The 52,626-nt window shown below is 64.1% G+C and carries 65 protein-coding genes, 1 tRNA gene and 1 pseudogene (1 of these 67 only partly in view); 16 read left to right on the plus strand and 51 right to left on the minus strand.

Going from position 1 to position 52,626, the window contains the following annotated elements:
• Nucleotide 1 precedes the first annotated feature (1 nt).
• From B4383_RS12440 to B4383_RS12450, 3 genes and pseudogenes are all read right to left on the minus strand, one after another.
• The gene (locus B4383_RS12440) at nt 2–1,216 is read right to left on the minus strand and encodes a hypothetical protein (RefSeq protein WP_078321077.1); all 1,215 of its coding nucleotides are present in this window, start codon (nt 1,214–1,216) and stop codon (nt 2–4) included.
• Between the two features lie 335 nt (nt 1,217–1,551).
• Nucleotides 1,552–2,076 (minus strand): annotated as a pseudogene (locus tag B4383_RS12445) (MspA family porin); the annotation flags it as partial.
• A 43-nt stretch (nt 2,077–2,119) separates the two neighbouring features.
• Nucleotides 2,120–2,210 (minus strand) — tRNA-Ser (locus B4383_RS12450).
• 345 nt (nt 2,211–2,555) lie between these two features.
• On the opposite strand from B4383_RS12450, the gene B4383_RS12455 reads away from it, so the two are divergent.
• Entirely contained in the window at nt 2,556–2,837 is a 282-nt protein-coding gene (locus B4383_RS12455) for a hypothetical protein (protein WP_078290630.1), read from the plus strand.
• A gap of 190 nt (nt 2,838–3,027) precedes the next feature.
• Nucleotides 3,028–3,360 (plus strand): hypothetical protein, encoded by a 333-nt coding sequence (locus B4383_RS12460; protein ID WP_078290631.1) that lies wholly within the window; start codon nt 3,028–3,030, stop codon nt 3,358–3,360.
• Between the two features lie 59 nt (nt 3,361–3,419).
• On the opposite strand, the gene B4383_RS12465 is transcribed toward B4383_RS12460, so the two are convergent.
• Nucleotides 3,420–3,878: a nucleoside deaminase gene (locus B4383_RS12465; protein WP_078290632.1), complete on the minus strand. Its 459-nt coding sequence runs from the start codon at nt 3,876–3,878 to the stop codon at nt 3,420–3,422.
• Nucleotides 3,875–4,405, minus strand: coding sequence for a tRNA adenosine deaminase-associated protein (locus B4383_RS12470; RefSeq protein ID WP_078290633.1), 531 nt, complete (start codon nt 4,403–4,405; stop codon nt 3,875–3,877). Before B4383_RS12470 ends, B4383_RS12465 begins: the two co-directional genes overlap by 4 nt.
• A gap of 71 nt (nt 4,406–4,476) precedes the next feature.
• On the opposite strand from B4383_RS12470, the gene B4383_RS12475 reads away from it, so the two are divergent.
• Nucleotides 4,477–5,436 carry a prephenate dehydrogenase gene (locus tag B4383_RS12475; RefSeq protein ID WP_078290634.1) on the plus strand — a complete coding sequence of 320 codons (960 nt, stop codon included), beginning with the start codon at nt 4,477–4,479 and terminating at the stop codon, nt 5,434–5,436.
• Here B4383_RS12475 and B4383_RS12480 read toward each other — a convergent pair.
• Together B4383_RS12480 and B4383_RS12485 are read right to left on the minus strand one after the other, a co-directional pair.
• A complete protein-coding gene (locus B4383_RS12480) occupies nt 5,433–5,981 on the minus strand; it encodes a putative glycolipid-binding domain-containing protein (RefSeq protein ID WP_078290635.1) in 549 nt (182 codons plus the stop codon). The genes B4383_RS12475 and B4383_RS12480 overlap by 4 nt on opposite strands.
• Nucleotides 5,982–6,080: 99 nt before the next feature.
• Complete coding sequence (locus B4383_RS12485; RefSeq protein WP_286143806.1) at nt 6,081–6,890, minus strand: class I SAM-dependent methyltransferase; 810 nt, start codon at nt 6,888–6,890, stop codon at nt 6,081–6,083.
• A gap of 92 nt (nt 6,891–6,982) precedes the next feature.
• On the opposite strand from B4383_RS12485, the gene B4383_RS12490 reads away from it, so the two are divergent.
• Complete coding sequence (locus B4383_RS12490) at nt 6,983–7,645, plus strand: helix-turn-helix domain-containing protein (protein WP_078290637.1); 663 nt, start codon at nt 6,983–6,985, stop codon at nt 7,643–7,645.
• Here B4383_RS12490 and B4383_RS12495 read toward each other — a convergent pair.
• From B4383_RS12495 to B4383_RS12515, 5 genes are all read right to left on the minus strand, one after another.
• Nucleotides 7,577–8,335: an ABC transporter permease subunit gene (locus tag B4383_RS12495; RefSeq protein ID WP_078290638.1), complete on the minus strand. Its 759-nt coding sequence runs from the start codon at nt 8,333–8,335 to the stop codon at nt 7,577–7,579. The two genes, B4383_RS12490 and B4383_RS12495, sit on opposite strands and share 69 nt — an antisense overlap.
• Nucleotides 8,332–8,985, minus strand: a complete 654-nt coding sequence (locus B4383_RS12500) for an ABC transporter permease (RefSeq protein ID WP_078290808.1) — start codon at nt 8,983–8,985, stop codon at nt 8,332–8,334. Before B4383_RS12500 ends, B4383_RS12495 begins: the two co-directional genes overlap by 4 nt.
• A gap of 1 nt (nt 8,986) precedes the next feature.
• Complete coding sequence (locus B4383_RS12505) at nt 8,987–10,093, minus strand: ATP-binding cassette domain-containing protein (RefSeq protein WP_078290639.1); 1,107 nt, start codon at nt 10,091–10,093, stop codon at nt 8,987–8,989.
• A gap of 4 nt (nt 10,094–10,097) precedes the next feature.
• Complete coding sequence (locus B4383_RS12510; RefSeq protein WP_078290640.1) at nt 10,098–11,030, minus strand: ABC transporter substrate-binding protein; 933 nt, start codon at nt 11,028–11,030, stop codon at nt 10,098–10,100.
• A gap of 63 nt (nt 11,031–11,093) precedes the next feature.
• Nucleotides 11,094–11,714, minus strand: coding sequence for a TetR/AcrR family transcriptional regulator (locus B4383_RS12515; protein WP_078290641.1), 621 nt, complete (start codon nt 11,712–11,714; stop codon nt 11,094–11,096).
• Between the two features lie 59 nt (nt 11,715–11,773).
• Between B4383_RS12515 and B4383_RS12520 the strand changes: the two genes are divergently transcribed.
• The 4 genes from B4383_RS12520 to B4383_RS12535 all read left to right on the plus strand — a co-directional run bounded on the left by B4383_RS12520 (nt 11,774) and on the right by B4383_RS12535 (nt 15,462).
• A complete protein-coding gene (locus tag B4383_RS12520; RefSeq protein ID WP_078290642.1) occupies nt 11,774–12,556 on the plus strand; it encodes an SDR family oxidoreductase in 783 nt (260 codons plus the stop codon).
• A gap of 28 nt (nt 12,557–12,584) precedes the next feature.
• Complete coding sequence (locus tag B4383_RS12525) at nt 12,585–13,667, plus strand: dihydrodipicolinate reductase (protein WP_078290643.1); 1,083 nt, start codon at nt 12,585–12,587, stop codon at nt 13,665–13,667.
• Nucleotides 13,668–13,770: 103 nt separating this feature from the next.
• The gene (locus B4383_RS12530) at nt 13,771–14,139 is read left to right on the plus strand and encodes a lipopolysaccharide assembly protein LapA domain-containing protein (RefSeq protein WP_078290644.1); all 369 of its coding nucleotides are present in this window, start codon (nt 13,771–13,773) and stop codon (nt 14,137–14,139) included.
• 21 nt (nt 14,140–14,160) lie between these two features.
• The gene (locus B4383_RS12535) at nt 14,161–15,462 is read left to right on the plus strand and encodes a threonine/serine exporter family protein (protein WP_078290645.1); all 1,302 of its coding nucleotides are present in this window, start codon (nt 14,161–14,163) and stop codon (nt 15,460–15,462) included.
• Here the strand turns inward: B4383_RS12535 and B4383_RS12540 are convergent.
• A complete protein-coding gene (locus tag B4383_RS12540; RefSeq protein WP_078290646.1) occupies nt 15,452–16,687 on the minus strand; it encodes an acyl-CoA dehydrogenase family protein in 1,236 nt (411 codons plus the stop codon). The genes B4383_RS12535 and B4383_RS12540 overlap by 11 nt on opposite strands.
• A 48-nt stretch (nt 16,688–16,735) precedes the next feature.
• Between B4383_RS12540 and B4383_RS12545 the strand changes: the two genes are divergently transcribed.
• Both B4383_RS12545 and B4383_RS12550 read left to right on the plus strand, forming a co-directional pair.
• Nucleotides 16,736–17,419 (plus strand): SHOCT domain-containing protein, encoded by a 684-nt coding sequence (locus B4383_RS12545; protein WP_078290647.1) that lies wholly within the window; start codon nt 16,736–16,738, stop codon nt 17,417–17,419.
• Nucleotides 17,420–17,436: 17 nt separating this feature from the next.
• Nucleotides 17,437–18,120 carry a histidine phosphatase family protein gene (locus B4383_RS12550; RefSeq protein WP_078290648.1) on the plus strand — a complete coding sequence of 228 codons (684 nt, stop codon included), beginning with the start codon at nt 17,437–17,439 and terminating at the stop codon, nt 18,118–18,120.
• On the opposite strand, the gene B4383_RS12555 is transcribed toward B4383_RS12550, so the two are convergent.
• The 5 genes from B4383_RS12555 to B4383_RS12575 form a co-directional block, all read right to left on the minus strand.
• A complete protein-coding gene (locus tag B4383_RS12555; protein ID WP_078290649.1) occupies nt 18,117–18,626 on the minus strand; it encodes a hypothetical protein in 510 nt (169 codons plus the stop codon). The genes B4383_RS12550 and B4383_RS12555 overlap by 4 nt on opposite strands.
• A complete protein-coding gene (locus tag B4383_RS12560) occupies nt 18,623–20,521 on the minus strand; it encodes an alpha/beta hydrolase (RefSeq protein ID WP_078290650.1) in 1,899 nt (632 codons plus the stop codon). Before B4383_RS12560 ends, B4383_RS12555 begins: the two co-directional genes overlap by 4 nt.
• Entirely contained in the window at nt 20,521–20,814 is a 294-nt protein-coding gene (locus B4383_RS12565) for a hypothetical protein (RefSeq protein WP_078290651.1), read from the minus strand. The genes B4383_RS12560 and B4383_RS12565 overlap by 1 nt, the downstream gene beginning before the upstream one ends.
• Before the next feature lie 67 nt (nt 20,815–20,881).
• Nucleotides 20,882–22,471: a GMC family oxidoreductase N-terminal domain-containing protein gene (locus B4383_RS12570; protein WP_078290652.1), complete on the minus strand. Its 1,590-nt coding sequence runs from the start codon at nt 22,469–22,471 to the stop codon at nt 20,882–20,884.
• Between the two features lie 89 nt (nt 22,472–22,560).
• The gene (locus tag B4383_RS12575; RefSeq protein ID WP_078290653.1) at nt 22,561–22,785 is read right to left on the minus strand and encodes a hypothetical protein; all 225 of its coding nucleotides are present in this window, start codon (nt 22,783–22,785) and stop codon (nt 22,561–22,563) included.
• A 113-nt stretch (nt 22,786–22,898) separates the two neighbouring features.
• Between B4383_RS12575 and B4383_RS12580 the strand changes: the two genes are divergently transcribed.
• On the plus strand, nt 22,899–23,507 hold the full coding sequence (locus B4383_RS12580; protein WP_078290654.1) for a TetR family transcriptional regulator: 609 nt from the start codon (nt 22,899–22,901) through the stop codon (nt 23,505–23,507).
• On the opposite strand, the gene B4383_RS12585 is transcribed toward B4383_RS12580, so the two are convergent.
• Nucleotides 23,492–23,923, minus strand: coding sequence for an SRPBCC domain-containing protein (locus tag B4383_RS12585; RefSeq protein ID WP_078290655.1), 432 nt, complete (start codon nt 23,921–23,923; stop codon nt 23,492–23,494). The two genes, B4383_RS12580 and B4383_RS12585, sit on opposite strands and share 16 nt — an antisense overlap.
• A gap of 246 nt (nt 23,924–24,169) precedes the next feature.
• Here B4383_RS12585 and B4383_RS12590 point away from each other — a divergent pair, with 246 nt between their 5' ends.
• The 5 genes from B4383_RS12590 to B4383_RS12610 are packed head-to-tail and all read left to right on the plus strand — an operon-like array spanning nt 24,170 to nt 26,255.
• Nucleotides 24,170–25,078 carry a tyrosine-type recombinase/integrase gene (locus B4383_RS12590; RefSeq protein WP_078290656.1) on the plus strand — a complete coding sequence of 303 codons (909 nt, stop codon included), beginning with the start codon at nt 24,170–24,172 and terminating at the stop codon, nt 25,076–25,078.
• Between the two features lie 38 nt (nt 25,079–25,116).
• A complete protein-coding gene (locus tag B4383_RS12595; protein ID WP_286150603.1) occupies nt 25,117–25,368 on the plus strand; it encodes a hypothetical protein in 252 nt (83 codons plus the stop codon).
• A gap of 23 nt (nt 25,369–25,391) precedes the next feature.
• A complete protein-coding gene (locus tag B4383_RS12600) occupies nt 25,392–25,700 on the plus strand; it encodes a hypothetical protein (RefSeq protein WP_078290657.1) in 309 nt (102 codons plus the stop codon).
• Nucleotides 25,701–25,725: 25 nt separating this feature from the next.
• Nucleotides 25,726–26,016 carry a hypothetical protein gene (locus tag B4383_RS12605; protein ID WP_078290658.1) on the plus strand — a complete coding sequence of 97 codons (291 nt, stop codon included), beginning with the start codon at nt 25,726–25,728 and terminating at the stop codon, nt 26,014–26,016.
• Nucleotides 26,013–26,255, plus strand: coding sequence for a hypothetical protein (locus B4383_RS12610; RefSeq protein WP_057966485.1), 243 nt, complete (start codon nt 26,013–26,015; stop codon nt 26,253–26,255). The genes B4383_RS12605 and B4383_RS12610 overlap by 4 nt, the downstream gene beginning before the upstream one ends.
• A 130-nt stretch (nt 26,256–26,385) precedes the next feature.
• Here B4383_RS12610 and B4383_RS12615 read toward each other — a convergent pair whose 3' ends face one another.
• The 32 genes from B4383_RS12615 to B4383_RS12760 form a co-directional block, all read right to left on the minus strand.
• Nucleotides 26,386–26,742 (minus strand): DUF2746 domain-containing protein, encoded by a 357-nt coding sequence (locus tag B4383_RS12615; protein ID WP_070943145.1) that lies wholly within the window; start codon nt 26,740–26,742, stop codon nt 26,386–26,388.
• Nucleotides 26,739–26,966: a hypothetical protein gene (locus tag B4383_RS12620; protein WP_070943146.1), complete on the minus strand. Its 228-nt coding sequence runs from the start codon at nt 26,964–26,966 to the stop codon at nt 26,739–26,741. Before B4383_RS12620 ends, B4383_RS12615 begins: the two co-directional genes overlap by 4 nt.
• 26 nt (nt 26,967–26,992) lie before the next feature.
• Entirely contained in the window at nt 26,993–28,126 is a 1,134-nt protein-coding gene (locus B4383_RS12625; protein ID WP_139360734.1) for a peptidoglycan-binding protein, read from the minus strand.
• Complete coding sequence (locus B4383_RS12630; protein ID WP_078290809.1) at nt 28,126–28,863, minus strand: N-acetylmuramoyl-L-alanine amidase; 738 nt, start codon at nt 28,861–28,863, stop codon at nt 28,126–28,128. Before B4383_RS12630 ends, B4383_RS12625 begins: the two co-directional genes overlap by 1 nt.
• Nucleotides 28,864–29,285: 422 nt before the next feature.
• Nucleotides 29,286–29,453 carry a hypothetical protein gene (locus tag B4383_RS26655; protein WP_176138396.1) on the minus strand — a complete coding sequence of 56 codons (168 nt, stop codon included), beginning with the start codon at nt 29,451–29,453 and terminating at the stop codon, nt 29,286–29,288.
• Nucleotides 29,450–29,596, minus strand: a complete 147-nt coding sequence (locus B4383_RS26660; RefSeq protein WP_176138397.1) for a hypothetical protein — start codon at nt 29,594–29,596, stop codon at nt 29,450–29,452. Before B4383_RS26660 ends, B4383_RS26655 begins: the two co-directional genes overlap by 4 nt.
• Nucleotides 29,593–29,976 (minus strand): hypothetical protein, encoded by a 384-nt coding sequence (locus B4383_RS12635; protein ID WP_078290660.1) that lies wholly within the window; start codon nt 29,974–29,976, stop codon nt 29,593–29,595. Before B4383_RS12635 ends, B4383_RS26660 begins: the two co-directional genes overlap by 4 nt.
• Before the next feature lie 14 nt (nt 29,977–29,990).
• Nucleotides 29,991–31,145, minus strand: coding sequence for a hypothetical protein (locus B4383_RS12640; RefSeq protein ID WP_078290661.1), 1,155 nt, complete (start codon nt 31,143–31,145; stop codon nt 29,991–29,993).
• On the minus strand, nt 31,146–31,322 hold the full coding sequence (locus tag B4383_RS26665) for a hypothetical protein (protein WP_165589966.1): 177 nt from the start codon (nt 31,320–31,322) through the stop codon (nt 31,146–31,148).
• Nucleotides 31,323–31,340: 18 nt separating this feature from the next.
• Nucleotides 31,341–33,989, minus strand: a complete 2,649-nt coding sequence (locus B4383_RS12645; RefSeq protein WP_078290662.1) for a hypothetical protein — start codon at nt 33,987–33,989, stop codon at nt 31,341–31,343.
• Nucleotides 33,986–34,402, minus strand: a complete 417-nt coding sequence (locus B4383_RS12650) for a hypothetical protein (protein WP_286144113.1) — start codon at nt 34,400–34,402, stop codon at nt 33,986–33,988. Before B4383_RS12650 ends, B4383_RS12645 begins: the two co-directional genes overlap by 4 nt.
• Nucleotides 34,399–36,165, minus strand: coding sequence for a hypothetical protein (locus B4383_RS12655; protein WP_078290664.1), 1,767 nt, complete (start codon nt 36,163–36,165; stop codon nt 34,399–34,401). The genes B4383_RS12650 and B4383_RS12655 overlap by 4 nt, the downstream gene beginning before the upstream one ends.
• A 595-nt stretch (nt 36,166–36,760) precedes the next feature.
• A complete protein-coding gene (locus tag B4383_RS12665; protein WP_078290665.1) occupies nt 36,761–38,164 on the minus strand; it encodes a hypothetical protein in 1,404 nt (467 codons plus the stop codon).
• Nucleotide 38,165: 1 nt separating this feature from the next.
• Nucleotides 38,166–40,673, minus strand: a complete 2,508-nt coding sequence (locus B4383_RS12670; RefSeq protein WP_078290666.1) for a phage tail protein — start codon at nt 40,671–40,673, stop codon at nt 38,166–38,168.
• A 39-nt stretch (nt 40,674–40,712) separates the two neighbouring features.
• Nucleotides 40,713–40,988 carry a hypothetical protein gene (locus B4383_RS12675; RefSeq protein WP_236743260.1) on the minus strand — a complete coding sequence of 92 codons (276 nt, stop codon included), beginning with the start codon at nt 40,986–40,988 and terminating at the stop codon, nt 40,713–40,715.
• A gap of 101 nt (nt 40,989–41,089) precedes the next feature.
• Complete coding sequence (locus B4383_RS12680; protein WP_078290810.1) at nt 41,090–41,419, minus strand: adenylosuccinate synthase; 330 nt, start codon at nt 41,417–41,419, stop codon at nt 41,090–41,092.
• A gap of 98 nt (nt 41,420–41,517) precedes the next feature.
• Nucleotides 41,518–42,327 carry a hypothetical protein gene (locus tag B4383_RS12685; RefSeq protein WP_078290668.1) on the minus strand — a complete coding sequence of 270 codons (810 nt, stop codon included), beginning with the start codon at nt 42,325–42,327 and terminating at the stop codon, nt 41,518–41,520.
• Nucleotides 42,328–42,420: 93 nt separating this feature from the next.
• Nucleotides 42,421–42,807: a hypothetical protein gene (locus B4383_RS12690; RefSeq protein WP_078290669.1), complete on the minus strand. Its 387-nt coding sequence runs from the start codon at nt 42,805–42,807 to the stop codon at nt 42,421–42,423.
• The gene (locus B4383_RS12695) at nt 42,804–43,061 is read right to left on the minus strand and encodes a hypothetical protein (protein ID WP_139360735.1); all 258 of its coding nucleotides are present in this window, start codon (nt 43,059–43,061) and stop codon (nt 42,804–42,806) included. The genes B4383_RS12690 and B4383_RS12695 overlap by 4 nt, the downstream gene beginning before the upstream one ends.
• Entirely contained in the window at nt 43,058–43,387 is a 330-nt protein-coding gene (locus tag B4383_RS12700; protein WP_286144115.1) for a hypothetical protein, read from the minus strand. The genes B4383_RS12695 and B4383_RS12700 overlap by 4 nt, the downstream gene beginning before the upstream one ends.
• The gene (locus tag B4383_RS12705) at nt 43,384–43,923 is read right to left on the minus strand and encodes a hypothetical protein (RefSeq protein WP_078290670.1); all 540 of its coding nucleotides are present in this window, start codon (nt 43,921–43,923) and stop codon (nt 43,384–43,386) included. The genes B4383_RS12700 and B4383_RS12705 overlap by 4 nt, the downstream gene beginning before the upstream one ends.
• On the minus strand, nt 43,901–44,101 hold the full coding sequence (locus B4383_RS12710; RefSeq protein ID WP_078290671.1) for a hypothetical protein: 201 nt from the start codon (nt 44,099–44,101) through the stop codon (nt 43,901–43,903). Before B4383_RS12710 ends, B4383_RS12705 begins: the two co-directional genes overlap by 23 nt.
• A 78-nt stretch (nt 44,102–44,179) precedes the next feature.
• Entirely contained in the window at nt 44,180–45,046 is an 867-nt protein-coding gene (locus B4383_RS12715) for a N4-gp56 family major capsid protein (protein ID WP_078290672.1), read from the minus strand.
• A gap of 27 nt (nt 45,047–45,073) precedes the next feature.
• Nucleotides 45,074–45,622 (minus strand): hypothetical protein, encoded by a 549-nt coding sequence (locus B4383_RS12720; RefSeq protein ID WP_078290673.1) that lies wholly within the window; start codon nt 45,620–45,622, stop codon nt 45,074–45,076.
• 72 nt (nt 45,623–45,694) lie between these two features.
• Nucleotides 45,695–46,660, minus strand: coding sequence for a hypothetical protein (locus B4383_RS12725; protein ID WP_078290674.1), 966 nt, complete (start codon nt 46,658–46,660; stop codon nt 45,695–45,697).
• Nucleotides 46,647–48,008, minus strand: coding sequence for a phage portal protein (locus B4383_RS12730; protein ID WP_078290675.1), 1,362 nt, complete (start codon nt 48,006–48,008; stop codon nt 46,647–46,649). The genes B4383_RS12725 and B4383_RS12730 overlap by 14 nt, the downstream gene beginning before the upstream one ends.
• A gap of 15 nt (nt 48,009–48,023) precedes the next feature.
• The gene (locus tag B4383_RS12735; protein WP_078290676.1) at nt 48,024–49,715 is read right to left on the minus strand and encodes a terminase; all 1,692 of its coding nucleotides are present in this window, start codon (nt 49,713–49,715) and stop codon (nt 48,024–48,026) included.
• A complete protein-coding gene (locus B4383_RS27145) occupies nt 49,716–50,201 on the minus strand; it encodes a hypothetical protein (RefSeq protein ID WP_286150607.1) in 486 nt (161 codons plus the stop codon). It lies immediately after the preceding gene.
• A 175-nt stretch (nt 50,202–50,376) separates the two neighbouring features.
• Nucleotides 50,377–50,661 carry a hypothetical protein gene (locus B4383_RS26305; RefSeq protein WP_139360736.1) on the minus strand — a complete coding sequence of 95 codons (285 nt, stop codon included), beginning with the start codon at nt 50,659–50,661 and terminating at the stop codon, nt 50,377–50,379.
• A gap of 153 nt (nt 50,662–50,814) precedes the next feature.
• Complete coding sequence (locus B4383_RS12750) at nt 50,815–51,096, minus strand: hypothetical protein (RefSeq protein ID WP_078290678.1); 282 nt, start codon at nt 51,094–51,096, stop codon at nt 50,815–50,817.
• A 197-nt stretch (nt 51,097–51,293) separates the two neighbouring features.
• Nucleotides 51,294–52,397 carry a hypothetical protein gene (locus tag B4383_RS12755; protein ID WP_078290679.1) on the minus strand — a complete coding sequence of 368 codons (1,104 nt, stop codon included), beginning with the start codon at nt 52,395–52,397 and terminating at the stop codon, nt 51,294–51,296.
• Nucleotides 52,394–52,626 carry the 3' portion of a hypothetical protein gene (locus B4383_RS12760; protein WP_078290680.1) on the minus strand. 400 nt of this gene lie beyond the right edge of the window, so only the last 233 of its 633 coding nucleotides appear in the window; its start codon lies beyond the right edge, outside the window — the gene reads right to left on this strand; its stop codon occupies nt 52,394–52,396. Before B4383_RS12760 ends, B4383_RS12755 begins: the two co-directional genes overlap by 4 nt.

Consider the following 52,626-nt stretch of genomic DNA (forward strand, 5'->3'; position numbering starts at 1 on the left):
TTTAGGTGCGGCAGTAGCGGTTGTTATTGGAGGGCAGCCGGGAGGTGTCCACGCCTGCGGTGACGGGTTGGCACAGCGGGTCCGTCAAGAGGTTTTCTTTGGACCAGGCGGCGTGGCCGTTGGCCACTGCCAGGCAGGTGTCGTATTGGTCGCCGGTTTGTCCGAAGGCGGCGGTGCATTGGGCGGACATGTTGGCGAATGCCTGGTTCTTACACACGTCGGCCGAACCACGGGCCGGGGCCACGTCTAGGCACATGGCCTGGCGCTGGCATGATCCGAGGAAGCTGGCGGTGCGGCCGTCTTCGGAGCGGTACTCGTTGGGCCCCGACAGGCACGTGTTGGCGTGCCGCTGGCTGTATAGGGCGGCATCGACGTTCGCGGGCCGCAGCGCCCCTGCCGGATCGGATACGTAATCGGTTGGCGGGGCGATGATTTGCGCCGCCTTGACCGCCTCGGGCGGGCCACCGCCCTCAGGCAGGCCGTCCCAATCCGAGGCCAGGGCGCCCGTGGCCGGAATACTGGAGGCTCGGTAGGCCAGGGTGATGGTGATGGGGAACGCGAAGATATCGGCGGGCCCCATCTCCAGGCGCAGGTTGGATTGTTGATAGACGTAGTCGCCGTGGATCACCGGGGTGACCCGTACTGGATTGCCTTTGGCGTCGCGGGCGACCGGGACACTTACGGTGGCAATCGCGGTGGCGGGATGGCCCGGGGAAGCGTCGCTTTCAACTAGCACCGTGTTGACGCCCTGGCGCACATGGGTGCCCTCGGGGACTCGTAGCCCGAAGGTGAAGTCCTCGGGCGCGAAAATAGTGCGGCGCACAATGTTCACGTCGGCACCGCCCCCGGCGAATGGGGTGATCCGGTAATCGGTATCGGGGGAGGTGAATGTCGCATTGCCCCCGTCACCCCACTGGGCTGCGGTGAGTTCTCGCTCATGCGGCAAATGCAGTGTGACGGTCTTGTTGCCGATCGCTGTCGGCAACACCGTGCCGTCCGTGGCGGACGGTGAGATGGTGGCGTTGGAGCGTTCCCGTGCTGCCGCTAACGGCGGGCCAACACCAGGCCCCAAACCCAGCGGGGTGTTCGTTTTCGCTTGCGCCCCACCAATGTTCTGCACACGGGGCATGTCGTCGGGTTGGGCCACCGGATACGGTATCGGCTTCGGCGGCGGCACACCAGGATCGGCGGAGGCGCGCGTGGCGGTGTCAACCATGATCGCCGAGGTGACAACCAGCACACCCAGCACAAGCGCGATCCAGCTCCGGCGATGCTGGCGGGAACCGACTCGAATGTATGTGCTGGAGGCAGAACGCTCTGCAAGACGACGGCAAGTCATGATCTGCGCCATCTCCCCCAAGCTCCCCACTGTCGACCGGGCCCATTTCCTCGTCGCCGTCCAATCGAGAAAACTTACGATGGCGGAACTAGGCTGTTCAATGGCACCATATGACGGCTCAGCTAACTTGTCAACCAGATTGGCCAAGGTTTCACCGGGCGCCGACCCCTCACCGGCACCCGGGCGTGCAGCAACAGCCGCCTGACTGGTCATCACAGGTCTTTCGGTTCGCCGTAGAGCGTCTGAGTGTCGTTGCCGTTCTCCGTGCGGATGCGGAACGTGGCGAAGGATTGGATCTTCACCTGACCGCCGCAGCCGTCAGCTTCGACGTTCTGGGTCCGCACCCGCGAGACGGCTTTCATATTGCGAAAGTTGATGCGGTCCATCGGTAACCGCGCCAAACCGCCAGGTTTGAGTAGGACGCGCATGTAGCCGCCGATATGTTCCTGCGCCCCAAGAGAACCCCCGACCGAGCCGCCGCCGAAACCGCCGCCACCCCCGCCGCCACTGGAGCCGCCGTTGCCGTAGCCGACTCCGTATACCTGTCCATTGACCTGCTGCGAAAGCGTGAGGCCGAGGTCGCCGCCCGACTCCACCCCCGACGAGGAGTCGGTACGGCAGCCTACGAAATACCCCGTCTCTAGCTCGGCATCCTGGATCACGGCCTTGCCCTGACCGGTGATCGTTGCTTCGGCCCGATAGGACACGTGCGCCTGCCAGGAATTAGAGGCTCCGGCGAACATAAAATACCCCCAGACTGCGCTAACAGTCAGAGGGTAATGGCGGTGGCGGAGGGATTTGAACCCTCGGACGGGGGTTACCCGTCACACGCTTTCGAGGCGTGCTCCTTAGGCCGCTCGGACACGCCACCGCCGAAGAGACTACAGGCAGGCCGGCCCGATCCCCCAATCGGCTGACCGGGCAACCGGCGACGGGCGCACCCGCCGCCGCAGGCGAAAGCGATATATCGCGCTATCACGCGGCAGCGTTAGCAAGGCGCCTTCCATATGCGTGAAGTCGCATGGCTGGCAGGAAACTCGCAGCGTGCTGTACGAAATCAGCGGCGTGGCTCCAAGGAAAGTGGCCTTCCATCGTGCTTGTGCAGGTTCTCGCTGGCATCGCGGCATCCGTCTCTCGGGGCGGGCGGACGCCGTCTGGCGATCAGCGAGACCGGCACGAGCAGATCGACACCATCACGATGAGAAGGCCCCGACCAATGAAACTTCTTGTAGGCATCGCAGCATCCGCGGCCATTGTCGCGAGCGCGCTCGGCCTCGCGGCGACCGCCGATGCGGCACCGGCACTCCCCGCCCCCGACTACCACTGGTGCCCGGGCGAGTTCTGGAATCCCATCTGGGGATTCAACTGGGAACTCGGCGAATGCCACGACGACTGGCATCGCGACCGCGACGGCGACTGGCGCGACAATCGCGGTGACTGGCATGACCATGACCGCGGAGACTGGGGACGCGGCCACGATCGCGGCTGGAGGCCCTAGCCCAACGTCATCGAGAAACAACCCCACCCGCCGGACTCACTCCAGCCGGTGGGATTGTTTGCCATGTGTCACTAAAGCGCAATGAACAACCTGTTCCATATGTACGAAATATCTTGGTTGACAGCATATTTACAGCGCACTGTACGCATAGCACACGTTGATTGCCAGCAAATAATGCTTTGCTTACTTTATGAAAATTCTCGTTGGACTTGCCGCTTCCGCAGCCATAGCCGCAGGCGGGCTCGGCCTCGCCGCCACCGCCAATGCCGCCCCGGCTCCAGAGCTTCCGGCGCCCACGTATCACTGGTGTCCCGGCGAGTTCTGGAACCCGATCTGGGGCCTCAACATGAACTGGGGCGAATGCCACGCCGACGGCATTCTCGACCGCGACCGTCCCGGCGACTGGCGCGGCGACGACGGTCGCTGGCGCGACAACGGCCCCGGCCCGGGGGACAACCGCGGACCCGACCGCGGACCTGATCACGGCCTAGGCCGTGGCCCCGGCAACGACTGGCACCGCTAAACCTCCCGAATCGGCCCGTCCGGCGTGCGACCCCGACTCATCAGCGCCGGGCGGGCCACCTACCTTTTCGCTGCGAAGAAGCTCTCAAGCAGGGCCGCGCACTCATCGGCGAGCACGCCGCCGCGCACCTCCGGGCGGTGCGCCTGCCGACGGTCCCGCACCACATCCCACAGTGATCCCACGGCTCCGGTCTTGGGTTCCCAGGCCCCGAACACCACGCGACTAACCCGCGCAAGCACCAACGCGCCGGCGCACATGGTGCATGGCTCGACGGTCACCGCCAGCGTCGCCCCCTCCAGCCGCCAGCCGTCACCATGCTTCGCGGCGGCCTCGCGCAACGCGAGAACCTCGGCATGTGCCGTCGGATCGCCCAGGCGTTCACGAGCATTGGCGGCGCGAGCCAGCTCTGTTCCGTCTGCGGCATAGATCACCGCACCGATCGGCACATCGTCGGCACCGGCCTGCCCGGCGGCCACCAGCGCCGCGCGAATCAGCGCCTCGTCGTCCGGAAACGTCACCGATCCAGCTTGTCGAGCACCGCACCGAACTCGTCGGCGAAGCCCATGCGCGCCGCGATCATCCCGAGTTGCTCATCGGGATAGAGATCCGTCTCACTGAGGATCACACTGAGTACCGGCTCGGGCAGCCCGATATCGGAGAGCAGGCCCAGATCGCCTTCCTCCCACGGATCGACCTCGGCGAGCTCATCGGAATCGAGCTCCGGGACAGGAATATTCAACCGGTCGAGCACCTCGGCGGCAATGTCGTAGTCGATGGCCGCCGTGGCGTCGGAAATGAGCAGATGCGTTCCCGAGGGTGCCGGGCGAATAATGATGAAAAATTCCTCATCCACATCCAGCAGGCCGAACACTGCACCGGCGCTGCGTAGTTCGCGTAGCTCGGTTTCGGCAGCCGCCAAATCGGTGAGCGCTCCGGTCTTCAAAGACGTCACCCGCCAGTGACCCTCTTCACGAACGACGGCCACGCCGAAGCCCTCCAGGCTTTCGGCGCTGGGCCCTGCGGCCTTGGCACGTTGTGCGTCCATGGGCAATACGCTAGTGCCCCACCCCGTGTTGTGACCACAAACAACTTGGTCACGTGTGCCAACCTGATGGGATGAACGCCGCCGAACACGACCACCAACGCCCTCCGATCTGCGTACTTGGCCTCGGGCTCATCGGCGGCTCCCTGGTCCGCGCGGCCACCGCCGCAGGGCGGCACGTCTGGGGGTACAACCGTTCCGCGGAGGGCGCAGACGCCGCACGCGCGGCAGGTTTCGATACCACCGCCGATCTGGATCTGGCGTTGCGGCGTGCCCGCAACGCCCAGGCTCTCATCGTGCTCGCGGTACCGGTCCCGGCCTTGCCCGCACTCCTGACGCGCATCGCGGAGCTGGCCCCCGAATGCCCGCTCACCGACGTCACCAGCGTGAAATCGGCTGTATTACAACAGGTATCCGAGCACGGCCTGGCGCAACGATTCGTCGGTGGCCATCCCATGGCGGGGACCACGGAGTCGGGGTGGGGCGCCGGGGACGCCAAGCTCTTCCGCGACGCGACCTGGGTCGTCAGCGTCGACGACGACGTCGATCCGCAGGTGTTCGCACAGGTGACACGGCTGGCGCTGGACTGCGGATCGGTCGTGGTCCCGGCACGCTCGGACGAGCACGACGACGCCGCCGCCGCCATCTCGCATCTGCCGCACCTGCTCGCCGAGGCCCTGGCCGTCACCGCCGACGGGATCCCGCTGGCGTACTCCCTGGCTGCCGGATCGTTCCGGGACGGCACCCGGGTGGCCGCCACCGATCCGTCGCTGGTGCGCGCCATGTGCGAATCCAATCCGCATGGCGTGCTGCCGGCCCTCGAAGAGGCCATGGCGCTGCTCGCGGCGACGTGGAACACCCTGAACGCCGAGAGCTCGGTGGAGCTGCTGGTAGAGGCCGGTCACGCCGCGCGGCAGCGGTACGAAGCACACGAACGGTTCGACATCACCGGTATCAGCCGGGAGGACGCTCATTGGCGCGAGCAACTGGCCGAGGCCGGGCGGCAGGGCGGTGTGCTGCGGACCGTGCCCTAGATCCGGATAGCCAGACCGGGGTATTCCAGCAGGAATCCCTCGTCATCGACAGTGACGGTGGTGTCGGCGACCGGCGAGACCACCTTGATGCCCGTGCCGTCGTTGCGGTAGCTAATGGTGGCGGGGCTGACGACCAAATCCGGGAGGGTCACGTAGACAACGGGCAGCACTGCGCTTCCTTCCTGCTGGTAGAGGCCGGTCCGACGGATCGGAAGTGCGTTGAAGAAGGGGCTGAACACCACGTCGACGTCCAGAGCCCCGTCGAAGGCGGAGCGCGTCGCGCCCTCGTGGTTCTGCACGGTCCACATGCCCTCTTCGTCCCGGGCGATGGACAGCTGCCGTTCCCTTTCGGCAACGGTGGTCGACAGCGACAGCCGGTTGGTGGAACCCGTCTCGTCGGTCACCAGGTCGTATGAGGCGCTGAAAGCGGGATGAGCGTCGGATGCGCCGGCCACAAAACGGCCATGCGCACGGATGCGCCGGCCCGACAGTTGGACCCGGGTGGATTCCATACGCGACGCGTCATGGGCGCGCCAGGTCAGCACGGCAGGACCGGTCGCCGCGTCAGTCTGACTGGGGTTACTCACCCGTCTACCGTAGGCGACCGCGCAAATTGAGCCCTCGTGAGCCCTTTCTGCCTCCGATCACCCCCGCTTGTGCGCGACGTAGAGCAGGTACTCCCAGTCCATCACCAGTCGTCCATCGCCGCGATCGTGTCGTCGTGCCAGCTCGACAAGTGCGTCATCGAGTTCGGCGGTCTTGCCCGCGTCATCCGCGATTGCCGCGTAGACGGTGATCGTCGGCCCGTAGCAGGCCTTGAAGAAGTCACGGAACTCCTGTGCGGTGGCGAACCGGTCGACCGTCAGCATCCGCCGCTCCATGGTGACTTCGATGACCCGGTCCGCAAGGAGTGTTCGCACATGGGCCGCGTCTCCCCACAACGGGGGCGGTTGCGCGCCGGGCGGTGGAGCGTCCGCGAACGGTTTCATGGTCGCGAACATGTGGCCGATGAATCCCTGCGGTGTCCAGTTGATCAGGCCGATGGTTCCGCCCGGCCGACAGACGCGGATCAGTTCATCCGCGCTGGCCTGGTGCCGCGGGGCGAACATCACCCCGACGCAGGACACCACGACATCGAACTCGTCGTCGCCAAACGGGAGCGCCTGCGCGTCCGCGACCTGCCAATCGATTTCGGTGCCGGCCGCAGCGGCCACGGCGCACCCCGCATCCAGCAGCTCGGGAGTGATATCGGAAGCCACCACCTTCGCGCCGGCGGCCGCCGCGGGGATCGCCACATTCCCGGATCCGGCCGCGACATCCAATACCCGGGCACCGGGGAGCACGCCGGACTCCTTGACGAGAACCGGGCCGAGCGACGCGATCACCTCGGAAGCCACCGCGGCGTAGTTGCCCAGTGCCCACAACGAAACTCCTTGGGCTGTCTCTGCGTTCATGTACATACGCTAGAAGGATCACCGCCCCGCGGGCTAGTACAAGATCTGTACTGGGGCTGTTCACCGTGACGTCGGCGGCCTACCGTTCATCCATGGGTGCGTCGTACTACCAATTCTGCCCCGTCGCCAAGGCGATGGAGCTGCTCGACGAGCGCTGGACACTGCTGGTCGTGCGTGAATTGCTACTCGGCAGTGAGCATTTCAACGATATTAGACGCGGAGTGCCGCGAATGTCTCCGACGCTGCTGTCCAAGAGGCTGGACCGGTTGGTGCGCGCCGGAATCGTCGAACGCCACGACAACCGCTACGTACCCACGGACGCCGGTCGTGAGCTGCGGCCCGTTGTCGAGATGCTGAGCCAGTGGGGAATCCGGTGGATCGGCGAAATCGGCGACGAGGATCTGGATCCTAAACTGCTGCTCTGGGATATGCGCCGCCATGTCATCGGCAGCGCGGTCCCCGAGGGCCGAACGGTGCTGCACTTCCACTTCGGCGATGTCACGGCGGATAAGCGGCACTGGTGGCTGATCATCACGCCCGAGGCAGCCGATCTCTGCGATGCCGACCCCGGCTTCGACGTGAACATCGGCGTGACGGCCCAGCTGCGCAGCCTCACTCGAGTGTGGCGCGGTGACTCCGCGTGGTCGGATGCGTTGCGGTCCGGCGAGGTGGCCTTCAACGGGCCATCAGGGTTGTGCCGCGGGCTGCCGGCCTGGTTCGACCCGCCCCTCTACGCCGGTGTCCCCCGCCCCTGAGTCGCCGGTGAGATCGCGCGGAGCCGGTCGCAGCCTCCCGGTGCCCGGGGCTGACAGCCACACCGCGAAGGCAAGAACCGCGTCCAGCAGCAGGGCCAGCGCGGTCACCAGGAGGGCGCCGACCAACGCCAAGTGAAACTGCCGGACCTTGATGCCGTCGATGAGGTACCGGCCCAGCCCGCCGAGACTCGCGTAGGCGGCGACGGTCGCGGTCGCGACGATCTGCAACGTCGCTGTCCGCAAGCCCGACAGGATGAGCGGTAACGCGTTGGGTATCTCGACACCGAACAGCACCTGGCGTTCAGTCATCCCCATGGCACGCGCCGCCTCCACCACCGTGCGGTCCACGTTCGCGATCCCGGAGTAGGTTCCCGCCAGCAGCGGCGGCACCCCCAGCAGCAGCAACGCGACGGTCGGCGGAACCAAACCCAGACCCCACAGCAGCACACCCAACAGCAGCACACCCAGCGTCGGCAGCGCGCGTAGCGCATTTACCGCGCTGACTACCAGAAACGTGCCGCGGCCGGTGTGCCCGATGACCAGACCTATCGGCACCGCGATGAGCACCGCGGCCAGCAGGGCGATCGCGGTGTACTGCAGGTGCTCACCAATCCGCGTGCCCAGCCCGCTGTTGCCCGTCCAATGGGACGCGGTGAATATGTAGCCGAGTGCATCAGAGAGAAAGTTCACACTGCACCAACGGCTTTCGTCGCTCTGGTCCATGGCGTCGCCGCGCGGCCGAGGACCACCAGGAGCGAATCCACGACGACGGCCAGCAGAAAGATCGCGATGATCCCGGCAACGATCTGGCTGCTCTTGTTGGCCTGGTAGCCCTCGGTGAACCAGGTACCCAGGCCACCAATGCCGATCACCGAGCCCACCGAGACCATCGAGATATTTGTGACGGCAACGACTCTCAGGCCCGCCACCAACACCGGTATGGATAGCGGCAGCTCGACCCGGACCAGGCGGGCCAACGGCCGGTATCCCACCGCGGTGGCCGCATCACGCACCTGTGGGGCAATGGCGTCGAGCGCCTCCGGTACGGCACGGATCAGCAGCGCGGTGGTGTACAGCGTCAGCGCGACCATCACATTGGCCTCGTCGAGTATCCGGGTGGGAATGATGAGGGGTAACGCCACGAACAGAGCCAGCGACGGGATGGTGAACACGATGCTGGCTATCACCGTGGTGACCCGCCGTACGGTCCGGTGCCGGTGAATCAGTGCGCCACAAGGAATCGCGATGGCCAACCCGATGAGGACGGGGACCAGTGACAGCCGCATATGGATCAGTGAGAGCTGCCAGGCGTCGCCGAGATGGGTGAAGAGATAACGCATCTCACCGCTGCCCGGTACGGCGCTGCCGATCCAGTGCGATGAGGACGTCATCCCCGCGAACGCCCCCGCGAACGCGGCCGTCCGCATCGGTAGCCACACCCAGCCCGGATGGCGAGGACAGTGCGGCATCGAGAGCCTGCCGCAATGTCCCGTCCGGACCGAATAATGAGCCGCCCGCTATCACGCTGTCGTATAACGACTTTCCCGACCGGTAGACCTCTGCCCCGGCATCGTCCATCCAGCCGAATGGCGTGCCATCGGGATTGCAGACAAGCACCCAGCTGCGCGGGGCGATGATGAGGTCGGGGACCTCTGTTTCAACGGTCTGCCTGATCTCGTACAGCGGCAACTCCCCCGCCTCGCGGAACTGCAGGCTTCGATAGCCCCGATCACGCCCGATGAATCCGGCGACGAAATCGCTTGCCGGGTTGGATAACACCCGCTCAGGCTCGTCATACTGCTGCAGCACCCCGCCAGGCCCGAAGACTGCGACCTTGTCCCCGAGCTTGACGGCTTCGTCGATATCGTGCGTGACAAAGACGATGGTCTTATTGAGTTCGGCCTGGAGGCGCTGCATCTCGGCCTGCAGGTCATCGCGCACATTCGGGTCGACGGCACTGAAGGGTTCATCCATCAGCAGGATCGGCGGGTCAGCGGCAAGTGCACGCGCCACCCCGACACGTTGTTGCTGGCCTCCCGAGAGCTGTGCCGGGTACCGGCTGGCCAGTTTTGGATCGAGCCCCACCCGTTCCAAAACGTCCAGAGCCGCCTTGCGGGCAGCACGCCGGGATTCGCCGCGCAACACCGGCACTGTCGCAACGTTGTCGACCACACGCTGATGCGGCATCAGGCCTGCGTTCTGGATGACATATCCGATACCCAGCCGCAATTTGACCGGATCCACCGTCCTGACATCTTCTCCGTCGACGATCAGCACACCGGAAGTCAGGTCGGTCATCCTGTTGATCATCCGCATCGAGGTGGTCTTGCCGCATCCCGATGGCCCCACGAACACCGTGAATGACCCCTTGTCGACGTGCATGGTGAGATCGTCGACCGCGGTAGTCCCGTCGGGGTACTTCTTGGTGACATTCTCGAAGGTGATCACGCGATCAGTTCCCTATCGGTTTATCGAAACCCTTGTCCATCAACCACTTCTGCGCAGCCTCCTTGGGGTCGACGCCGTCGTTGCCGGATACCGCAGCGTTGAGCCTGGTCAGGTCCGCGGTGGTCAATCGTGCGGACAGTGCGTCGAGCACCTTCTTCAACTTCTCGGATTTCTTCTGCGCGTTGACCAACGGCACCAGATTGCCGGCCGGAAAAGTGAACTTGGGGTCGTCCAACACCACCAGATCATGCTCGGCGATGGCGGGTGAGGTGCTGAATATGTTGGCCGCGGTAATCGTTCCGTCCAACAACGCCCTGACTGTCGCCGGTCCGCCGCCATCGCTGATGGCCACGAACCGCGACTCCGGGATGTCCAGGCCGTAGTTCGCCTTGAGTCCGGCCAGGCCGACGCTGCGGTGCAGGAATTCCGAGGGCGCACCGACCTTTACCTCCTCCGAGTGCGCTGCGAGATCGGCGATGGAGTGCAGATTCCATGCGTCGGCGGTGGCCCTGGTGACGCACAGCGTGTCCGCGTCCGAGGCCGGCGAGGGCGACAGAATGTCCAGATCGCCGTCGAGCGTGCGTAACAGCGCCAGCTCGACGTCATCGGGCTTGGTGGCGGTGGCCTCCGGCTCGAAGTAGCGCAGCAGATTTCCGGTGTAATCGGCGATGAGATCGATCGAATGATCCTTGACCGCCGGGATGTACGTCTCGCGGCTACCGATGCCCAGCTGCTTCGTGATGTGAAAGCCGTTGGTCTGCAATATCTGTGCATACAGCTCGGCCACGACTTTCGATTCGGGGAAGTCGGCCGAGCCGACGATCAGCGTATTGAGGTCGCCCGAAAGGGGTCCTCCGCCCAGGGGATTGGCGTTACCGCAGCCGCTGAAGACAACCGCGGCCATGACGGTGGCGAGGAGTCGTGCAGCCCTGCGCATTCTCCGACAGTAACCGGGCAACCGTCACCTCGCCCGGCTTTACCGTCACGAAGATTCCGGTGGCTAACCAGTAGGGGTCGTGGTTTCCGGAGTTCCACCCGGCCCAGCCAAGAGCTCTGGCAAATATTTGATAACCGCCTCCGCCTGCTCATCGGGAAGCAGCTGACGAGCGAGGACATTCGCTCCGATGATCATCAACATCGTGGCGTTGGCCCGATCGCGCGCCTCGTGCTGCCCGATCTCCGGACGCTGCGCGCGCATCACCTGCGACAGAAGTTCGGCACCCGTCTCGCCGAAGCTTGCCCACAGCGCCTGCCCCAATTCGGGATCGGTCCGCATCTGGCCGAGAAGCGCGGGTGCGGCCGCGATGACATCCGGCCGTTCGAAGAGTTCGGCTGTGTACGAGCAGGATTCCCGGACCCAGTCGCCAACTCCCGCGGCGGCGCTCATCTCCCGGGTGGGCGCCGTCCAACCGAAAACCGCCTCGAACACCAGGTGCGCGCGCGAGGGCCAGCGGCGGTACAGCGCCGGCTTGCCCACTCCGGCGCGCTCGGCGATCGCAACCATGGTGGTGGCGTCCCAGCCCTGCTCCACCAGAAGCTCACGCGCAGCAGCAAGCGCCTTGGTGTCGATATCGGAGCTGCGGCGGCGGCCCCTGCCTACGGGTAACTCATCGGTGCTCATTGCAAATATCGTAACACTGTGTAACGTTGAGGTGTGGGTCACAGAGAGAAAGGCAGCCGATGACAGGACTTCTTTCCGGAAAAACGGTGGTGATATCCGGTGTAGGCACTGGATTGGGCCGCGAGGTCGCGCTCAAGGCGCACCAAGACGGCGCGAATGTAGTGCTCGGCGCGCGGACCCGGGAAAACCTCGAAAAGCTGTCCGCCGAACTCGATGATTCGGGCGGCACCGCCGCGTGGGCCGTCACCGACATCACCGACGCACAGGCGTGCCAAGGCCTCATCGACACGGCCGTCGAGAGGTTCGGCGCGGTGGACGCACTGGTGAACGTCGCTGCCAAGGAGGACGTGTTCGGCGGTATCGAGGGTGCGGATCTGGCCCAGTGGCAGGCGATGCTGAGCACGAACGTCGTCGGCACGCTCCAACTCGTTCAGGCGGCCGTACCGGAGCTGAAGAAGAACGGCGGGTCGGTGGTCTTCATCGGTTCACAATCGGCATTTCATCCACAGCTGCCCCAGGCCGCGTATGCGACGTCCAAGGGAGCCCTACAGAACGCCATGTATCAGCTGGCAAAGGAGCTCGGGCCGCACAAGATTCGGCTCAACATGGTCGTGCCGACCTGGATGTACGGGCCACCCATCCAGCTGTACATCGGTCTGGTCGCCCAGCAGCGCAGCATCACGGAAGCGGAGGTGCTGGCGGAACTGACGGCCAAGTTCCCCCTGGGCGAGATGCCCGCCGATGAAGACGTCGCCGACGCGGTGGTGTTCTTCGCATCCGACCGGGCACGCATGGTGACCGGGCAGACCTTATTCGTCAATGGTGGGGAGTTTTTCCGATGAGCGCTTACGCGAAGAGAGTGGGTAGAGCATGAGTGATAAGTATCCCGTCATCGTCTGGGGCACAGGGGTTGTCGGCAAGCTGGTGATCCGCGAACTATTGGACCATCCGGTATTCGAGCTGGCCGCCGTCCTGGTACACGATCCGGCCAAGGACGGCGTGGACGTGGGGACCCTGGTCGGCAGCCACCCGATTGGACTGGCGGCCACCACCGATATCGACGCCGCGCTGGGCACCGAGGGCACCGTCGGGTACTTCGGACCGACGGCACAGTACGCGCTGGAAAACATCGACAACATGTCCCGGGCGCTGCGCAGTGGGCACAACGTCGTCTCCACCGCGATGACGCCGTGGGTGTACCCGCAGGTGTGCCCGCCCGAGATGCTGACCGATATCAAGCAGGCCTGTGAGGACGGTCAGACCTCCTGTTTCACCACCGGTATCGACCCCGGCTTCGCCAACGATCTGTTCCCGATGACCCTGCTCGGCGTGGGCGGACGGGTCGATTCTGTTCTGGTACAGGAACTCCTCGACTACCAGTACTACAACGGTGATTTCAGCATGCCGATGGGACTGGGCGCGCCCATGGACCAACCGGCGGTATTGGAGATCCCCGAGGTGCTGATCCTGGCATGGGGCCACACCATTCCGATGATCGCCGACGCCGTCGGGGTCAAACTCGACAAGATCGATACCGTCTACGAAAAGTGGGCGACGCCAACCGAGATCGCCTACGGCGCGGAACCCAACACGGGCACCATCGAGGCGGGTCATTGTGCCGCAGTGCGATTCGAGATCCGCGGCTGGGTGGGCGGTAAGCCGAAGATCGTCATCGAGCACGTCAACCGGATCACCAATGACACCGCACCGCATTGGCCGCGGGCACAGTCGGTCGACAACGACGCGTACCGCATCGAGATCAAAGGCAGCCCGAACATCACCCAGGAGACGGTGTTCCGAGACGAACGCACCGGTGATGGCGCGATCGGCGGCTGCCTTGCCACCGGGATGCGGGCCATCAACGCGATACCCGCGGTCATCGACGCTAAACCTGGCTTCCTGACGCCGCTGGATTTGCCGTTGATCGCGGGCCAAGGAACTATCCGCGCCTGACCTGCGCCAAGCGGCGGCTTTTCGCGGTATCCACTGGGCGTTCTCCGCGAAAAACCGACCGTGGGCGCTTGCAATAACCGCCTATGTAGCAAATGATGAACGTATGACCAGTGACCCCGGTACGACTCCGGACTCTCCGGTTGCCGATGCATCTATCGACGTCCCCGTTGGAGAGCAGGCGCCTCTGCCCCCCGCGAAGGCCGTCAAGAAGGAAGATGCGGTCAAGCGGACCCGTGCGGCGGCGACTTGGACCGGCGTCATCCTTGGCCTGTTGATCCTGATTCTGCTGCTGGTGTTCATTCTGCAGAACCTGACGGACACGACCACCCACTTCCTCTCGTGGGAGATCCAGATGCCTCTGGGCATCACGGTGTTGTTCGCGGCCATCACCGGTGCAGCGCTCACCGCCCTGGTCGGTGGGGTGCGCATCATCCAGCTGCGCCGCGCGGCAAAGAAGAACCTGAAGGCCTAAGACCCGACTACAGTTCGGCGCATGACGGCGCTGACCTGGCGTGGACGGACGATGGCGCTTGTCCGGAAGGCTCTCAAGGACAAGCCCATACCGCTGGCTGACGCGAAGCATTTCGACGACGCCGAGGTTGTCACGATGCTCCGGATGCTCGGCATCGCGATGCTTGAGGTCGGTCAGCCGACGAACCTGGTGTTGGCCAAACTGCACGACATCGCACCGCAATACACCGACAAGGAGCTACGCGCCGTTGTCCTGCCCACGGTGCTGATCATCCAGATCGACGGCGTCACCGGGCAGCTGGAAGTGGAGGAATCCACCCGCAGCACAGCGCAGTTGGACCAGGCCGGCCATATCGACACCATCGCCGACATGGCCGCTGCCGGGGCGATCGCACCGGCCGACGCCATCGCAAGAATCTATGAGATCCGGTGCTTGAAACCACGTTTCGGGACCATCCTCACCGTCATCGGGCACACCATCCTGACCCTCGGCTTCGGACTCGCGCTAGCGCCGACCTCCTCGGCTCTGCCCGCCTACCTGGTACTGGGCCTGATCGTCGGCGTGCTGATGTTGGCGACCAATCCCATGCCCACCCTGGCCGCCACGATGCCCGCCGTCGCCGCCTTTGTGGTGACGGTGATCAGCACGTTCATCGTCGCGAATGTGCCCAGCGAGGGTCTGGCCCGAGTGGTGGCGCCGGCTTTGATCGCCGTACTCCCCGGAGTGACCCTCACCATCGGGGCGCTGGAGCTGACGAGTACTCAACTGATGGCCGGGTCCACCCGCATCGTGTACGGCATCGCACAGCTGATGCTGTTGGCGTTCGGCGTGGTCATCGGTGTGAAAGTGGCTGGGCCACCGGAGCCCTCTTCCCTGGGGCCGCCGCTGGGCAGCTGGACGATCGCGCTGGCGGTGCCGGTGATCGCGGTCGGGTTCTACCTGTACAAGTCCGCACCGCGCGGATCGCTCATCTGGCTGATTCTGGCGATCGGCGTCGCCATGTTGGGACAGCGACTCGGCGGCCTGTTCCTGGCACCGGCGATGACCGGCTTCATCGGGGCGGTCGCCGTCGTTCCCTTCGCCCTGTTCGCGGCGCGATTCAAGGGCGCGCCTTCGGCAATCGTGTTGCTACTGGCCGCTTTCTGGTGTCTGGTGCCGGGTGCGTTGAGCTTCGTGAATGTCAGCGAGGTCGCTGCCACCGGACATGCCAACCTCACCGCGCTGCTCGACACCTGCATGGCGATCTTCTCGATCGCACTGGGACTCTTGGTGGGAGCGAGCCTGCACCGCGGTATGCGTTACGCGCTCACCATCAGTCGGTAGCGAATTTGGCCAGTTCGATCCGGGCCACCACACCGCGATGCACCTCGTCGGGTCCGTCGGCCAGCCGTAGCGCACGGGCGTTCACCCAGGCCGCCGCCAACGGGAAATCATGGGAAAGCCCCCCACCACCATGGATCTGGATCGCCATGTCGATGATCTGTTGAGCCATGTTCGGTGCGGCCACCTTGATTTCTGAAACTGCCGACAACGCACCCATGATGCCCACGGTGTCCAGCAGCCAGGCGGCATGCAGTACCAGCAGCCGGGTCTGGTTGATTGCGATCCGGGCGTCGGCGATGCGCTCGCGGTTTCCGCCCAGGTTCACCAACGGTTTTCCGAATGCGGTTCGGTCCAGTCCGCGTCGGCACGCGTGCTCCAGCGCCACCTCAGCCAGGCCGATCAGGCGCATCGCATGATGCACCCGGCCCGGTCCCAGCCGTCCCTGGGCGATCTCGAATCCCTTGCCCGGTCCCGCGATGAAGGCATCCACGGGCAGGCGCACATTCTCGAAGGACACCACGCCGTGGCCGCCCGGCTCGTCGTAGAACCCCATCGTCGGCAGCATCCGTTCGATGGTGACGCCCGGGGTGTCCATCGGGACCAGCACCATCGAGTGGCGTGCGTACCGATGCGCGGCGGGGTCGGTCAGCCCCATGAAGATGATCACCTTGCAGTCGGGATGACCGACGCCGGTGCTCCACCACTTGCGGCCATTGATCACAACCTCGTCGCCGTCGACGATGGCGGTGGCCGCCATGTTCGTGGCATCGGAGGACGCGACATCGGGCTCGGTCATGCAGAAGGCAGACCGGATATCGCCCTCCAGTAGCGGTTCGAGCCAGATCTCCTTCTGCTCCTGGCTGCCGTATCGGTGCAGCACTTCCATGTTCCCGGAATCTGGTGCGTTGCAGTTGAATACGGTGGGCGCGAAGAGCGATCGGCCCATCTGCTCGGCCAGCGGCGCGTACTCGGAGTTGGACAGCCCACCGCCCAACTCCGGATCTGGCAGGAAGAGGTTCCATAACCCCGCCGCGCGCGCCTTCGCCTTCAACGTGTCCAGCTCCGGAGGGACGGCCCAGAGCTCGGCCGTCGTACCGGCACGCGCACCCAGCAGCTGGTCATGATGGGCCAGCACCGCGCGCTCCGCCGGCATGATCTCCGTGTCGACGAACTCCCGGACGGCGGCGGTCAGTTCAGCGGCGCGGGCAGAGGGGGCGAAGTCCATCTGTCCGATGCTAGGGCGGTTGGCGCGGCACGTGACAGACTTCGGCACATGAGCACGCGCCGGGCCTCGGTACTGACTCTCACCATGATGACCGTCGGCGGGGTTATCGGCATCATCGTGTCCCTCATCCTGAACGTGTTCGTGTTCGATGAGTACGACGCCTACGGCGAGGTGAAGATCCCGGGCAACACACGGCTGGAACTGCCGGCCGGCGAGGTGACCATCAGCTTCCACTCCTGGGTATCCGGCGACAACGGGCTGCTCATCCCCCCGCTTGGTCTGTCCATTTTTCCGCCGGACGGGGTGGCAGAACCCCAGGTCCGCGAGAGCCTTGGAAGCTCGACAACGGTGAACGGCGATGCCCGCCGTCGGGTGTGGGTCGCGCAGATCCCCGCCGCCGGTACGTACGACGTGCAGGTCGAGGGCGAGGTGAACGGGTTCGTCAATCCACGCCTCGCCTTCGGCCACGCCAGCCCGTATTGGCCTCTCACCTGGGGCTTCGCCGGATTGCTCGGAGCCGCGACGCTGGGCTGGATCGCCTATCTGCTGACGAGATCGCGCACTGTCCGTCCGTCATCCCCGGCAACCGCGCAACCGGTCTCGGCCTATGAACCTACTGGCGACGGAATCCGCATTGATCAGCTTAAATCTCTTGCTGACCTGCGAGATTCAGGAGCCCTGACCGAGGCGGAGTTTGAGGCGGAGAAGCGGCGACTCCTCGACGGCGGCTAGTCGATACGATTCCTTGTATGGGCGTCATCTACCTGGTCCGGCATGGTCAGGCTGCCAACTACTCCAGCAGCCCCGATAGCCCGTTGACCAGCGTCGGACAGCGACAGGCCGACACCGTGGCGGCAGAGCTCGCCCGCCGCGGCCTCAGCGGCACCCGGCTCCTGCACGGAGGAATGAAGCGGCAACGGCAGACCGGCGAGGCCATCTCCGACGCACTGGGATCAGAGCCGCAGCAGGATGATCGCTGGGATGAGTACGACTACAAGGAGATTGTCGGCAACTCGCGGATGCGCCGCCTGGCGTCCGTCAACACGGTCAAGAGCCTGGCCAAAGGCGACACCCAAGCCATTCTGGAAGACGGCCTGGCGAAATGGGCGAGCACCGATTCATCCGGAGGGTACGCAGAGAGCTACACCCGCTTCCAGCAGCGCGTGCTGGCTGCCGTGGCCGATGCCGCCACGCGCGACGGTGACACCGTGGTGGCCACCTCAGCCGGAGTCATCGGGATGATCGTCGCGGACCTCTGGGCCACGGATGGCGGCGGGCGCGTATCGAATTGGCTTACCGCACAACGCGTTGTCATCAACTCGTCGATCACCTCGCTGGTCAACGGCAAGCGCGGCCTGAGCCTGCTCGCCTTCAACGACCACACCCATCTGATCGGCGATGGCGGCAACCGGGATCTGGTGACCTACCGCTAGTCCTCGTTGGCGCACGGGGACGACGCGGTGACCACGTACACGTGGATCCCATTGCCGCGCATGTCTTCACGTGCGCTCACGATGTAACCGGCGTCATCGCGATAGGTCCGGCTGTTCTGCGGCTCGGGCTCCGGCCGCTTGCTTTCCTGACGGCGAAACCCCTTACCGGACAGCGATTCGAGGCGATCCAGCACGCCCGAGATCAGCTCAGGAGTGGGGTCGGCGAAATCGCGCTGCAGACGCAACCACCACGGCGGACCCTCCGGGAGGGCCGAGTTGTAGCTCGTACGGCAGCCCATCCGCTCGACGTCGTTGACACCCGGCTGCACCTTCTCCGCCGTGACGAACGCCAGATTCTCGGCCGTGACCCGCAGTGCCTCGGACATCTTTACCGACGTGGATTCCATGCTCTTACTGCCTCCTTGCTCGCTGTCCGCACCGGGATTACACGAAACCGCAACCAGCATCGTCAATCCCGCCATCGCGGCCGTCCATGCGCGCGTCATCGAACCTGCACCTTTCGACCAAGGCCCGGATTGTCTGTGACATGCGGATTGCCGTAGGGGTCTTCCCATCTGGGATTGGTAGGCAACGTGAACGGGCCGATCTTGGCCCCCGACAACCACTGATCGCCGTACGCCTTGGCGATATCCTTCACCGACTCGTTCAAGCTGCTGTCGTCCCCGAGATTGATGTCGACATTGTTCGACTCGATGCCTCGTTCGACGTAGGTGGTCACCTCACCACCCCTGATCACGTTCGCCATGTTCTGAAACGCGTCGGACTTCGGATCGTCCCAGTAGCTGCCGTGCCCGTTCGGGCCGAACACCACCTCACCGGGATGATCCCTGTTCTCATCGCTGTAATAGCCGGTATCGAGACGGGTGACTCCGGGAATCGAATCCGGGTCTCCGCCAAGCGGATTACCCGCATGCGGGTTTCCGATGTCGCCGTCCGGAGCCCGCGGAATCACCGGCGGAAGGTCCAGATTGACCCCCGGGAACGGGGAGAATCCGGTGGGAATATCGCTATCCCGTGGAGCAAGTTGCGCAGCACCGATGAGGTCGCCGGGAGCAGTCATGGAGAACCGCTGGACATTCGGATTGGGGTTGTGCCACTCGGTACTGAGGATTCCCGTGCCCGCGGAGGACGCGTACAACACGCGGTCGGCGCGCAGCCCCATCTGTTCGGCTGTGCCGACAATAGATCCGCCGTACGAGTGCCCAATGTAGGTAGTGGGCGTACCGGGCGCGTGGCGGGCGACCTCCGCGTCGAGCTCCTTGCCGAACGAGACGAGTTGCGGTGCCATGGCCAATCCGTACGACGGGTCGGTCGCCTTGTCCAGCCCCTGCGGAAAATCGTTCTCCATATAGAGGAAGACCGGCGACCCGCTCTGTTTCGCCAGGTTGACGGCCGAATCGTGGTTGTTTCTACTGCCGTTGAGGTTGGTGTTGGTGCCAGGGACATAGACCCCGACGCCCGGCGCCCCGGGTTTGAGGTCGCCGATCTGTTCGATCATCCGGCCGTTGCCCTCCGTGGAGAACATGACGAACTTGCGATCGATCTTGAAGTCGGCGGGGGAACCGCCGGCAGGAACCGTCGCGAACGGGTCACTCATGGGTGCGAGCATCGCCCTGAGCTGATCGACCCGCGCCTGATCGGGCGTGGATCTCTGCAGTTCGTCGATGAGCGCGTTCCTGATGTTGATCTCGTTGGCGTCCGCGCGAACATCGAAGGGCACCCCGTTGGTGTTCCCCATGAACTCGGGGTCGGCGATGACCATCTGATGCACCGTCTCGGGGGTCAGCCCCTCCAAGAACGCACGACGCTCTTCCTCGGACATGCCACGAACCCGGTCGACGAGTGCGTCGGGATCAATCTTCTCCCCCGTCGGCAACGTGACGTCCTGCTGCCCGTCGCGCATGGCCTCCAGATCGTTGACGGCTTCCCGCAGCTTCCTGCCGTACATCTCGTCCAGCCGAGCCACCTCGTCCAGTCCCGCCTGAATCCTGCGCTGGTGGTCGGCGGCAGCCTGTGCCTTCGTTGAATCCGGGTGGCTGACCTCCCCGGTATCGGTAACCGTGAATCCCTCGGAGACAGCGGCGTCCACGTCCTGAAGCGTGTACTCCTTGGCGTGCTTGAGCGTTCGTCCCGCATCTTCGGCGTCATCGGATAACCGGTTCAGGACGTTCCGGACCTCACGGCCGTGGTCCAGCTCCTGGTCGACCTTGGACCGCGCCGCATCGTGCGTCTTGCCGAACCAGCCCGAGGCATCGTTGAACACGCGGTCGCACGAGTCCAGCGACGCATCCAGCGTCTGGGCGTTGTCGCGGGCGATGTCGGCGGCCTTGCTGAGCGCGTCAAGATTCCAGCCCCGGAGCTCACTGATCGTCGGGCGCATCAGCGTGGCTTGAGCGCGTCGAACGACGTGGCGGTCTTCTCGTCTTGCGCCGTCACGTTGGTGGCGAAGGTATCGACGAGCCCTGCCATATCCGAGAACCGGCGGGCAATCGAGGACATCGCCTTGATTCCGGGTGATGCGGTATCGCGGATGGCGGCCAGCACTTCACTTCCCGAACCCGAGGCGTCCTGAAACGAGGTCCACGGCATGTCGTTGATGTGCAGAGTCTCGCTCAGCCACGTTTTGGAAATGGCCGCGAGCTCCTCGGTCCGGACGCCGAACTCGTCGCTCATGATTTCCCTCCGCTAACTCCTCATCGGTGACTCTATCCAGTCAGACGTTCGGAGACGCGGATCGGTTTCATGCTTGTGGAGAAAGAATCAAATCGGCGGCCTTCTCGCCGAGCAACACCGAGGGAGCGTGCGTGTGACCACGGATGAGGCTCGGAATTACCGACGCGTCGACCACCCGCAGCCCCTGCACACCGCGCACGGTGAGATCCGGTGCAACCACGCTGGCCTCGTCTGTCCCCATCCGGCAGGTAGCGACGGGGTGATACAGCGTGTGTGAGTTGTTCTCCAGCGCGGCGACGAGTGTCTCCTCCAGGTTGTCGCTGGGATTCCTCGGTCGCAGGATCTTGCCGAGTATCGCCCGCATCGACGGCGTCTCGGCGATGCGGGCAGTGGTCCGCAGTCCGAACATCATGGCGGCGCGGTCCTGCCCGGCGGCATCGCTCAGGTAGCGCGGGTCGATGCGCGGCTTGGCGAGTGGGTCGGGTGAGGTCAGGGTGATCTCACCGCTGCTCTCCGGTTTGAGCAGAATCGGGCCCATCACGATGGCATGCTCGGTGGCCTCCCCCAGGCCTTCGTCGAAGAACGGTGCGGGCGCGAAGATCAGCTCCAGGTCGGGTAACGCGAGATCCGCCCGGCTGCGCAGGAATCCGTATGCTTCCCCGACATTTGAGGTGAGCATGCCGCGATGGCGCAGGAAGTAGTTGGCAAGCTGCAGCGGTTTTTCCGCGCCGTAGAGCGAGTCGGATTCCACCGCATAGCCCACCGGGCAGCACAGGTGATCGAGCAGATTCTGGCCGACCTGCGGGGCATCGACAATCACGTCGATACCGAGCTCGGCAAGGCGCTTGGCATCACCGATGCCCGAAAGCATCAGCAGCTGAGGAGAATTGATGGCACCGCCACTCAGAATCACCTCGCGCCGGGCTCGCACGGTATGGGTGATGCCGTCACGTACATACTCGACACCGATTGCTCTGGTGCCGTCGAACAGCACCCGGCGCACCTGGGCCTCCGTGACGACGTTCAGGTTGCGCCGCCGCAGGCCAGGTTTGAGGTAACCGTCCGCGGTGCTCCATCGGCGGCCGCCGCTCTGACACACCATGGTTTCCGAGAACCCCTTGGGTTCAGGAGTATTGGCCCGCTCGACATCAAATCCGGCCTCTTTGACGGCTTCCAGCCACGCCGCGGTGCTGGAGCGGGGGCTGCGCTGTTTGGAGATCTTCAGCGCGCCCTCGGTGCCTTCGTCGCTCTCGGTCGCGCCCTCCACCGTCTCGATGCGCTTGAAGTAGGGAGCGACATTCACGAAGGACCATTGGTCGCCGGCCACCGCCGCCCAGTCGTCATAGTCGGCCGCGAATCCACGGACCCACATCATCGCGTTCATGGAAGACGAGCCACCCAGCGTTTTCCCTCGCGGCCAATAGATCTGGCGGTTGTTCAGTGGGGGCTGCGGCTCGGTGAGGTAGTCCCAGTCGACATCGCTGCGGAAAAGCTTCGAGAATGCGGCGGGAATGTGGATTCCCATGTCCTTGTCCTTGGGGCCCGCTTCCAGGACCAGCACCTGATCGTTGGTGCGTTCGGAGAGCCGGGTGGCCAGCGGCGCCCCCGCCGATCCCGCGCCCACGATGACATAGTCAGCTGCCAAGTCCTCAACCATGTGGGGGACGGTAGCGGACTGGACACCGCGCCGGGGAGCTTCTGGTACAGGACGTCCCAGGTGCGACCGCCACGGTCATCCGCAGGCGTCTACGGGTACACCCGGTAGCAGTTCGTCCCGCCGATGCCGAGCACGTACACGGTGTCGCAGCGCGTGAAGCTGCCGTCGGGTGCGTAGTCCGACTCGCAGACCCCGCCACCGTTGCCCCACACCACAACGTTTCCGCACGGAGCCGCCGCGGCCGGACCAGCCAGCGCGACGCCCCCCGCCGCAAGCACGGCGGCGATACCCACTGAGGCCAGTAGTTTGCGCATGTCAGTTGCCTCTTCTTCATGCTCCCGGCCTCACCCTGACGCCGGATCTACCCATAGAACGTTTCCGTTTTTGGAAAAGTTTCCTTAAATGGAATGTTTGTTACTATGGCCACATGCCACCGACCAGCGGCCTGCGCGAGCAGAAAAAGTCCGAGACCAAGCTGGCGTTGAGCCGCGCCGCCCTGGAACTGGCCCTGGACCGGGGCGACCTGGCGGCGGTCACGGTCGACGAGATCGCGGACGCTGTGCGCGTCTCGTCGCGTACCTTTCGCAACTACTTCACCAGCAAGGAAGACGCCGTCTTGTTTTCGTTACGGGGCATCGAGGAAAACGCCGTCGGGCTGCTGCGTCGGCGCCCTGCCGACGAGCACGTGTTCGATTCCCTGGAAGCAGTGATGCTGGACCTGGCGACCTCCGAGGCCTTCAGCACCGCCGTCGCCGTCACTCGGTTGTCGGCGCAGAACCCGGGCCTGGCAGCGCATGACGCGGCCCGATCCGATGATGTGGGAACCGTCGTGCTCGCCGAAATCAGCCGGCGCACTGGCCTAGATCCTGAGGTCGACCTGTATCCGCGACTGGTCTGCAATGCCGCCTACGCGGTCCTCGGGACGGTCATCCAACTGGCAGTCTCCGATTCCACGCTTCCGAGAAACCCCGGAGAGCTTGTCGCCCAGGGATTTCAACGGCTGCGGGACGGGCTCGCGGATCAGCCGCGCAGCTGATCCAGCAGTGTGGCGATGCCATACAACTCGGTTTCCTGGATCTCCTTGACGACCCGGAGCAGAATCCGCTCGTCGCCGTCGTCGAGATTGACGCCTCTGTTCGTCACGGTCAGCAGCGTGCCGCCCTCATGTTCGCGAAAGGCCACGTGGCGTGTCCACCGGGCCGACTGCCCCGTGTCTGCGCGGGCATGAAGCCCCAGGGTCAAATGCTCGTAGGGGACGGCGTCGAGAAACTCAACCTCGAACACGCCGGTGAACCGAGTTCCCACCACCTGAACGGTGGTCATCGTGAACGTGCTCCCCACGGTGACGTCGACCGGCGGGGTGTCAGGCTTACCCCACCACGATGCCGGATCGACGAGGGCCGACCACACGTCGTGGGGAGGGTGCGGGAAATACCGTTGAACCTGTGTCATTGCTTCTCACTCACTCGAGAAGAAGTCCTGGTGCGCCCGAAGGGATTCGAACCCCTAACCTTCTGGTCAGGGGTTAGCACCCTGCGTGAGGTGCGGCTTTACGGGAATCCCGATCATCTGACCCTCCCTTCCAGAGCAGCGTAGGCGCAGCATGATCACCGATCGGACTCAGCGACCGCACAGCTATGTCACAGTTCACAAAACCCGGGCTGCACGCCTCAGATCCGGCTCTACGGTCGTGGCTTTATGACCCCGCCCCGCAAGTCCGGTCCCGCACCCCTGCCCGTGCCCGCCGGATGGGACGGACCCATCGAGGGCTACCGTCAACATCTCCAGGCTGCCGGACGCTCCAAAGCCACCATAGCCACACGCCTTTCGCACATCTGCCGGATAGCGCGAGTGCTCGATATTTCACCAACTCGGGTCACTGGCCGCGCGCTCAAGTCGTGGTTCGCCTCGCAGAAGCACTGGAGCATTGAGACTCGGCGCGGATATCGGAACTCGGCCCGCAGCTTCTTCGGCTGGGCACACGACGACGGGCAGATCGGCACAAATCCTTCCACCGAGCTGCCTCATGTCGCCGCTGCTGTCCCGCTACCCAAGCCCGCACCCGATCGCGTCTGGAAAGAATCGCTGCTCGCCGCTGACGCCCGCACTGCCGTCATGCTTGAGCTGGCCAATGGGGTCGGCATGCGCCGCGCTGAGGTGGCCCAGGTTCACACCAATGACCTCATCGAATCGTTCGACGGCTACCAGCTGCTGGTGCACGGTAAGGGCAACAAGAAGCGCGTGATCCCGATCACCGATGAGGTTGCGGCGATGATCCAGCGCGGCGCGGCCGGGCACACCCCCGGCGCTGGCGCCGAGGGATACCTGTTTCCCGGCAACGACAACGGCCATCTTTCCCCGCGCTGGGTCGGAAGACTCTGCGCAAAAGCCATGCCGGATATCTGGACCATGCATAAGCTGCGCCATCGGTTCGCCACCCGCGCCTACCGCGCCACCCGCAATATTCGTGCCGTTCAACGCATGCTCGGGCACGCCTCGGTGGCCACGACGCAGATCTACACCGCCGTCGATGACCACGAAATGAGAGCAGCCGTCGAGGGCGCCCGGGGCACCGGACCACAACCCTCCTGGCAATCAGCCGCCTAATCACACCGCTCCCACCGAGAGGCCTTGTGTCATGACCGTTGAAACACTCGACACCTGTCAGCAGCGCGTGGATCAGGCCGCGCGAGTGCACGGCTGGCTGGATCGTCGTCGGTGGGGAGGGCGGAGAACTCATCTATCGCCGCCCCGGCACTCCCTCATGGGTGAGCATCATGTACGCGCACACCGGCGTGATCCTGTGGGCCGACGGACAGGACAGCCGTCGCGCACCCTGGCACTTCGCCGGGATCGACAAGGTGGATCGGCTGGTGTCGTTCCTCGCCGGAAACTAGGCCGACCGCAGTACGATCCGCGCATGAGCCTCATGCAGAGCACCGCAACGGCTGCGGTCATCACCGCGTTGGCCGTTTTGCTCGCGCCCGCCGCACACGCCGATGAGTACGACAGCATCGAGGCCGACCTGAAGGCCGCGAACGTGCCGACCAGCTTCAAAGTCATCGCATCTATCGGTGCGTTCTGCACGCTCAAGACCAATGCGTTTTACGCCGGCCAACTGGATGAGGAAAAGGTCACCGGAGTATTAACCAAGCAGGGGATGACTAGCGGCCAGGCCGAGGTGGTGTGGTCGTCGATCAGCAAGAATTGTGTGCCCAAGTCCAACTAGGGCGCGCCGACGGAAGGTCTGGACTATGGTCGGCTCTTTAGCTCTCATCACCGTGGCCGGAGCGGTCGCCTCGGCCCTAGTACTCGCTCCGGCAGCGAATGCAGACGACCCCGTACCGCCGGGCTGTCAGACCGACCGCGTGGGAGTGTTCGGCACGCAGTTCCGAACCATCTGTGACGATCCGATAGCCCCGGACGGTTCGTGGCAGCGGACACGTCAGACCTACATGCCTGGTCAGCGCTTCGCCGTTGCGACGAGCGTCTACACCGTCGCCCCTGACGCCATCCCCCCTGGCGAGCCCGGGCACATCGAATGAGGTCGCTCGTGTTGGCCGCGATGATCGCCCTCGGGTGCGCACCCATCGCGCACTCCAGTCCTCAACCAGCCGGGATTGTGTGCGACATGCTGCGCAAGTACCCCGGCATGGGTCCGGTCGATGTGGCCCTGACGTTTGTCGAGGATCAACACCTCTACCGCAGCTACGATGCCGCCAGGGCTGTCGTGGACAAAGAGGTCATGAGCGAGTGTCCCGAGCTGGCGACCCGCGGTCGCTGAGCTACCTCATATTTCGGAGCGAAACCGGAAACGTCGCAGCTCAGTCGGGCTGAGCCTTCTGTCCCGTTAACGCCAAAACGCGCCCTCACCGGGTGGGGGGTGAGGGCGCGCTGTCGTTGACGTTCCCGGGCTACTTGAAGTCGCGCAACCGGTCGGTGATCTCATGCTCGAAGGCCAAGCGGTCCTTGCGCTCGTCGCGTAGTTCGCCACGTAGGCCGCCGATGTCGCCTCGCATGCCACGCAGATCACGTCCGAACTCTTCGAGGCGAGTGAGAACGTCGTCGAGCTGGCCTCCTACCCCGTCCACGTCGTCGCGGAGGTTCGTCTTGTGACTGTTCTTGACCTGGTGGAGCACGGCCCGAAGGTCTTTCCGGTACAGCCCGAGCACGAGCGCCACCAGGCCGATGACCACCCAGGTGGCCAGCTCCCATCCGTCACGTGCCAGGGGCGGTAACGATGGCCAGTCAGCGAGAAAGGGCACGATCACTCGGACGACCCACCTGTCCCGCCGCCGCGGATGTCTTGCGCAAGCTTGAGACCACCGAGGCCGGTGCCGATTAGGCCAGCACCAGAGATGATCCATTGCAGCGCGTCGTCAGCCGTCATCTTGCCGAGCGCGACGAGGGTGACGGTCCCGCCGAGCACGGATAGGAACATGACCGCGTAGACGATCAGGCGGGTGGTGTCGTTCTGCGGTATCGGATTGGGCATGGCGGATCCTTTCGAGGGGGTTGTGGCTACGGGAGCTTCCAGGCGGTCCAGGCCGGGGGTCCGTCGTTCCACCACGAGACGGTGCCGGGAACGGTGAATACCGTTGCGTCGGAGACTTTCTCGGTGATGATCTGCGCGGCGCAGTCCACCGCTGTCAGGCCACGCCAGAACGTTTCGGGCTGGTCGTGGTAGTGAAAGTGCGCGTTGGTCGAGACAAATTTGAGTGCGGCGGCGATGGTTTGGATGATCTGCGGCAGCAACGTGAACAGTTTCATCACGTCGAGGATCTGGCCGCCGACCTGGTTGGTCGGCCCCGTGGTGACCAGGTTGGCCACTGCGGACAGTGCCCCGGCTCCCGGCAGCGATGAGGCCAACAGTCCGAGCAACTGTCGGCCCACCGTCGACATGAACAGGTTGAACAGGTAGGCCGCGAAGTCGAGCGAGATTTCCATGCGGGTGAGGATCTGGTACAGCCACGGCAGCAGTCCCACGGCGTTGGGGTACATGTCGCCTTCGTGGGTGAACTGGTAGGTGATCGGGACCGCCCAGTCCGGCCCGAACACGCCCGAGATGCCCTGGCCGACCGGGTCGTTGCCGAGCAGTGTGGGACCACCGCGGCGCGATGGGCCGCCGAATCCGATGATGAGCTTGATTTCGTCGCGCCGGTCTTGCGGCCATTGCAGCAGCGCGGTGTTCACCACGTCATCGCCCATGCTGTAGCCCATCCACACCTTCGGAACCCCGACCATGGGCAGCGCTAGGCGTAGCAGCTCGGCGGAGCCCTCGGCGCGCGCATCGACGTAGGAGTGGGTGGGGTCGCCCATCAGGAACGCATCGGTGGAGAACCCGACGCCCTGCTGCACGAACCGCTTCTCTTTCGCCTTGGGTGCGACGAGCACGACACCGAGCCGGGTCTTGCAGTCGTAGGTGAGCACCCCGGGCTTGCTGTTGAACTTCGCATCCTCGGTGGCGGCGAGATACTCCTGCATGTTGCGCAGCGCCCGATCGGTGGCCACGTCGAAGACACCCGACTCGATCACGCCCAGGTTGTGCGCGTCCGATCGGCCGGCGTACGCGAACAACAGTCGGTGTTGCAGCTTGCGGATCTCATCGGTTGGGCCCATGAGCGGATCGGCGAGTTGGGGCTGCTGCCAGGTCATCATGCGTCCTTCCCGACCGGTGCGAACCCGTCGATCTCGAGGTGCTTGCCGATGACCGCGACGGCGTTGACGAGGGTGCGGTCGCCGAGCTGGGGCCACTCGATACGCACCTGGTCCCAGGTCTCCTTGGCGTAGTCGGGCAGCACGATCGGGCCCGGTGCCGGGTCGATGGGTGGGTGCTCACCGGGAAACGTGAACCCGTCCATGTCCTTGCGGACCTCACCGCGCAGCCAGTCCATATCCATGTTTCCCGGATCCCACTTGCCTTGGGCGGCACCGGCGTATTCCTTGTGGCCGATGACATGCGACTCGGGCGCTTCGAGCTTCACTGCGAGGGCAGCGCACGTATCACGCAGCGCGATAATCTGCGCATCGGGCCACTGCTCGTTGCCGTCGTGGGCGCACTCGATGCCGATCAGATGCCAGTTGCCGTCGTTGGTGGGCAACCACGGATAGGAGCCCTGTCCGGCGTGCCAGCAGACGCCGACAGCAACGATCGTCACGGTGCCGTCGGTGGCGATGTGAATGTTGGACAGCGGGCCCGGTAGATCGGGGCGGCCGTCGCGGATGGATTCTGCGGTGGCGTTGCGGTTTCCGGTGTGGTGCACCATGACACCGCGGATGTCTTTAAAGTCGCCGTGCCCGCGGTCCTGCCAGCCGTCCAACATTTTGAGTCGGACGCCGAGCGCGGGTCGTAGAACATCTTCGATCCAGACGGGATCGCCGGTCCAGGTCACGGTGGTTCCTCCTGTGGTTGGCCAGTATTTGTCCAGGTATGGGGTCACGGTGGCGATGCGTGATTTGATTTCGGTGAGGTAGGCGCGGCGGCCGCGCTCGTACCAGTACTGCGCGCTCGGCCAGTTCGGGGCCTGCTGTAGCCAGCAGATGTTCAGCCAGATATCGCCATGGCCCGGTGAGGTGCGCTTCTCGTCGAGCTTGTCGAAGAACGCCTTGATCTGTGCAGCGGCTCCGTCGAACCGATTGTCGTAACTTTCATCTTGTTGTGCGACACCGTAAGTGGTGCCGGTGGGATCCCACACGGTCTCTACCCATCGCGACTCCTGGTAGAGCGCCGACATTTCGGCAAGGCATTCATCGCGGGTGTGGCCGCGCTGCTTGGCCTCGCCGACGATGAGTTGTGCCACCCGGTCTTCGGTGGTCACGGCAGCCACCCGAAGAGGTTAGGCAACGTACGTTGCGCCTCTTTGATCAGGACGGTTCCGAGGATGGGCTCCAGATCCTTGAGCGCACGATCCCGCAGCCGGTCATAGAACCGGTCTGCGATGTAGTTGATCAGCGAATCAGCGGGTTTGCGTAGCCATTTCATCGGGTGTACTCCCTTTCGATGCGTGGGTCGATTTCCTGTGCGTATGACGAGAGCTGGTCCGATGCCCACCAGCCGAGCCGGAATGCGGCGACGGCGACGGCGAGGTAGAGCGCGCCATAGCGGGCGAGTTGGGCGAGCATCATGTCGCCAGTGGTGCGAGGGTGAGGGTGTCGGTGTTGATGCGGATGATGTCCCCGCTGGCTCCCGACTTGGTGACGGTCGCTTGCGACGACCACAGAAAGTTGCCCGCGGTCGGATGGTCCCAGAAAGACACGCCAGCAATGGTTTCCGTGCCACCGAGGGTGTGCTCGGGGGTGTTCGATTGGCTGATCGACCCGGATGCGGCTGCGGAGAATGCGCACGCGTAGCGGGTGGCCACCGAGGACGGGTTAGCGGTTCCGGCTGTGCCCGGGTCGCCTGTGTGCATCTTGGCGTACACGGTTGCCGGTGGTGTGTAGGCCACGTTGCGGCAGATGTGATCGAGCAGTTTGTTGGCCAGATATGTTGAAATACCCCATGCCATAATCGGATTCCCTTCTATTGGTAGGACCGGATGTGTGCGCGGCCTATGCCGCCGACGCGGCCCGGGTTGGCGATTCCGAAGACGCCGCCCGAGCCGGGGCCACCGCCGCCACCGGGCGCGTTGCCGCCTGTGTTGGTGCCCGCCTGCGCGCCGCCGCTGTAGGTCTGCCCGCCCACGGTGATGTCGCCTGCGGCTTCGCCGGGTTGGTTCAGGCCGTTGCCCGCGTAGGCGCCTTTACCGCCCGCCCCACCTGCACACGTTGTGGTGACCCCGTTGACCAGGAAGGTGGTGTCACCGCCGGGGCCGCCGTCTTTCTCCTTGGCGCCCGCGGTTCCGGCCGCCCCCACGACGCCGGTCAGAGTCAACGCCGATCCGGGAATGTCGATGTTGCGGGCGACGGTGCGTGCGTTCCATACGCCCTTGCGTCCGCCCTGACCGGTGGTGCCCAACCCGCCGTCGCCGCCACCACCGCCGCCCCCGGCGCCGCACCCCACGGCGTCCATGTAGTCGCAGTTGCGCACGATGTTGTGGGTGAACGCACCCGCGTTCGTGTAGTTGGCCAGGGTCGGTAGCCCGCCCGGCGGGTAGCCGAGGGTGCAGGCGCGGGCCGTGGTGACCGTGAGCGCGGCGTCGATCTTGGCTACTCGCTCGATGACCAGGGTTGAGGACATCGTGATCGTGCGCGTCAGGCCAACCGGGAGCAGCTTGTCGAAGCTGATCGAGCGTGGCGCGGTGAGATTGAGTGTCAGGTCGATCGGGGCGACTCGCATCAGGCTCACGGTGCCGGTCATCGCCAGGGAGCTCGCCAGATCAATGCCCATCACCTTGGACAGGAACAGGGCGCGTTCCATGGTCACGGCCAGCGCGAGATCCTGTTGGAACGTGGCCTGTAGTTGCAGGTTTCGGGTTAGCAGGATCGAGCGGTCGGCGGCGAGCTGGTACACGGCCTGCAATGCGAGCGCGCGATTCAGGTGGAGTGACTGAACTACGCCGAGCGCCTGCATGGCGATCAGTTCCACCTCGCCGACGCACATGATCGCGAGCGATGCGTCGAGGCCGATGACCGCGTGCCATCGGCCGTCTGGTGTTTTCGGTGGCGCGGCCGGATTGGGCGACCACTTACCGCCCGACGGCGCCGGTGGGGCGGTCGGGTTGGGGGACCAGGGCATCTAGGGCCCAGCGAAACCTATGCGCGAGACCACCTGCGCCTCTTCGGCATTCTCGGCGTCGCGAGTGCCGGTAATTTGCATCCAGGACGGGTTAGGCTTCCCGTCCGGGTCGAGCCCTCCGCGCTCTACCGTGAATGTGATACCGGGGAGTTCGGGCATGGTGAACGTTGTAGCCATCTCTTACGCCTCTCTGGGTTATGCGATTCGGCGGCCATCGAATGTGGCGATGCCGGATAGAGCCGTGATGCTGCGCGGCACAATGGTTTCCGATCCGGTTGAGCCGTTGGACCGTATGTCGTAGTCGACTGCGATGAATCCCGGCTGCACGACATCCCCGGCCACAAGCGGGATCTCAAACGGGCAACCTGACGGAATGGCTCCGGTGATGCGGGTGCCGTTCTTAAACAGCGCCCAATAGGGCACGGATGTGCCTTTGGCGGTGACCGATCGGTATGTCGTGCTTATCCGGTACAGGCCGGTGGTGGCAATCTCGATGCGCGCCGTGCCCAGGTCATCGAGAGTGACATCGGTGGTGTAGTCGTTGAATGTGAAGAAACCGGACGGGAATGCACCGGCGGAATAGGGTCCATAGGTGACATCGGCGGTGCTATCGCGTCTGATGCTCCATGAATTTGACATCGAGAATCCCGCTCCCGCTGAGGTGTAGTCGGACATCGCGAATGCCGCGATCCGGTAGGAGTCGTAGGTGAAAAAGGGGCTTGCCCGCTGCACGCTGAACATCGAATACCGGTACGCGGCACCGATACTGATGGTGTTGCTTGCGTCGGTCGCCGAGAGAATTTGTCGGCCGTTGACGCGCACGAAGTAGTTATTTCCCGAGCAGCGGATCTCGATACGAGCGCCCTGCTTGACCGCGGACAACCCGGTTTGCAGGGTCAGCGGCGTGTTAAATGACCAGCTGCTACCCGACCGCGTGAACTTGCCTATGCGGATCTCGCCCTCTTTGGCCAAGCAGTAGGCGCCCTGTGTGCGCCCCGAGTCGCATCGGATGTAGCCACCCGAGTAGTAGTTGCCATTCTGGGTGTCGCCCAACACAAATGACGCCGACTGGCCATCGGTGGCGTAGGTGTAGTTCGGGCTAGCGAAGAAATACCCGTCACCGTTGCCGTTCCTGACACCCGCATAACCGGAGTCCCCGCGAATGGTGACATCGCCAGGGGTCGGTCCGGTGGTCCAGTCCGTCGAGTTCAAGGCGGCACCATCGGCACCGGAGAACACGAAGCTGTAGCTGTTCCCGCCGCCCGTGTTCTGCTCGGTCTCCTGCTCCTGCAACGTGGTCTGGGCGGCAATAGCACTCTTGAGCGCATCCTGCGACAGACCGAGCAGCGATAGTAGTGAAGTCTTGGCTTGGTCGATCTGATCGAGGATGGTTCCCGTTGTGCCGGTGGCTGTTCCGTCCGCGCCCGTCTTGACACCGCTGAGCATGTTCCCGAGGTTGCTGACCAAATCGTTTACCCGGCTCATATCGAAATTGCCCGTTACATCACCGGCCGCCATGGTCCCGTTGCCAGCTAGCTTCTGAGTCTTGTTGTTGTTCAGGCCAAACCAGTCCTTGACGCCCTGCACTAGCGAGTTGATCGGCGTGACGATGTTGCCGTTGAGAATGTCAAGAATCTGGTTGATGACCGTCTGCATGATCGCAAGGCCAGAGACCTGCGCCTGTTGGATCAGACCAGCGATCTCCGATGCGGTGATCTTGCCGTCGGACGTGATCGCCTGTAGGCGGGCCTCGATATTGGCGACCTCGGAATTGACCGACCCGCCGATGGCATCCACCATCTCGCGCAGGTCTGTAACCAGCTCGAGGTCGAGGAGGTTCGATGCCCACGGCCGTGCGTTGGAGAACCAGACATTGCCCGCGGTGGCGCCCGGGCCGAGCTCGATGAATTGGGCCGCGCTTGCGGCACCCGCTGGCACTGTGTGCGTCGTGACGGGTATCCATTGCCAGGCCCCGGATGCGCCGCCCGGGGTGATCGAGCCCTTCGTCACATCGCCGATCAGCGCACCGGCCGCGTCCCAGAATGACCAGCCCGTCTTGATCGTCGCGCCGCTGCCGCTGTAGCCCGACCACATTGCCGCCGCGCGCTGGCTGAGTGTCTGACCCTCGCGCACCGAGAACTGGTCCGTGCGAAGAATCTGTGTCGTGCCGTCGGCGGTCCCGCGTGCGGACCCGCCCGAAAGCCAGCCCGGCACCACGCCATCCCACGCGAACGGGCCACCGGCGATGCTGGCGGCGTTCAGGAATTCGCCCGCTCCGTTCGCCAGGTCTTGGATGACATCGGCGAGCCAAGAGACGGGGACGATGCCGTTGAACAGTTGGCTTACGCCCTTGCCGATGGCCTCGAAGAGGTCAGTCCAGCCAGCCTCGATCTCGGCCAGCGTGGGCCACCCCACGTCTTGCCCGGAGGCGAGCTGGAGCAGGCGGCGTATCGGCATGAAGATCTGTTGAATCGCGAGCAGCGTCTCGTCGTCGCCGTCGTAGGTGCCCATGATGGCCTCGACCAGGCCGACGAACTGTCCGACGACGGGAAGGCTTTCGATGAAGTCCAGCAGCAATGCCGGTAAGTCGTCCGGTCCTTGGATGTCGTTCGGGTCGGCGTTGGCGACATGGGAGTTGAATCCGGCGAAGAGTTTCGTCAGGATCCCGAACGGCGATAGGTCTTGCAACGGGTCGCCACCAGTGGAGCCGTGGAAGGTGCCGGGCATGCGTTCGGCGGCGCGATTGCGCATCGCCGCGGGTGTCAAGTCCTGGAGCTTCTCGGCCAGGGTCTCGATTGTCAGTGCGCCAGCGGGAAGGTTGGGCACACCACCGGGGGTGGTCAACGCCGGACCGCCCGAGACGCCTTGGGTATGCGCTTAGGGCACTTGGGGGCGGTGGCGGTCATCTCCACCACCGGCTCGGCCTCGGTGTGCTGCGGCTGCTCGGGGAGCTTGATCGATTCCTGGCGTACCCCATCGGTGATCCACGCCGGTGCGTGCACGGCCGAGGGGTCGACATGTTCGGTCTGCCGGATGCCGATGGCTACCATCTGTGCCGCTAGGTCAGCGACCCATGGCTGTAGCACGGTCAGCGGCATTTCGGTGGCGGTCAGCAGTGCCGAGGCCAGCGCGCCGCCGACGGCCTTGGTCTGGCCGTCGATGTCGTCGGGCGCCGGGATCTTCTTCGGGATGACCTCGGCGTCAATGACCTTGTCGGCCAGTGCCGTTGCCTCTTCCGGCGAGATACCTTCTGTCACCACAGTCCTATCTGTTGTAGGCCGCTCATGGTGCGGCTCATCAGTTCGGCCATGCGCTCGATTGCGTCCTTCTCCTTGCGTGTGTCCCCGAACGTGCCCTCGATCGCCAACGCCCTGCCCTGACCCCAACTGATGTCCAGAGAGCGGCAGCGCCGCACGAACACTCGTGGCATCAGGTACTTGCTGGTGCCGCCCACGCGGTCACCGAGCCACCAGTGCCCAAACCCGTTGTCGCCGATCAGCCACGGCGACGCATTGGCCACGGTCAGATCAAACGATGTATCAGGGTCGGTCTCGCGCCGACGGCGACGCAGATCCATCGTCGAGGCCGCGGTGAACGCCTGCGTGACGTTCGTGCTCGTGGTCTCCAGGTAGTGACCCCAACCCTGTCGGCTCGTCCGCAGCAGCAGCGGCACCGACATGTGAGCCAGGATCGAATCTCGGTAGATCGGGTTCAGGAACGAATCAATCGCGCCACCGAGCGAACCGACGCTGATATTGAATCCGACGGCGAGACTGATGGTGGCAGAGATGTTGTCGCCGAGAACGTCGCCACCGTATTGTATTGCAGCACTGATTAATTCGTTCACGCCCGGCATGGACAAACCGCCCACGGTGATCCGGCCGGGACCGCCCGGCGAGCGCGAGAAGTTCGAGGTTTGAATGCCGGTGATGTCGCCGTCCCGGTACACCACGTAGGGGTGCGCGGGTTGGGTGCCGAGAATGCCGGGCAGTCGGTACCCGGTCTCATCGATCGTCTCCCCAGTGAACAGGCTGTAGCTGTCCTCAACGTGATTCGAGAGAAGGTCTGCGATTGTTCGGGTCAGGCCAGTGGCGAGGTTGCCGCCGATTGATGTGCCAGTGCGGAAACCCGACTTGTCTACGATGCGGACGAACAGCGTTCCGGTGCGCCAGTTGGTGCCTGCACCCGGCCAGGGTTCGGGGTCTCCGGCTTTCCAGCGCCGTAGATCCCATTGCAGCTCGGCGTCTTCCATGATCGGCGCGGCCACGTCGAAGATGGACGTTTTGATACTGCCGACGACCAGCGAAATCGGCGCCACTGAATCGCCGAACGTGCGTGGCACGATGACGATTTGCGACTGCTGCCAGATGTTGAGGAATATCTCGACCAGTTCGGCGATGTTCCAGTTGGCGGGGTCGAGCAGCTTGAATAGGGTGGCGATGTCAATGTTGGTCAGCTGCAACCGAAGTAGGTTCGCGGCCATCGTCAGCAGGATCCCGTGATCAGCCTGCGCGAGTAGCATCCACGCCTTCGGCTGCTGAATCAGACTGATCGGAAGGAACGGGTTACCCGCTGTATGAACGAATTTCAGTTCCTCGATGTCGTCCAAGAAGTCGATGACCACCACGTCTCCCGTGGCCCCGCGCTCAATATGCACACCGTCTTTGGCCTTCATCCGCCCACCGATGCGGGCGCCCATCGTTTCGACGATGACGTGAATGTTGCTGGTACCGCGGGCGTCTTCGTCGAGCGCCCAGAACGCCGCCCAGGTGCCGCGCCTATCGTCAAGGTCAATGGGTAGGCGCAGTGAAATGGTGCCGGTCTGGTTGACGACCGGACTGACACGTCCGCCCAGCTCGCCGCGCGCTGTGCCGCGATAGACCCAATCGCCGTCGTAGAGTTCGATGTGCGGCGGGTCGTAGGCGCGCTCGATGCGGTACTCGCGCACCTCGCGCGCCCACGCCGCGAAGTCGTCGTGATCGGTGCCGGTGAACGGCTCGGCGAATGTGGCGACGGTCACGCTGCCACCCCGTACCGATCGCGCTTGACGTGGCAGGACCGGCATAGCGGGTCATACCTCTGCGGGTCAGGCGAGTATGGGACGGGCTTCTTTCCCTCCCATAGTCCGACCCCCGTGTGGAACAACGGGTTCGGGTCGGAATGGTCGTAGGACCACGCGTGCGCTGGCGCGCCGCATTCGCTGCACGGATGATTTTTCGCCGCACCGTATGTCGCTCGCACGCGCTGATGAGCGGTGCTGTAGGCGATTGTGGCGCGGTCGGGCCACGGCATATCGGCAGGACGTCCACCTTCGCCGTATCGGATCTTCGCGCGTGCCGAGAGCGCTTCGGCATTCTCGGCACGGTATTGCCGCCTAAGCTCACGGGAGGCTTCGACATCGGCGTGGTACGCCCTGCGCTTGCCTGCTAGTACCTTCTCGCGATTGGCAGTTCGATACTGATTCTGGCTCGCCAGAATCGCTGTCTTGTTGGCCTCGTAGTGATCACGCTTGCACGCTTTGCACCAGCATTGCAAACCATCACTAGATCGGGTGTGCTTGCCGAATTCACCGCCCGCCTTTGTCAAATGGCAACGTGTGCAGGTCTTCTCGATGATCACTGGGTCAACCCACTTTCCGCCGACCAGAAACGGCGTTGCCGTAGTGTGGCTTTGGCCCCCGATGGGCCCTGGCACACGACGGGCATCTGCACCGGGTCATCCTCGGTGCCGGTGTACTGGGGTACCGGGTAGAGCGGTTCAACCCCGTTGAACAGACCGGCAGCGTTCGACAGATCAGCGCTCAGGTAGGTGTCCATGAACGGATCGGACATCACCGAAAGCATCTGCGTGAGCTGCGGTGTGACGATCATGCGTGCCGCGTCGGCCCCCACTGGGCGGTTCCACTTGCGCTCCTGACCGAACGCGAAGTCGGGGAACTGCCATGAGATTGCCGGGTCGAGTTCCCATTCCGGCCACTCGTCTTGATCAGTCGGATTCCACACGTCGAACCATCCGGTATTGGGGTTGGTCACCACGCGGGCGATGTGGATTCCGGCGGTCGATTTCCCGGTGAACAGCGCGACTAGGAACCCATTCAGCGGCCCCGTCATGAAGGACAGCGCGTACCCGAACAACGTGGCGGTCACCGTAACCCCGCCAGTGCCGATGTTCGACAGCTGCTCGATGGCTTGCCGCAGCGTCGATGCTGACGATACGAAAGAGATTGGTGCGGTGGTCTGTCCACCGATACTGATCGTGTACGACAGGGTGCCCAGGGTGATTGAGAACGACAACGGCGCAAGCGATGTCCCGTCGACCGTCAGCGTTCCGGGGCATGTTGCCGGCGTGCGAACGGTCCAGCGCCCCGGATCGCCCGACACGGTGACGTTCCCGACGCCGATGGTCGGCAGGGCTTCCAATGCGGCCTGAACGGTTGCAGCGTTCGCGTCGTATGGGATCGCGGTGGTCAGCTCGGCCGCGCCAGTGGTCACCCAACCGAGCTTGAACGTGCCCGACGTAGCCGCCAGATAGACGGTGAAGTTGCCCGGGTTGATCCACTCGGAAACGTCTTCGGCGCTTTCGTACATGGGGTTGTAGGCGTGCGCCGAGACCACCGCGTGATACACCTCGTCGATATCGGCGTCTTGCCCGTCCTCGGTGGTGTACTGAATTTCCTTGCCCAGCTTCAGGTACAGGAACCGCGGACCCGAGGGCCCATCCCAGGTGCACTTGACCTTGCACAGGTTGTACGGAGTGCCCCAGAGCTTTTGAAACCGCGGACGGGACGCCGGGGTCAGCCAGAATGGCAGGATCGGATTGCGGATCGGCACCTCTTCACCAACCGGCCGACCGCCAGGCTGGAACGCCCCGGACTGGGTGCGCATCGTAAACCCGGTGTCATACATGCTCTTCGGATCCGTGTCGAGCACGATGTCGTCGAGCAAGTACTCGTCATTGGGTGCGGACACCACCACCGAATCACCGTTCGACGATTCCAGCGTGATTGTTGCAACCGCCACCTCAGGACCACCTACTCAACTTCGCCGCGGATACTTCGTCTTGCTGCCGGCGCATCATCGACACGGCGTCACTGGTGTCGAACGCGCTGATCGTGGTGTTGAATACCGGCCCCGGCTGCGCCCCGGCCTGCGCACCGTGAGCCGTCCCCGCGGGAAGCGCTGCGGGCGCCGGTACAGCGGCCGACGTGGCAATGGGTGCCGCCCCACCGAATCGGCCAATCCCGGCGCCCTCGGGTGCAGCACCAGGGCCACCACCAGATCCGCCGCCAACCGATATGCCGCTGACGAACTGCGAAATCCCCTTGAGCCAGCCCGGCGAATCGCCGACCCCCAGCACCCCGAGCGCCGAGGACACCTGTCCACCGACCGCCGCGGCGGCTGCGTTGCCGAACTCGAATGTGCGCTCAGGGGAATTGGGCGTGGCCTTCGTCTTGACGCCCATGCCGCTGAGCCCAATCCCCGACAGCCCAGAAATGGACGACGGCAGATTGAACCCGCCGCTACCGGTGGCCGATGCGCCACCGCCCGGTGCTGCGCTCACCGCTTCCGTGCCGCCGGACGTGACAGTGGTGTCGCCGACGGGCGGGTTGACGCCCGCGGCCACACTCTGCCCGGTCTCGGCCCCCTTGGATTTCAGCGCACCCAACAGGCCATTGGCGATACCGGGCCCCGAGAATATGTGCACGTGATCCATGTGGTTCTGCGTCGGGCCACCGCGGTCTTCCATCTTGGACCAGCCGTTACCGGAGTTGATTCGCTGCTGCCAGATGACCCACTTGAGGTCGATCGCGGGCGCGTTGGCAAGCGCGAAATCCGCGACGGAATCGCCCTTCGACTTGTCGCTGGTCATCACGTCCAGCGCGCGGCCGGTGGAATGCTCCCCGTACTTGTCCTGAGGCCGCCATCCGCCAATGTCCTTGATACCGAACCGCTCCGAGATGATCGAACGCAGCTCCTGCGAGCCCTTGACTAGGCCACCCCCGGAGTAACCGGGTAGCTTCCCCTGGTTGTTCAGGTAGTCCAGCAATCCGGGGTAGGCATTCTCAATTCCCTTGCGCGACTGGGATTTGATAACGAACTCGTCACCGTGGACCACTCCCGCTATCCGGTTGACCGGTACGTTTCCCGTATAGCCTCCAACGTCGAACCCGAACTTTGGCATGTGCGGTATCGCGCTAATCTTGGTGCCACCGACCTCGATAGACAGCGTGTCGGCGACCGCATTCCACTTATCGCCGATCCAATTGAGCACCGCGACAAGGCCATTCTTGAGCCCGTCCCACATGCCCTTGGCTGCGTTGGTGATAGCACCCGGCAGACCCTTGACGAAATCGACCATGCCCGTGAACTTCTCGCGAACACCGGTCCACACCTCGCTAGCCTTGGAGACGAGCCAGTTCCAGCCGTCTCCGATGCCTTCCCATACCCTCTTGAGCATCGGCCAGGCGGTGTCCATGAACCACTTCACGACAGCCTCGGCGGCAATCTTGATGGCTTTCCACGCGGCGTCGACAATGGCGCGGAACCGGTCGGAATGCTGATATGCGTAGATGATTCCCGCCACGAGCGCGCCCACGGCCACCACAATCAGGCCAATCGGGTTGGCCGTCATGGCCAGGTTCCACAACCGTTGTGCGGCGGCGGCTGCCTTGCTGGCGAATGCGACCGCGTTGGCGCCCGCTGACGCCAGGATCGCCGCAGCGTTCATCCCCTCAAGTAGCGGGGTCGCGGTACCAAGGGCGTTGTTCATGGTGTCTAGCGCGCCCGCACCCCAGGCGTCATCGCCGCCGATCAGATCCTTGGCGGTCGTTAGCGCGCCGCTGACCTCGCCGATCCGGCCGGTGATTGCACCCGTCACCGCGGTCACCCTCTCGGATGCCTTTGACAGCCCACCGGCCATCGAATTGCCGAGTCGAACTGCAATATCCGTACCGATGTTCGCCCTGTCCACCGCGCCGACAAGGCCGCGCTTGACCGCCTCGCCCGCCCGGTCGTATCGGCCGTTCGTGACCGCATTGAGGATCGATGTCACGATGGCCGCGCCGGTGCCCGCGCCCACCACCGATCCGAGGCCGGGAAGGGCGCTGCGCAGGATGTTGCCGACAGAACCTGAAATGCCCGACATTCCAGTGGGAATGGTCTTGGCGATCTGCTCGCCAATCGCGCGGCCAGCGAGCGCCCCGGCCTCTGCACCGGCGTTGGTGATCGCCGCCTGCTCGATCTTCGGCACTACCTTGATGTCGCCGGTGTGCTTCTCGACCGTCTCCTTGGTCTGCTTACCCGCGGTCTCGGCGGCGGGCTGGTCGACCTTCGGCCTGACCGCAACCTCGGCGGTCTGCTTCTCGATGGTTTCCTTGACCTGCTTACCGGCGGTGTCGGCAGCCTTCTGGTCGACCTTGGGTGCGATCGAGACGTTGACGACCTTGCCGTCGATCTGCTTGTCGATCGCTTCGGTCACGCCCAGCAGTGACGGAATGATCTGAAGTGTCGCGTATCCGATGGTTGTCACGTATGTTTCACCTCCACAACAGGTTTCATTGTCAGATGGCTACTTGGTGTAGCCGCTCTTGCGTTTCAGGAACATCGCCTTGAGCGCCTTCTTCGCGGCGGCAACGGCTTTGGCGACCATTGCGGCACGCGTCGGATGGTCGATGTTCTCGGGCACCTTGTCCGGGTCGCCGAGCAGCTTGACCATTGCCGCCCACACATCAGCGATGAGGTGATCGGTGATCGTCCATCCAGGCTGACCGTCATTGACGGCCGCTACCGTCCGCGAATGAGGCGGCAGGTGGCGCACCAGGACGCCGAGACGGCGGATAGACATTGTGCCGCGGTACAAATCGGTGAGATCAAGTCCGTTGTAGAACTGGGCTAGGTCGGCCTCTACTTCGTCGCCGTGCTCGTCGAGCAGGCTTAAGAGGCCGATTATTCCCCCGAGAGCTCCAACAGCTTGGCGCCGATGTCCGCGAAATCTCCCACAGTCGGGCTTGTTGCGAGAAATGCGGCCCACTGTTCGGATCCGAGAAGCAACTCGGTACCGCCGAGTTCGTCGCCGTCCTTGAGCTTCATGTAGGCGGCCAGGGGCACAGTGTTGCCGAATGGGATTCGCAATGTGATCCCGTTCTGCTCGATGTCGACGTATCCGTCAGCTTCGGCTTGACGAATCGCCGCCGACTTCTTGGCCTTGTGATCTTGCGGCTTGGGCGCATTGGCTGGAATTGCTTTGCGCGGCGCGCTTTTACGTGGTGCGGTCATGACTTTCGACTCCTTGACATGGGGTCCGACTCTGGTGTTGTGGAGCCCCACCCCGGCCGGGGGAGTCGGTTCACCGACCGGGATGGGGTGCTTTTCGCCTACGTGACGGTGACGGTGCCGCCGGTGCCGGCCGCGGACACCGTGGTGACCGGTCCGGTGAAGATGGCCACCAGCGGACCTCCGTCGGGGCCTTCGACGGTCACGCCCGGATCGTCGAGCGCCTGCACAGAGTCCAAGTCCCGCAACGCGGACTGCAACGCATACGCGGTCAACGCCGTAATGGAGACCGTGGGATCGCCATCCACCGTCACTGTGTAACCAGTGACGCCAGAACCAATGTCGAACGTCTTGGTGACATCATCGGCAGTGCTGCTGTCCAGGTACTTGAACACATCCCCGGCCGCGTCGGCGGTGTGGTGCACGGTGATCTCCGCGAACGACAGTTCGCCGTCGACAATGCCGCCGTGGCTCTTGAGCTCGGCCAGCGCCGGACGCAGCGCCAACCACACGCGGGTGATGTCCTCATCGACGTACCGGTACAGCACGTAGATCTGAACATCCTTGGGGATGCCCAGCTTGTCCGGCGTGGACCCGGGCAGCACGATCTTGCGGGTAACGGGGTTGTACTCCAGGGCGGTGAAACCGCTCTTGAGCTTGCCCTTACGGAACTTGATCCGAAACGACGGGTGTCCGAACCCGTCGTATTCCTTGACCTCGCCGGACGGGTCGAGCGGGATGCCCTTCTTGTCGTCGATCAGGCCGGAGAACTCCCAGTTCTTGGCCCCGGGGTCCTCGGTCGCTGCCGCCAGCATGATCGCGGCGATATCGGTAACGTCTGCCTTGAGGATTAGCCAGACCTCTGCCTTGTCCGGGATGACGGTGGCATCAGGATTGATGGTTGCAACCATTGTTGATTCCCTCCTTAAGGGCGTGAGAGCCCTTGCGGGCCAACAAAAAACCCCGCCAGATAGGCGGGGTTGATTCGGTGCGCGACAGCGCGGTTATCGGGTGCGGACGCGGGTTCGCACGGTGAACGAGATGAGGTCGCCGCCGGTCTTCTTGTCGCGGGCCTCCAGGAACGCAGTGCCGGGCAGGATCGCAGCGATACCGGGAATCCGAGTGGTGAGTAAGCGGGGCATCGCCGCGTAGGCGTATTTCGTCAACCGTCCCGATGTCCACGACGTGACACGGATGGTCGGATCGGTCGCCGCCGGCCACATGTCCAACGTGCTGCCGTCGTCGGCGATCAGCAGTACCGGGGGAGAGTCCAGCGTCCAGTCGGCCGGAAGTTCTAGCCGCACCGACAGTTCCGGGAACCGGGCCGCCAGATCAGCTTTCAGCCAGTCCTTGACCAGCCGCGCTACGTCGACCGGTTCACGGCTGGTCATTTCGGCGGGTTCACTTCCAGTCCGGCAGCCGCGGCGGCGCGCGTGAGCACACCATCCTTGGCTTGACGTTCGGCCGGTACCGTCACCGTGGCGACAGCGCGGTCAGTGGTGTACTCGTCGATGGTGGAGAATTCGGCGACCGTGGCGCCCTCGTCGGCCAGCTCGCCGACCTGTAACGCCAGCTCAAGAATGTGAGCCTTGGTCATCTCTTTGAGAACTTCGGCGCCACCCTCGCGGTCCAGCTCGAACGTCATCCTTGCCCCCTCTTGCACAGCACCTCGAGGCCGCCCAATATCGGCATTGAGCGCCAGTCATTGACGATGATCTGGAACCGCTCGCCGCGCACCGTTAGCTCATCGCTGTTCACAATGTCGGTGCCGGTATCGAAATAGACGACGCACGCGATGTCTTCACCGTCGCGACCGCGTTCGATTCGATCCACACCGCCGCCAGGAGCGACTGCGATTGCCACCAGTGCGGTATCGGTCGCGTCTATCAGCTGGCCGTTCTCGTCGCGACCGCCGCCGCGGTGACGGGTCACTGGCTCGCGCAGTGTCGCCAGGCCGCCCAAGACGCTCACGTGAGGTCGATCGCGCGCTTGGGTCCGCGGTACCGGGCAAGGATGGCCTTGTCCGACTTGGAGAACCACACACGGCCGGACGAATCGGCGAAACTCACGGTGAACGGACCCGCACCTAGCGACTGCGCGCCGACGGCCGGGCCGGACAGTGTCGCCGCAACGACGCCGGCCACTAGGTCGGCGATCGACTTGGGTGCTGCCTCGGTGACCTCGAAAGTCACTTCGGCTGTGCATGCCTTGACGCCGTAGAGCGTGCTGCCGTACAGCGTCCACCCGGTGATAGGCGTCGGTGCGCCAGTGGTGGGATTCACTGCCGACACCGTGGTGACCGATTCGACCCGCGCCGGGATACGCACCCGGCCGCCGTGAACCTTGCGGCGGGTGGTGTAGGTGCCCGGCTCGAAACGAAACCCGTCGGTGGCGGTGAGTACCGCCTCTGACGCGATCCGTAGCAGCTGCTCGGCCCGGCCGGTTTGGGCAGGGTCGAGCGTGCCGCCGAGGGCCGTCGCTACGTCAGCTGGCGTCGCCAGTGTCACCGGCGGGCTTTCCCTGCTGACGACGCGCCTTGACGGGGGTTACCTCGACATCGACGAGATCCTCGCGGCGCTTGAGGGTGTGGAAGTACTCGATCTGCTCGGCGTCGGTCTCGTCGTCGAGTGTGAGCGAGACCTTCTGGTTGGACTTGTTGAGGATGGTGACCTGCACAGCGGCCATGGGTTTCGTCCTTTGTCTAGAGGGGGTAAGGGAGATGGAAGCGGCCCCAGGGGAAGTGGGGCCGCTTCCTGCTCGCTACTAGGTGACCGTCACGTCCACGTCGCACACCGCGAGAGCTTCGGGGCGAACGACCTTGGCGCCGTACAGGTGCAGGCCCTTGAGTGCGTCCGAGAACGAGTTCTGCGGACGGAAGGGCTCCACCTTGTTGATCTGGTTGGCGTACGTGGTGGCCATCGAATGACCCGCGACCACGAAGTTGGACACCTCGGGCGCGGTGCCCGCGGTACCGGCCGGGATGGTGTTGGCCACCAGCACCGAGAACCCGACAATCCGGCCGACTTCGCCATTCATAATCGGGGCGTTGGTGCCGTACTTCGACGCGTCAGTGAACCGTGGATCGCCAAGGATCAGCGCATAGAACTCGGGCGAGACGAGCAGGAACCGGCCCACGCCAGGCACGTTGGCCTTATCGAGGGCCAGTCGCAGCCTGCGCACGAGCAGGTAGGCCGCGTCGGCGGTGGCGACATCCTGGGCTGCCAGGACTGTGCCCGCCTGGGTGGTCATGAGACCAGACAGGAACGCATCGGTGACCTTCACCAACTCCTGCGCAGCCAGATATGCCGCCTTGGACATCAACTCGCCGTCGTTACGGACCTGGCGGGCGTCGATGTCGTCGACCTCGAATGCGAAGTACTTCGACTGATCGACCAGCAGGGTCTGGTCTGTGGTGGCCAGGGTCTGCGGATCAATGGCGGTGACGTTCTTGGTGTACGTCGCCACGGTCGGCGCGGCCAGTGAGCCGATGTGCACGGTGTCGCCGCATTCGGAGATCTCGCCCTCGTAGTCGCGGTTGATGACACCGCCCTGGGCGAAGACGTACTGCGTCTGTAGCGCGATCATGAGCTGTGCAGTCCACAGCTCGGGAATGAAAGTGTCGACAGCCATTGTGCTGCCCTCCTTTTCGGGTAGTTGCTACTTTTTGCTGGTCATGAGTGAATCCAAACGGCCTTCTTTGCGGGCCTGGACAATCGCCGCGTGATCCCCGGCCGCCGACAGCTGGTCAAGCTCCGACTGAGTCATCTGCTTGACCTTGCCGGCGTCACCGCCGCGAGCACCGGCGCCGAAATCCGGTGATGCCGCCTTGCCTCGGAACGCGAGCAGCTTGTCGGCCGACGCTTCGAGTTCCTCCTGCGTCGAACCGGACAGCAGATCTGCCGGAACACCCTTGTCTGCTGCCACTTCCGCGCGCAGGGCACGGACCTCGACCTCAGCGGCCCGGGCCTCTGCCTTGGCTGCTCGGTCAACCGCCTTGTCTATCGCAGTTTTGTTCGCCTCGGTGATCTCATCGAATTGCTTTGCCTTGTCGGCGTTGGCCTTCGACTGATCCTCGTGCTTGCGAGAGAGTGCCTTCCACTTGTTCGCCTCGGCTACCCAATCCGTGTCGGCTGGGGGTGCATCGGCGGGTGGAGTGTCGGTGGTGTCCGTATCGGCGGGTGGCTGATCGGTTTCGGTATCGTCCATTGGTTGGATCTCCCTTGTCGGGTATCTACTCGGTGCCCATGCCGGGCCATTCCCGCCGAGGTGGCAGGGAAGCTAGTTCGCCAAGTCGTTGCGCAGCTTGGCTATCTGCGTGAGGTGGTACTTAATCTGCGGCGAATCCTCAGGTAATCCCTTGGCGCGCAGGTTGGCTAAGCTTGATTCCAGGCCGGGCAATAGGCGCTTGGCCGCGGCCGATTTCGCTTCACCCGGCGTCGTCGGTGTCGGCGCGGGTGTCGATCGATCGGACTTCGGTATGTCATCCGGGCCGCGGAACCGCTCGTTGCGCAACGCGATTACCGGACCCAGCTCGCCGTGCTGGTGCACCACAATCAGGTTCTCGTAGTCCTTGGCTGACGGATCTGCCGGCAGTAGCCCAGATACCTCGACGAGGTCGTGAATCGCTTTCAGCCGGTCCTCGTGCAGGATCTTGCCGCGCCGAGGCCGACGCGCCGGCTTGACGCCACAGTCGCAGCCCGGATGTATCGGTAGCAGATCCTCTTTGCTATAGAACAGCACCGAGGCCACAACGCATTTGGCACAGCTTCGCGGACCGTTCAGGACGCGTTGGAATCCGTCAGCCGACGAGCGGCGCAGTGTCGATCGTGCCTGCTGCGTCTTGGCGATCTGCAAATCTGACTGCACCATCTTGATCAGCCGGTTCGAGGCCTCGGTGACAGCATCGGATAGTGACTTACCTTGCGAGAGTGCATATCGAGCCGTTTTCGCCGGGCGGGAATACACCTCGGACATGTCGACGCCGCGTAGTCCCTGACGGGTGTCAATGATCCGGTCGCCGACGATGCGTTCGCCGTGCTCGTTGGCCAGCACGCGGGTTAGGTATGCGTCGGTCAGTGCCGCTGTCTGCTGCTGGCCCGCGGCGATGACGGGTAGTACCTGTGCGGCGAACTCGGCAGTGCCAGTGTCCGAGATTGCCTCGGGTCCGAAACTTCCTACTGCGTACTTGACTACCCGCGCACGGACACCTGCCGCCGACGTGGCGTAGGCGTCATCCAGTGACATCGGCCGGCGACAGTGTTGGTTCTGGCGGTGGGGGTGGCGGGGCGAACGTCTGCGCCAACAGTGCATCGTTCGCGCGTAGCGTTTCCATCTCGTCGACTTGCTCGACCGAGAACCCCCACACCTCGATCATGCGTGTACGCCAGGGGAGATCCTGCGCCTTGGTCGAGGCGTCGGCTTTCTCGGCCAGCGATCGCATCTCGAATGGTGCCCAGAGGGTTTCCACGTCGGTCACCGGTGCCGACTCACCGGCCTCGATCGCCAATGCGCCGCCGATCGCGGCCGCCAGACTCGAATCGGCGCGCGCCGCACGATCGCCCGTCTTGAAGATCAAGCCCTCCTTGGCGAATGCCGCACCCTCGGCGGTCTGATTGGCGCCGTCTGGCACGAAACTCGACATGGGGGTACGGGTTACCGCGGCGAGATCACGAATGTCGTCCTTGGCACCCGAGAGAATCTGTGTCAGGTCGCCGATTTGCGACTCCCAGATGTCGATCCCCTCGGGGATCTGCCACAGCTGGCCCGGGCCTGGCTTGAACATGTTCTTGTAGTCGATCTCGTTGCCTTGGTCATCCTCGGTCGGTAGATCGCCCTTGAATCCGCGTTGCCGGTATGCCTGCATGGCTGTGATGACAAGGCGTTGCAGGATGCCCCAGTTGATCCGGTCGAGCACGTCGAGATGCGTCTCGAATTCGCCTCGGCGCTCGCGGTTCTCGAACGGGTACATCGGCACGAACGACAGTCCGCTCGGTTCGGCGGTGACCAGTTCCCAGCCAGTCGTGGCGTACGGCAGCTGTTTGAACAGACCGTTGTCGTCCATCGCCGGGCGCTTGAACCGAAACACCATGCCCGGCAGATGCAGGAACGCGAAGTCATGCTTGAGCGGTCCGTCGCGGTAGATCTTGAGTCCGGCACGCACCACCTCGGGCAGCGTGGGATCAGACTCGGTGATGGCCTGCTCGGGGCGCTCTTGGGTGATGATCGTGCCCCGGGAAGACGACGGCGAGAGCATGAGGTAGCCCGCGGAGAGACCGAGCATGTCGCGGAATAGGTCAAAGCTCTTGACCCGCATGCGGTTGCGCTTCCAGATCGCCCACGCCTCTTTGCTGTCTGCGCCGGCCACTTGAAACCCGATCGGGCACATACGCTCGGCGACGGCATCGACGACGAGCTCGCCGAAGTTGGTGCGCGCCTTGCGCTGGAACTTCTGGTACGCCTCCCGGCAGTTCTCCGCACCCTCGGGAAGCGGTGCGTTGCCGTCCATGTACGAGCGCAGCGTGTCGATACGACTGCGGCGGTCGTCCATCTGTAGCGCGAGCCGGTACAGCCATTCGTCAGGAGTCAGCGACATGTATCAGGCTCCTGTTCAGTAGATTCTGCGTGGCGCTTGCCGTTTCTTGACCTCGGCCAGGCCGGCAGCGACCGCATCCATGCGGGCCTGCCATGCCATGACTAGCGCTACTGCCTTGTCGATTTTGTTGACCGAGTCGGGAAACTCTTTCCCGATGTGTACTTGGTCGCCGCGGACCTTGTTGCGCGCGTTGAGCACGTGCCGAGTCAGCGCTGCCGAGCCGTTGTGTGTCATCTCGCCATTCACGATCGCCGTGTGCAGCTGCGCGATGGCCTTGGCGACCACAACCCCGCGCGCACCGGTCATCCACCACGCGATGGGATGTTTGACGGTGGCCTTGATTTTGAGCTTCGCGCCGAATGCGGCTTCCCAGTCGGCAATGTAGGACTCCCAGCGGGCAGGGTCGGCGTAGAAACCAACGACGTTGAAGCGTTTGAAGCACTCACGTACGGTGGCGTTGATCTCGACGGCCGGCACTTCCCAGTCTGTGGCGTGGTCGGGCTGCTCCCAGGTCCACGAGGGCTCGTCGAATGCGTGGCCGTCGCGGACGGTCACGGCAACAAGCCCTGTCGCATCGGCCTTGCCCTTGACCCGAGACCGCGAGCCGTCGAACCCGAGCACGATCGGCTCGCGCGGATCAATTACTCGAGGTGCGCCGTCGCGCAGTGGGCCACGCGCCAGCCATTCCTGCGAGGTGACCCACGCATCCGAGGCGCTGGTGATCTGATTACCGAAGTACATGCGGGCGTCGGATTCCTCGGTGTCGGGATCCCAGAAGTCGGCGATGACGCGATCAAGGTTGACCCATCCGGGCTCGTGCTCCGGGTGCTCGCCGCGCTCGGCCAGGGCGCACGGTGCGTTCGCCGAGCATCCATAGGCGTAGCGCAGACCTTCCCGAAGCTCGTCATGGTCGTAGATGTTCGTATCTGGCGGCATCTCGCGGTGATTGAAATAGATACCGCCGTCGTCGTTGCGCAACTTGCCTTCTCGTTGCAGTTTCCACGCTTTGTGCGAGTTCTCGGCGACGCTGCCCTGACCAGGCCGGAATGCGTTGGGCGTCTCGATCGACGACCCTTCCGTCTTAGTCAGGTTCCGTCGTACCGCGCCGGCCAGGCGCTTGCCGCCGTTGGACTGCTGCCACGATTCGGTCTGGTCGAACACGGCGGCCACTGGCCGAAACCCCTCGCGTGAGGTCGCCGAGCTTGTCGCCGCCTCGATGCGACCGCGTGGAACGGTGACGAATGTTTCCATCGCCTCGACGCCCGGCTCGTTGATCAGCGGACCGTTGCGAATCATGTCGAGCAGCGGATCCCACGTGTTGGCCGTCTGATCCTCAGAGACGCCGAGAATCTGTACCTTCGGTTTGAATCCGAAGGTTCGCCACGGCGCGCCTACGGGCTCGCCGCTGGCATCCCAGCCCGCGGGCACCGCGGGCCCGATCGCCTCGAAAATCGCGTACGCCGCCATGGACGGCGACTTGCCGTAGCCCTTGGCTCGCGACAGCACCGCGCGGCGAACAACCCGCTTGCCGGTGACCGGGTGCAGCACGTAGAAGTCCAGCCAGAACTGCGCCTGATCGGGCGTCATCACGAACGGCTCACCAGCCATGGGGCCGTCAGGGACTACGAGGTTGTCGTAGCACCAGTCCAGGAAGATGAACCCGAGTGTCGGCAGCTCGCCGTCAAACTCGGGGCCGCGCCAAGGCATTTAGGCCGACGACTGACCGACGGCGCGCAGTCCGCGATACCGGTCAGTGCCACGGGCTGGCCGTGCCGAGGCGTTGTCAGTACCTGTGCCGACAGGCGGCCGATCGAACGCGTACGTGATGCGCAGGCGTAGCCGATCCTCCGGTGTCGCACCAAACTTAGCGACCCGTAACCGCAGTTCGGCGGCGTATTTCAGCTCACCGTTGACCACCGCGGCGTGGAGTCGCGCGGTCGTGACGAGCTCGGCCCAATCGGTATTGGTGAACTCAGCGGCGAGCGGGCTCTCGGCCCACATCTGCCACCAGTTCTTAGTCTCAGCTGGCCAGGCGGCGCGGCGCTTTCGGCCGGTCGCGGGGTTGGTCTCATAGATCGCGGGCAGCGATGGTTGCTTGCCGCGCTTGGCGTCGATGACGCGCACAGGTACGCCGTCGTCGTTGCGCCGGGCGCGCTGGTCGTCAGGCTTTCGGGCTGGACCTTTACCGGCCATGTCTAGCTACCTCCCATGTCGGGAACGATGTTTGCTGCACGTGCCCATGTCGGGCGTGGGTGGAAATCAGGCCAGACCCGTACGGACCGCCAGCGACAGAGCGTGGGGATGTCCAGGTCAGGCCGGGGAGGGCTCCCCGGGTGGGGGACTGTTTACGCAGGTCAGAGGCTTGTGTTCACAGTAGGCCGGGATGGCGACCGACGGGCCGCTTGGCGCTTGGCCGCTTGGCCATCGCTGCAATTGTTTGCTGCCTGGTGTCTCGTGTGTGGCAGCGACGACATGCCGCAACCGAACGCTCGGGGTTGTCGCCGTTCGCCTTGCCGTCGAGGTGGTGCACCTCGTCCGCGTATCCGGTGCAGTGTTCGTACTGCAGTCGGCATCGATGCTGATCCCGATCGAGGATGTCGTCTCGGAACTCTCGCGCCTTGCGGGTCGACCCGCCTGACCATGCCTTGCTCACGAGACCCCCTAAATGACAAAACCCCAGCTAGGCCGGGGTTTTTTGGGCAGGGTTCACTTGCGACAGTTCCAATCGTCGCAGGTCAAGGCGTGTTACGCAAGGAACGTGAGTGGCAGGCGTGGCGTGTGACATTCGGCTGAATAACTTTCGCGCCTATGTCACATCGCGTCGCGCCTCGTATGACGACACCGGTCCGTCGAGGATCCGGCATTCGGCGCCGAGCTTGGGCGCGTAGACGGTCGCACCGCAATGGCACGTCCACATGTGGTGCTTGCCGTCGCATTCGCAGGGTCGGCAACGCCGAGTCCAGCCGGGTTCGTCAACGCTGTGCCAGTTCGGGCAGTAGAGCGGGCCGACGATGGTCCAGCCGTCGCCGTTGGGCACCAGGTCACCGACGTACGCGTTGGGGAACCGATCGCGCGGCGGGCGTGCCATCTGCCAGTTGTACTACTGGCCACCGACAGGTGCGTTCCGTGACAGACATTGGTCATTCCACCTGTCCCATCCCCACCCACAACGACACTCAGGGCCGCCCGCACGCTCATGGCTGCCAGGCAGCATGTAATGAGGGCAGTCGCATTCGCCGCCGAGTGGACCAAGTGGCCCTGCCGGGCAGGAATCTCGATGAATCATCACGCTATTGCCTCCGTTTGTTCCGTTTCTTGCCCGTCTTGATCCGCTTCTGCGGCCTCGTGTTCCACCTCGGCCGCCGATTGCCCATACGTGCGCGAGAAGTGCCGGCGCAGCGGCTCCTGCTCGGTCTGGCCGTCGGTTGCCGATTCCGTTTGCAACATTTCGGGGAGAATTTCTACCGCCGATGTTGCATCCGGGGTCTCGAGCTGTCCCGCTTTCAGTTCGGCGGCGCGCAGCTGTCGCACGGCGCGCAGGCTGAACACCCGCGGGTCTCCGCGCAGGATGTAGTGCTCGACGAACACACCCTTGTGCAGCCATCCGACGGGGGCGAGCTTGCGCTGCCTGAGCCACCGATAGAGCTGGCGCTCAGAGACGGGTTCCTCGATGTCCTTGAGCCGCTTGAGCAAGATCCGCTCAGTGAGTCGGTCGCCCTCGCGCCATGCGCGTTGACGGTTGCGCTGTACGTCGACCGGCTGCTTGCATGCGGAGCATGTGATGCTGCGTTCGTCGGTGGCGGCGTAGAGGAACTTGCCGCACTCGATTGCCTTGCCGGTGCGTGAGTACGCCTTGATGGTCGGGCATGGTCCGGCGAAATGGCGATCGGGCCGGTTGATCATGCGCAGGGCACTGGCGCGCAGGTCTGTCATTTCCTTGAAACACCGCGCGGCCCCGGGGTCGGCTGCGATGGCGTGGACGTGCTCGGCGAGCCATTCGGCGGCGTCGGCCGCGGTGGGCTGGTATCGCCGGGGGAGTCGACGCCAGCGTTCATCGGGTAGTGGGCCGATGAAGTCGAGCGCGACGACGCGCAAGGGCTCGAATGTGATGCCACGCGTTTCACACAGATCACGTGCCCACGTGGTGACCGCGTTGCACGTCTGGTCGGCGATGTTGTTCGGGTTGCCCTGCGAGTCGAACCTGATCGGGCTGGGCTCCTCGCTGGACTGCCCGACTGATCCGGTGGTGAGCACGTCTTGTCCGGTGAGAGTGATCTCCAGTTCGTCTATCAGCCAGGCGATTTCGGTGAGGTGTTCCTGTAGCTGGTCGATGCAGTCGTTGCATAGGAACAGATCGCACTTCTGGGAGCACTTGCGGCACTTTGTCATTCGGTTCGCCCCGTAAGACCCCATCCTTCGGATGGTTCTATCAGTGGTGGTAGGTAGCGCGGGCGCAGGGCATATTCCGCGGGCAGTGAGTCGCCTGCCACCGGGTCGAGAAGGCCGCTGGCTACGAGTGCGTCCACGGCGGCGCGGATGTTCCGGCCCATACGCTCAAGTGGGTATCCGAGCGGCCCCAGTACCTCGGTGGCGCACTCGTGGGCGTACAGATAGAGGC

The organism is Mycobacterium sp. D16R24, assembly GCF_002013385.1.
Classification (GTDB): domain Bacteria; phylum Actinomycetota; class Actinomycetes; order Mycobacteriales; family Mycobacteriaceae; genus Mycobacterium.

Excerpts from the sequence above, each read along its gene's own strand:
- B4383_RS12580 (WP_078290654.1), top strand. The coding sequence starts at position 22,899 with ATGCCACCGACCAGCGGCCTGCGCGAGCAGAAAAAGTCCGAGACCAAG.
- B4383_RS12600 (WP_078290657.1), top strand. The coding sequence starts at position 25,392 with ATGAGCCTCATGCAGAGCACCGCAACGGCTGCGGTCATCACCGCGTTG.
- B4383_RS12510 (WP_078290640.1), bottom strand. The coding sequence starts at position 11,030 with ATGCGCAGGGCTGCACGACTCCTCGCCACCGTCATGGCCGCGGTTGTC.
- B4383_RS12635 (WP_078290660.1), bottom strand. The coding sequence starts at position 29,976 with ATGGCATGGGGTATTTCAACATATCTGGCCAACAAACTGCTCGATCAC.
- B4383_RS12715 (WP_078290672.1), bottom strand. The coding sequence starts at position 45,046 with ATGGCTGTCGACACTTTCATTCCCGAGCTGTGGACTGCACAGCTCATG.
- B4383_RS12620 (WP_070943146.1), bottom strand. The coding sequence starts at position 26,966 with ATGCCCAATCCGATACCGCAGAACGACACCACCCGCCTGATCGTCTAC.
- B4383_RS12520 (WP_078290642.1), top strand. The coding sequence starts at position 11,774 with ATGACAGGACTTCTTTCCGGAAAAACGGTGGTGATATCCGGTGTAGGC.
- B4383_RS27145 (WP_286150607.1), bottom strand. The coding sequence starts at position 50,201 with ATGGCCGGTAAAGGTCCAGCCCGAAAGCCTGACGACCAGCGCGCCCGG.
- B4383_RS12575 (WP_078290653.1), bottom strand. The coding sequence starts at position 22,785 with ATGCGCAAACTACTGGCCTCAGTGGGTATCGCCGCCGTGCTTGCGGCG.
- B4383_RS12730 (WP_078290675.1), bottom strand. The coding sequence starts at position 48,008 with ATGTCGCTGACTCCTGACGAATGGCTGTACCGGCTCGCGCTACAGATG.
- B4383_RS12755 (WP_078290679.1), bottom strand. The coding sequence starts at position 52,397 with ATGACAAAGTGCCGCAAGTGCTCCCAGAAGTGCGATCTGTTCCTATGC.
- B4383_RS12475 (WP_078290634.1), top strand. The coding sequence starts at position 4,477 with ATGAACGCCGCCGAACACGACCACCAACGCCCTCCGATCTGCGTACTT.
- B4383_RS12560 (WP_078290650.1), bottom strand. The coding sequence starts at position 20,521 with ATGCGCCCGACGATCAGTGAGCTCCGGGGCTGGAATCTTGACGCGCTC.
- B4383_RS12710 (WP_078290671.1), bottom strand. The coding sequence starts at position 44,101 with ATGGCCGCTGTGCAGGTCACCATCCTCAACAAGTCCAACCAGAAGGTC.
- B4383_RS12610 (WP_057966485.1), top strand. The coding sequence starts at position 26,013 with ATGAGGTCGCTCGTGTTGGCCGCGATGATCGCCCTCGGGTGCGCACCC.
- B4383_RS12625 (WP_139360734.1), bottom strand. The coding sequence starts at position 28,126 with ATGACCTGGCAGCAGCCCCAACTCGCCGATCCGCTCATGGGCCCAACC.
- B4383_RS12690 (WP_078290669.1), bottom strand. The coding sequence starts at position 42,807 with ATGACCAGCCGTGAACCGGTCGACGTAGCGCGGCTGGTCAAGGACTGG.
- B4383_RS12590 (WP_078290656.1), top strand. The coding sequence starts at position 24,170 with ATGACCCCGCCCCGCAAGTCCGGTCCCGCACCCCTGCCCGTGCCCGCC.
- B4383_RS26655 (WP_176138396.1), bottom strand. The coding sequence starts at position 29,453 with ATGAAATGGCTACGCAAACCCGCTGATTCGCTGATCAACTACATCGCA.
- B4383_RS12640 (WP_078290661.1), bottom strand. The coding sequence starts at position 31,145 with ATGCCCTGGTCCCCCAACCCGACCGCCCCACCGGCGCCGTCGGGCGGT.
- B4383_RS12460 (WP_078290631.1), top strand. The coding sequence starts at position 3,028 with ATGAAAATTCTCGTTGGACTTGCCGCTTCCGCAGCCATAGCCGCAGGC.
- B4383_RS12550 (WP_078290648.1), top strand. The coding sequence starts at position 17,437 with ATGGGCGTCATCTACCTGGTCCGGCATGGTCAGGCTGCCAACTACTCC.
- B4383_RS12695 (WP_139360735.1), bottom strand. The coding sequence starts at position 43,061 with ATGACGTTCGAGCTGGACCGCGAGGGTGGCGCCGAAGTTCTCAAAGAG.
- B4383_RS12720 (WP_078290673.1), bottom strand. The coding sequence starts at position 45,622 with ATGGACGATACCGAAACCGATCAGCCACCCGCCGATACGGACACCACC.
- B4383_RS12545 (WP_078290647.1), top strand. The coding sequence starts at position 16,736 with ATGAGCACGCGCCGGGCCTCGGTACTGACTCTCACCATGATGACCGTC.
- B4383_RS12680 (WP_078290810.1), bottom strand. The coding sequence starts at position 41,419 with ATGACCGCACCACGTAAAAGCGCGCCGCGCAAAGCAATTCCAGCCAAT.
- B4383_RS12455 (WP_078290630.1), top strand. The coding sequence starts at position 2,556 with ATGAAACTTCTTGTAGGCATCGCAGCATCCGCGGCCATTGTCGCGAGC.
- B4383_RS12540 (WP_078290646.1), bottom strand. The coding sequence starts at position 16,687 with ATGGACTTCGCCCCCTCTGCCCGCGCCGCTGAACTGACCGCCGCCGTC.
- B4383_RS12735 (WP_078290676.1), bottom strand. The coding sequence starts at position 49,715 with ATGCCTTGGCGCGGCCCCGAGTTTGACGGCGAGCTGCCGACACTCGGG.
- B4383_RS12440 (WP_078321077.1), bottom strand. The coding sequence starts at position 1,216 with ATGGTTGACACCGCCACGCGCGCCTCCGCCGATCCTGGTGTGCCGCCG.
- B4383_RS26665 (WP_165589966.1), bottom strand. The coding sequence starts at position 31,322 with ATGGCTACAACGTTCACCATGCCCGAACTCCCCGGTATCACATTCACG.
- B4383_RS12585 (WP_078290655.1), bottom strand. The coding sequence starts at position 23,923 with ATGACACAGGTTCAACGGTATTTCCCGCACCCTCCCCACGACGTGTGG.
- B4383_RS12675 (WP_236743260.1), bottom strand. The coding sequence starts at position 40,988 with ATGTCTATCCGCCGTCTCGGCGTCCTGGTGCGCCACCTGCCGCCTCAT.
- B4383_RS12500 (WP_078290808.1), bottom strand. The coding sequence starts at position 8,985 with ATGCGTTATCTCTTCACCCATCTCGGCGACGCCTGGCAGCTCTCACTG.
- B4383_RS12485 (WP_286143806.1), bottom strand. The coding sequence starts at position 6,890 with ATGAACGCAGAGACAGCCCAAGGAGTTTCGTTGTGGGCACTGGGCAAC.
- B4383_RS12605 (WP_078290658.1), top strand. The coding sequence starts at position 25,726 with ATGGTCGGCTCTTTAGCTCTCATCACCGTGGCCGGAGCGGTCGCCTCG.
- B4383_RS12565 (WP_078290651.1), bottom strand. The coding sequence starts at position 20,814 with ATGAGCGACGAGTTCGGCGTCCGGACCGAGGAGCTCGCGGCCATTTCC.
- B4383_RS12470 (WP_078290633.1), bottom strand. The coding sequence starts at position 4,405 with ATGGACGCACAACGTGCCAAGGCCGCAGGGCCCAGCGCCGAAAGCCTG.
- B4383_RS12535 (WP_078290645.1), top strand. The coding sequence starts at position 14,161 with ATGACGGCGCTGACCTGGCGTGGACGGACGATGGCGCTTGTCCGGAAG.
- B4383_RS12555 (WP_078290649.1), bottom strand. The coding sequence starts at position 18,626 with ATGACGCGCGCATGGACGGCCGCGATGGCGGGATTGACGATGCTGGTT.
- B4383_RS12570 (WP_078290652.1), bottom strand. The coding sequence starts at position 22,471 with ATGGTTGAGGACTTGGCAGCTGACTATGTCATCGTGGGCGCGGGATCG.
- B4383_RS26660 (WP_176138397.1), bottom strand. The coding sequence starts at position 29,596 with ATGATGCTCGCCCAACTCGCCCGCTATGGCGCGCTCTACCTCGCCGTC.
- B4383_RS12750 (WP_078290678.1), bottom strand. The coding sequence starts at position 51,096 with ATGGCACGCCCGCCGCGCGATCGGTTCCCCAACGCGTACGTCGGTGAC.
- B4383_RS12515 (WP_078290641.1), bottom strand. The coding sequence starts at position 11,714 with ATGAGCACCGATGAGTTACCCGTAGGCAGGGGCCGCCGCCGCAGCTCC.
- B4383_RS12490 (WP_078290637.1), top strand. The coding sequence starts at position 6,983 with ATGGGTGCGTCGTACTACCAATTCTGCCCCGTCGCCAAGGCGATGGAG.
- B4383_RS12525 (WP_078290643.1), top strand. The coding sequence starts at position 12,585 with ATGAGTGATAAGTATCCCGTCATCGTCTGGGGCACAGGGGTTGTCGGC.
- B4383_RS12530 (WP_078290644.1), top strand. The coding sequence starts at position 13,771 with ATGACCAGTGACCCCGGTACGACTCCGGACTCTCCGGTTGCCGATGCA.
- B4383_RS12685 (WP_078290668.1), bottom strand. The coding sequence starts at position 42,327 with ATGGTTGCAACCATCAATCCTGATGCCACCGTCATCCCGGACAAGGCA.
- B4383_RS12725 (WP_078290674.1), bottom strand. The coding sequence starts at position 46,660 with ATGTCACTGGATGACGCCTACGCCACGTCGGCGGCAGGTGTCCGTGCG.